Here is a 57,671-nt window from a genome sequence, read left to right as displayed (position 1 = left end):
ACCGCCGCTGGGCAGCCAGACCTTGCGGTCCAGCGCCTTCATGAGCTGCTCGTCGATCCGGTACGTCGCGAAGACGTCGGCCTCGCCCGTCCAGCGCGACAGCCGGTCGGACAGATCCGGCGCGACATGCGCGACATAGCCGTGGATGGTCTGCCACGCCTGGTCACCACTGACGATGACCTTGGTGAAGTCCTCGTTGAAGATGTCACGCACGACCCGGACGGTCATGTCGGGCTCACCGTAGAGAAGGGTCGGCGCGTTGCCGCTCTTCGCCTTCTTCTTGATGTCCTCCCACTGCCCCTGGAGCCGTTCGACATCGCGGCGCAGCTCGTCCTCGCTGGCGCCCTCCGCGGCCGTACGGACGATGACGCCCGCGTCCTCGGGGACGATCTTCTTGAGGATGGTCTTCAGCCGGGCCCGCTCGGTGTCGGGCAGCTTGCGGCTGATGCCGGTCATCGAGCCCTCGGGCACATAGACCAGATAGCGGCCGGGCAGCGACACCTGGCTGGTGAGCCGGGCGCCCTTGTGGCCGATCGGGTCCTTCGTCACCTGGACGAGCACCGACTGGCCGGACTTGAGGGCGCTCTCGATCCGGCGGGGGCCGTTGGCCATGCCCAGCGCCTCGAAGTTGACCTCACCCGCGTACAGGACGGCGTTGCGCCCCTTGCCGATGTCGACGAAGGCGGCCTCCATGGACGGCAGGACGTTCTGCACCTTGCCCAGGTAGACGTTGCCGACGTAGCTGGTGGCCTGTTCCTTGTTGACGTAGTGCTCGACGAGCACGTTGTCCTCAAGCACACCGATCTGGGTGCGCTCGCCGTTCTGGCGGACGACCATCACCCGCTCGACGGCCTCACGCCGGGCGAGGAACTCCGCCTCGGTGATGATCGGCACCCTGCGGCGGCCCTGCTCGCGCCCCTCGCGGCGGCGCTGCTTCTTGGCCTCCAGCCGGGTCGAGCCCTTGATGGACTGCACCTCGTCGGCGCCGGTGCCGGGCTCGGTGTCCTTGGTGCGCCGCTCGCGCGGCTCGCGGACCTTGACGACCGTACGCTCCGGGTCGTCGCCGCCCGACTCGGCCTCGGTGGCCCCGTCACCGCTGCGACGGCGACGGCGGCGGCGACGCCGGCTGCTGGAGGAGCCGCCACCTCCGGACGACTCCGCGGTCTCGGTCTCGTCGTGGTCCTCGTCGTCCGGGTCACTCTCGTGGTCGGCGTCCTCGACGGGCTCGACGACGTCGTCGTGCTGCTCGTCGCCGGTCTCGTCGGCCTCGGCGGACTCACCGCGACGGCGGCGCCTGCCACCCCGGCGACGACGGCGCGAGGGACGGTCCTCGTACTCGTCGGAGTCGTCGCCCTCGGACTGCTCCGTCTCGGTCTCGCTCTCGTCCACGGAGTCGTGCGGCGCCTCTTCGGCGGCCGGGGCGCTCTCCACGGGCTCGGCGGACTCGCCGCGGCGGCGGCGCCGACGGCGGCCGGAGGTCTCCGGCGGGGCGACGGGCTCGGCCGCCGCCACGGTCTCGGCCTCGGTCTCGTCTTCGGCGGTGTCAGCGGGGTCGGCGGTGTGGTCGTTGTGGTCGAAGTAGGGGTCGTCGTAGACGTCGTCGTACGCGGGCCTGACCGCGGCCGCGGCCGCCGCGGCGGTCTCCGGGGTCTGGAACATCGGCTCGGTGAAGACGGGCGCCTGGAAGACGGCCACGGCGGGCCGGGCGGTGCGACGGCGCGAGCGCTCGGGCGCCGCGGCGGGCTCCGGCACGGACGCGGTCACGGGCTCGGGGGCGGTGGTCTCCGGCGCGGTGGCCCTGCGACGCGTACGGCCACGGCTGGCGGCCTTCTCCGCGGCCCGGACATGCTCCTCGTCGGCGCTGATCTGGGCCACGGTGTCCTGCGGCAGTCCCTCGCCCTCCTGGGCGCCGTTCTCGTCGGCGCCCGGCGCACCGGCGGGCGCGGTGGCCCTGCGGGTGGCGCGGCGGCGCGAACGGGGGGCGGGCTTGGACTCGGCCTCGGCGGGCACCGGCTCCTCGGCCGGGCTCTCCACGGCGGGGGCCGCGACGGCCTCCGGCTCCACGGCGGGCGCGGGCTCGACGATCTCGGACGCGGCGGTCTCCGAGGGCGCGGCCTCGGGCGCGGTGGCCCTGCGGGTGGCGCGGCGACGCGTACGGGGGGCGGGCTTGGACTCGGCCTCGGCGGACGCCGGCTCCTCGGCCGGGCTCTCCACGGCGGGGGCCGCGCTCGTCACGGTCCGCGCGGCCTCGGCCGTCGCCTCGGACCCGGTCGGCTCCGGCGCGGCGACCTTACGGGTGGCGCGGCGGCGCGTACGCGGCGGCGCGGCCTCCTCGGCCACCGGCGCCTCACCGCTCTCCGCGCTCGCCACGGATCCGGCCGTGCCGTCCGCGGTGACCTCGGGCGCGGCGGCCTTGCGGGTCGCACGGCGGCGCGTACGCGGCGGCGCGGCCTCCTCGGCCACGGGCGCCCCGGCGTCCTGTGCCGTGTCCCCGGCCACGGCCGCCTCGGCAGCCGGTGCGGCCGGTACGACCGTCTCGGCCACGCTCACGGCGGCGCCGTTCTCGGCGCCCCCGGCCGGCGGGCCCGCGGGCCGCGACGCGGCGCGGCGCCTGCGGCGCGGCGGCAGCGTGTCGCTGGGGGAGTTGTTCTCTTCGTTGATGCTGGCGGTGTTGTTGATGTTGTCGATGTTGTCGGCGGTGTCGGAATTTCCGGTGTTTCCGGGGTTTCCGGCTTCGATGGGCTCAAGCATGCGGGGGTGTCTCCCGTCACGCTCCCGGGCGCCACGCCTGAATCCGGTCCGGCCGCGGCCCGCGCGATGCGCGAATGCCGCCGTCCGGGGCGCGGGCGCCGCACGGGAGCTGTTATGTCTGGCTCGCCGGTTCCCTACGCGATGTACGTACGGCCTGGCGAAAGTCTTCTGGTCAGTGCGCGGCCCGACCCAGGTGGCTCCCGAGTCCCAGGGCTGCGCTACAACGACCGCCCTACGCGGAACCTGCACCTTCCGGCGCCTTCGCGGCGGCGAGTACGGCGGCCTTGAACGGGGCGGGCCGTACTGCCTCGCGGTCGGGCGCGAGCGGGTCGGTCACCGTGCCGGTCTCCTCGTCGAAGAGCCCCTGCGCCAGCCTGGTCACCGCTGCGGGGACCGGCGGCGCCAGGTCGGCCACAGCTCGGAGACCGGACAGGACGTCGTCGGGTCGCACGGCGGGTGTTGCGTGCCGAACAACCAGGCGCAGTATCGCACAGGGCCCGTCCCCCGGCCTATCGGGCAGTGGAGGAACCGACTCCAGGGCGACCACCGCGCCGCGTGCGTCGAAGGTCCGCAGACCGTTCTTCGTACGGCGCTCGACCTCCACCGCCCCGGCGGCGAGGAAAGCCGCCACGGCCTCGTCCGCCCGCCGCGGCTCCACACCGTCCAGCCGCAGCTCCCAGACGGAAGCGGTCAGCCGGTCGGCGAGCCCCGGCGTACGGGCCTCGACGGCGTCGATGATGTCGAGCCCGGCCGGCAGCGACTCGTCCAGCAGCTCACGCAGCTTGTCCGGGTCGCGGGCCTCCACCAGGGCGATCTCCAGGAACTCGGCCTCACTGCCCGTGCCGGTGGGTGCGGCATTGGCGTACGAGACCTTGGGATGCGGGGTGAACCCCGCCGAGTACGCCATGGGTACGTCGGCGCGGCGCAGCGCCCGCTCGAAGGCGCGCTGGAAATCACGGTGGCTGGTGAACCGGAGGCGGCCGCGCTTGGTGTAGCGCAGTCGGATGCGCTGCACCGCCGGTGCGGGTGGCGGGCCTTCGGGCTGTCGCTTGCCCAGTGCTTCTTCTCCTCGGTGCGGGCGGTACGCGGTGACGCGCCGCCCTCGGATGTGGGGTTGCCCCCGGTTCCCGGCTCAGCCCCGCTTCCGCAAGGAGATCTCGGGTGCGGGCTCCGCGCCGGGGACGATCGTTGTACTACCCAGAGTACGCGTAAGGCCCTCCGGCAGTTCCCCAGGCTTGTGGACACGCGCCGCCCCGGCCGGCGCACGCCGCACCACGGTGATCGCCGCGCCGGTTCCCCGCCCCGTCGGGACGGGGACACCACGCCACACCCGGCTCACCCGCACCACCAGCCCGTCACGCACCAGCGACTGCCCGCGACGATCTGTCCTGCTCCCTGCCGGAGCGGACACGTCAGACGGCTGTTCGGATCCAGAAGCGCAGCTTCCCGCCGCGTTCGTCCTCCAGCACTCCGCCCGCCGCCTCGATCACCTTGCGCGAGGGGGTGTTGGTGGTGTCGCAGGTGACGAGCACGGACTCGATCCCGAGGTCCCGCGCGACCGGGATGGCCTCGGCGAGCATGGCGGTCGCGTGGCCGCGCCGCCGGGCGCTGGGACGTACGGCATAGCCGATATGGCCGCCCAGTTCACGCAGGAACGGGTTGAGGCGGTGGCGGATCGCGAGGCGCCCGAGAAACGTGTCGCCCTCGACGTACCAGAGCGTGGTGTTGGGCACCCAGCCCCGGACACGCGGGGTCTCCTCCAGGGGTTCGGCGTTGAGCCGGTCCACATAGCTCGTGAACACCTCGGGCCGGTGCCAGCGCGCCGCGAACTCCTCCATCTCGTGGAGAAGCAGGGCCCGTTCACCGGCGCCCTCCGCGACGAACTCCGTCATCGCGTCGAGGAAGGAGGCCTGGATCCGGACGTCGGGAGCGATGAACCGCGGCATCCCCCCATTCTGCCGCCACCCCCACCCGGCCGGCCACGCGCGAAGCGGTGACCGGCCACGCGCGACCGTGACCGGGCGGGCCGGCCCCGGACCAGATGGGCCCGCCGGCTCACCCGGCGCTCATCCGGCGCTCACTTGACGACGGTGAGCGGCAGCAGCTTCTTGCCCGTCGGGCCGATCTGGATGGAGGTGTCCATCTGGGGGCAGACACCGCAGTCGAAGCACGGCGTCCAGCGGCAGTCCTCGACCTCGGTCTCGTCGAGGGCGTCCTGCCAGTCCTCCCAGAGCCAGTCCTTGTCGAGACCGGAGTCCAGGTGGTCCCAGGGCAGGACCTCCTCGTACGTGCGCTCGCGGGTGGTGTACCAGGCGACGTCCACGCCGTACTGGGGCAGTGTCTTCTCCGCGCAGGCCATCCAGCGGTCGTACGAGAAGTGCTCGCGCCAGCCGTCGAAGCGGCCGCCGTCCTCGTACACCGCGCGGATGACCGCGCCCACGCGCCGGTCGCCACGGGAGAGCAGGCCCTCCACGATGCCGGGCTTGCCGTCGTGGTAGCGGAAGCCGATCGAGCGGCCGTACTTCTTGTCGCCGCGGATCTTGTCGCGGAGCTTCTCCAGCCGCGCGTCGGTCTCCTCGGCGCTGAGCTGCGGCGCCCACTGGAACGGGGTGTGCGGCTTGGGCACGAATCCCCCGATCGAGACCGTGCAGCGGATGTCGTTCTGCCCGGAGACCTTCCGGCCCTCGGCGATGACCTTGACGGCCATGTCACCGATCTGGAGGACGTCCTCGTCGGTCTCGGTCGGCAGACCGCACATGAAGTACAGCTTCACCTGCCGCCAGCCGTTGCCGTAGGCCGTGGAGACCGTACGGATCAGGTCCTCCTCCGAGACCATCTTGTTGATGACCTTGCGCATGCGTTCGGAGCCGCCCTCGGGGGCGAAGGTGAGACCGGACCTGCGGCCGTTCCTGGTCAGCTCGTTGGCCAGGTCGACATTGAACGCGTCGACCCGGGTGGACGGCAGGGACAGCCCGACCTTGTCCGCCTCGTACCGGTCGGCGAGCCCCTTGGCGATGTCACCGATCTCGCTGTGGTCGGCGGAGGAGAGCGAGAGCAGGCCGACCTCCTCGAAGCCGGTCGCCTTCAGCCCCTTCTCGACCATCTCGCCGATCCCGGTGATGCTGCGCTCGCGCACCGGGCGCGTGATCATGCCGGCCTGGCAGAAGCGGCAGCCGCGCGTGCAGCCGCGGAAGATCTCCACGGACATCCGCTCGTGCACCGTCTCCGCGAGCGGCACCAGCGGCTGCTTCGGGTACGGCCACTCGTCGAGGTCCATGACGGTGTGCTTGGACACCCGCCACGGCACCCCGCTCCTGTTCGGTACGACCCGGCCGATCCGGCCGTCCGGCAGATACTCGACGTCGTAGAAGCCCGGGACGTACACCCCGCCGGTCCTGGCGAGCCGGAGCAGGACCTCCTCGCGCCCGCCGGGACGGCCCTCCGCCTTCCAGGCCCGGACGATCTCGGTGATCTCCAGAACGGCCTGCTCACCGTCGCCGATGACCGCGCAGTCGATGAACTCCGCGATCGGCTCGGGGTTGAAGGCCGCGTGGCCGCCCGCGAGCACGATGGGGTGGTCGACGGTGCGGTCCCGGGCGGCGAGCGGGATGCCCGCGAGGTCCAGGGCGGTCAGCATGTTCGTGTAGCCCAGCTCGGTGGAGAAGCTCAGTCCGAACACGTCGAAGGCGGAGACCGGGCGGTGCGAGTCCACCGTGAACTGGGGCACCCGATGCTCGCGCATCAGTTCTTCGAGGTCCGGCCAGACGCTGTACGTGCGCTCGGCGAGCACGCCCTCGCGCTCGTTCAGCACCTCGTACAGGATCATGACGCCCTGGTTGGGCAGCCCGACCTCATAGGCGTCCGGGTACATCAGCGCCCAGCGGACCTCGCACGCGTCCCAGTCCTTGACGGTGGAGTTCAGCTCGCCGCCGACGTATTGGATCGGCTTCTGCACATGCGGGAGCAGGGCTTCGAGCTGTGGGAAGACCGATTCAGGCATCACGGATCTTTCGTGGACCGACAAGGCTGGCCATCCAGACTACCCCGGTCCCACCCGGTCACCGGCCAGCCGGCCGAGCGGCCACGGACCGCCCGCCGGCCGGCCGCAGGCCCGTCTCTCACCCGGCCAGCGCGGCCCGCAGCTTCGGCACGGCCGCCTTCGCCCACACCTGGGGCATCTCCCGCTCCCGCCGCGCCGCCTGGGCCTCCTCGTGGCCGTACAGCAGGCCCCACGTGAACGCGGACTCGCCCGCCGCATGGGAGTGGACGCCGAGGTCGCGGAGGGCCTCCCGGGCCACCACGCTGTCCTGGTGGTCGCCGAGGACGGTCTGGAGGGCCTTCATCCGCTTGGCGAACCGCTTGGCCGCCTTGCCCAGGGCGGGCTTGGCCGCCTCGGCCCCGTAGCGTGCGCGCTTGGCCGCCTTGCGGGCGTTGTGCAGGGCGATGTCCCGCTCCTCGCCCGGGGGCAGCTCCAGCGCCCGTTCGACCCGGCCCGCCAGCCGCCGGTAGTCCTTGAGGATCGCCGCCGGCAGGACCTTCCCGGGCCGCTTCGCCGCGGCGGACCGCAGCGGCGGGTCCCGGAGGAGCACGTCGAGGCGCTCCAGCAGGGCGAGGTACCGCTCGCTGTCCAGTACGGCGACGGTCCTGCTGCGCGAACCCGCACGGCGGCCCGCGTTCCAGATGCTGAGCCGCGCGCTCACCGGGCCGAGCAGCAGCGTCCCGGGCAGTTCCGCGATCCGGGAGCGCATCCGTTCGTTGAGGACCTCCTGGTCGCGGTCGACGCCCAGCTCCGCCGCGAGCCACTTCAGCTCCTCGCCGATCGGATCGGTCACGGACCGGTCGATGACCTTGCCGTAGGTACGGAACGCGGAGCGCATCCGCCGGGTGGCAACCCGTAGCTGGTGCACGGCGTCCGGCAGGTCGCGGCGGACGGCGGGATCCTGGGCGACGATCGCGTCGGCCTGGGTCCGCAGATAGGCGAGGACCTGGTCCGCGGCGGTGGCCCGCGCCTTCGCACCCTTCGTGGAGGCCTTTCCCACGCCCTTCCCGGCCCGCTTTCCCGCGCCCTTTCCCGCACCCTTCGCGGCCCGCTTCCCCGCGCCCTTTCCGGAAGCCTTTCCCGGGGGCGCGGCCCCGGCCGTTCCGGCCCGCTTTCCCGCGTTCTCCGTCGGCGCCGTCTCCGCGAGCGCCCTGCTCAGCTTCGACGCGGCGGACGCCGGCCGCAGCCCCGCCTTGCGCAGCTTCTTGTCCACCGCGTCCAGCAGCGCGGGATCGGCGTCGTCGGCCAGTTCCACCTCGACCTCGGTCCACGAGGTGGCGACGACCGCGTCACCGAGGCGCTGCGCGCGCACGGTGTCGACGCTGACCTCCGCCAGCGGCGCGCCGTCGCCGCCGAGCAGCCGGCGGATGTCGCGCGAGGTGCGCAGCCGTACGACGGGGACCAGCTCGGCGTCGCGGACCCGGGAGCGCAGCAGCGTGGTCAGTTCCTCGGGAACGGTGTCCGTGAGGGGCGCCCGGATCTCGTCACGGACGCCACGCGAGACAGGCAGTTTGAGATGCCAGCCCGCGTCCTCGCCTCCCGTTCTGCGGCGGAGGGTGAGGGAGTCGGCGGCCAGACGCAGATCCGGCGTGTCGTAGTAGACCGCGTCGAGTTCCACGACGCCGTCGTCCCGGACGGAGTCGACTCCCTTGGCCCGGGTCAGATCCGGCAGTCCGGGGGATGCGCCGGACGCCGCCGGTCCGGCGGCTCCGGAGCGGCTCGGGAGTTCGTACTTGCGTTCGATCTCTCGTTTTGTTTCCGCCATATCTGGAACATACCCGGGAATTCACTTCATAGGGCTGCCGGAAAATCCCCGCCCCGGGACCTGCCGGACAACCGCCGGGAACCGCCGGTCACAGGGCCGCCAGGGGCCGCTTCACCCGGATCGACTGGAGCAGCCCCACCGCGATCCAGACCGCGAACATCGACGTACCGCCGTACGACACGAACGGCAGCGGCAGCCCCGCCACCGGCATGATGCCCAGCGTCATCCCGATGTTCTCGAAGGACTGGAACGCGAACCAGGTGATGATCCCGCCCGCGATGATCGTCCCGTACAGATCGGTCGCCTCCCGGGCGATCCGGCAGGCCCGCCACAGCACCACACCGAGCAGCAGCAGGATCAGCCCCGCGCCGACGAATCCCAGCTCCTCGCCGGCGACCGTGAAGACGAAGTCCGTCTGCTGCTCCGGCACGAACTGGCCGGTGGTCTGCGAGCCCTTGAAGAGCCCGGTGCCGGTCAGCCCGCCCGAGCCGATCGCGATGCGCGCCTGGTTGGTGTTGTAGCCGACGCCCGCCGGGTCCAGATTCGGGTTGGCGAAGGCCGCGAATCGGTTGATCTGGTACTCGTCGAGCACGCCGAGCGCCGCGACCGCGACCGCGCCGACCGCTCCCACACCGACCAGACCGAAGATCCAGCGGTTGGAGGCGCCCGAGGCGAGCAGCACCCCGAGGACGATCACCACCATGACCATCACCGAACCGAGGTCCGGCATCATCATCACGACGATCATCGGGACCACCGCGAGACCGAGCGACTTGGCGACGAGCAGGTGGTCCGGATGGTCCTGGTCCCCCGCGTCCACCCGGGCCGCCAGCATCATCGCCATGCCGAGGATGATCGTGACCTTCACGAACTCGGACGGCTGGAGCGAGAAGCCCCCGGGGAGCAGGATCCAGGCGTGCGCGCCGTTGATGGTCGCGCCCAGCGGGGTGAGGACCAGCACGACCAGCACGAGGGAGAGCCCGTAGAGCGCCGGTACGGCGCCCCGCAGGGTGCGGTGCCCCAGCCAGATCGTGCCGACCATCAGGGCGAAACCGATACCGGTGTTGAAGAGATGACGCACCAGGAAGAAGTAGGGATCGCCCTGGTTGAGCTGGGTACGGTTGCGGGTCGCCGACCAGACGAGCAGCGAGCCCAGCAGTGACAGCGCCAGCGACGAAAAGAGCAGCGGCCAGTCGAGCCTGCGCACCATCGAGTCGCGCGCCGCGAGCCGGGTCCACGTGCCGCGCTGCGGACCGTAACCGGAGACCGTGAAGCCACCTGGGCCGGCCATCGTTCAGTCCCTCCGTGCGGTGGTCGCGGGCGGACCCGCGAGGAGCTGCTCGTCCAGCGGTTCCTCCTTCGGCGGCTCGTACGGCCTGATCCTCGGCGCCTCGATCGAACCGTCCGGCTGGATCTTGGGGAGGTCCGTGCGCGGCTCGGGCATCAGGGCCTTGCCGAGATCCTGCTCGCCCTTGGGGTTCAGCCCGTACATCGCCTCGTAGATCTTCCGCACGGCGGGCCCCGAGGCCCCGGAGCCCGTACCACCCTGGGAGATGGTCATGACGATCGTGTAGTCCCTGGTGTACGACGCGAACCAGGAGGTCGTCTGCTTGCCGTAGACCTCGGCCGTACCCGTCTTGGCGTGCATCGGGATCTGCTTCTGCGGCCAGCCGCCGAAGCGCCAGGCGGCGGAGCCGGTGGTGGTGACGGCCGCGAGAGCTCGGTCTATCAAGTCGCGCGTCTTCCTGTCGAACGGCAGCTCGCCGTGGGACTTCGGCTCGATCCGCCGGGTGTGCTTGCCGTCGGCGCTGACGATCGCCTTGCCGACGACGGGGTTGTAGAGGGTGCCGCCGTTGGAGATCGCCGAGTAGATGGTCGCCATCTGGACCGGGGTGACGAGGATGTCGCCCTGGCCGATCGAGTAGTTGACGGAGTCACCGGCGCGCATCAGATTGCCTTCGAGGCAGCCTTCGTAGGCGAGCCGTTCGACATAGGTGCCGCCCTTCTTGCCCTGCTTGCACCAGCCGTCCTTGTTGGCCTCCCAGAACTTCTGCTTCCACTGGCGGTCGGGGACCCGGCCGGTGACCTCGTTGGGGAGGTCGATACCGGTCTCCTTGCCGAGGCCGAACTGGTGGGCCGTCCGGTAGAACCAGTTCTTCGCGTCCTTCTTCGGCTTCAGACCGCCGTCCTTCAGCCACTCCTTGTGCGCGAGACCGTAGAACACCGTGTCGCAGGAGACTTCGAGCGCCTTGCCGAGGCTGATGCTGCCGTAGCCCCTGGACTCGAAGTTCTGGAAGACCTGACCGCCGATGCTGTACGAACTGGGGCAGGGGTAGCTGCCGTTGAAGTCGTAGCCGGCGTTGACCGCGGCGGTCGAGGAGACGACCTTGAAGATCGAGCCGGGCGCCGCCTGGCCCTGGATGGCCCGGTTCAGCAGCGGGAAGTTGGACTTCTTGCCGGTGAGCCTGGCGTACTCCTTGGCGGAGATGCCGCCGACCCAGGCGTTGGGGTCGTAGGTCGGCTGGGAGGCCATCGCGACGACCCGGCCGGTCTTCGCCTCCATGACGACGACGGCTCCGGAGTCCGCCTTGTAGTGCTGGTTGGTGTTGCGGTCCATCTCCTTGCGCGCGGCCTTCATCGCCTCGTTCAGCTCGTACTCGGCGACGGCCTGCACGCGCGCGTCGATGGAGGTGACGACATGGGCGCCGGGCTCGGCCTGGTCGCTGCGGGCCAGCCCGATGACCCGGCCCAGGTTGTCGACCTCGTAGCGGGTGACGCCCGCCTTGCCGCGCAGTTCCTTGTCGTACGTGCGCTCGAGGCCGGACCGGCCGACCTGGTCCGAGCGCAGATACGGTGAGTCGCTGTCCTGCGCCTTGGTGATCTCCTCGTCGGTGACGGGCGAGAGATACCCCAGCACCTGGGCGGTGTTGGCGAGGCCGGGCGCGGCGTAGCGGCGTACGGCGGTGGGCTCGGCGGTGATGCCGGGGAAGTCCTCGGTGCGCTCGCGGATCTGGAGCGCCTGCTGGGTGGTGGCCTCGTCGGTGATCGGGATCGGCTGGTAGGGCGAGCCGTTCCAGCAGGGCTTCGGGGTCTTCGAGTCGCAGAGCCTGACCTTGTCCATCACGTCCTTGGGCTTCATGCCGAGGACACCGGCGAGCCGGGTCAGCACGCCCTTGCCGCCGTCCTTCATCTTCATGAGGTCGGTACGGCTGGTGGACACGACGAGGCGGGTCTCGTTGTCGGCGAGCGGAACACCCCGGGTGTCGAGGATCGAACCGCGCACGGCCGGCTGGACGACCTGCTGCACATGGTTGCTCTTCGCCTCGTCCGTGTACTCCTGGCCGTTGCGGACCTGGAGGTACCAGAGCCGGCCGCCGAGGGTGAGGAGAAGGGAGAAGACGAGAACCTGGATGACGATGAGCCGGATCTGGACCCGCGGGGTCCGTCCGGTCTCCGGGATATTGCTCAAAGCCGCTTGACCCCCTTGATACGTCCCGCCCTGGCCGCGCGGTTACGCGCGGCCCTGACCCACAGTCCGCTGCGCTGGCCGCCGATCCGCAGCCCCGTGCCTGAGGCGAGCCAGCTCGCCGCCACATCGGAACCGCCGCCGCTCTGGGTATCGGCGAGCGGATCGTTCTCGGCGCGTCTGGCCAGCCACATGATCAGGGGAACGACGAACGGCGCGAGCAGCAGATCGTAGATCGCGGCCGTGAACAGCAGACTCGCGAGGCCCACATGGCGGGCGCCGGTGTCGCCGACGAGGGCGCCCACCGCCGCGTACAGCAGTGTCGAACCGATGGCCGCGACCACGACCGCGCCCATCGGGGCGAGCGCCGATCTCATCTGGCCCTTCTCGGGCCGGGCGAGCCCCGCCAGATAGCCGATGACACAGAGCACCAGGGCGTAGCGCCCGGCGGCGTGGTCGGCGGGCGGTGCCAGGTCGGCCAGCAGTCCGGCGCCGAAGCCGATGAACGCGCCGCTGACATGGCCGTACACGAAGGCCAGCGCGAGTACGACGAGAAGCGTCAGATCGGGGACGGCGCCGGGGAGCTGGAGTCTGGCGAGGACGGACACCTGGACGACCATGGCGACCACGACGAGCGTGGTGGAGAGCAGAATCCGGTTGAAGCGCATGGGAATCAGCCCTACTCCTGGTCGTCGTCCGCTGGGCCGTCGGCATTGCCTTGGGCGTTGTCGTCGGCCTGTGGATCCGCCGGCGGGTTGCCCGGCGGGTTGCCCGGATCCGTGCCGTCGCCCACGACGTCGGCGGCCTCGCCGTTGGCTTCGAGTTCACCGTTGGGCGACGGGGTCACCGTGACGGTGACGGTGGGCGTCGGCTCGGCCTTGGGCTTGGGCGGCAGCACTGTGTCCCTGGGGTCCGTCCGGGGCGCCTCGACCACCACACCGACGATGTCGAGCTTGGTGAACCCGACGAAGGGCCGTACGTACACCGTCCGGGTGAGGTTGCCGCCGGACGGGTCGACCCGTACGACCTCGCCGACCGGCACACCGGGCACGAAGGGCTTGTCCTTGCTGGACCCGAAGGTCACCAGCCGGTCGCCGTTCTTGACCTTCGCCTTGCCGTTGAGGAGCTGGACGGAGAGCGGGCGGTCGCCCTGCCCGGTGGCGAAGCCCAGTTCGTCGGTGGTCTCCATCCGGGTGCCGACGGTGAAGTCCGGGTCGTTGGCGAGCAGTACGGTCGCGGTGCCCGGACCGACGGTGGTGACACGGCCGACCAGGCCGTCCCCGTTGATGACCGTCATGTCGCGGGTGATGCCGTCATCGGCGCCCGCGTCGATGGTGACCGTCCAGGAGAAACCCTGGGCGGCTCCTATGGCGATGACTTCGGCGCCCTTGAGGCCGTACTGCCCCGCGCCCGCCTTCTTGAGCATCTTGTCGAGCTCACGCACCCGGCTGCGGTTGCGGGCGTCGCTGCCGAGCCGGGTCTTGAGCGCGGTGTTCTCCTTCTGGAGCGCGGCGATGCGGTCGTGCCGCGCCCCGGAGTCCCTTACGGCTCCTATGGCGTGGCCGACCGGATTCACCGCGGACGCCACACCGCTCTCCACCGGGCCGAAGACCGTCGCGGCGACCCGCCGCGCGCCGTCGACCGGTGACCCCTCACCGCCGCGGATGTCCACCGTGATCAGTGCGAACGCGATGGCGATCAGCAGCACCAGGAGCAGCCGGCTCTCTCGTGTGTCCCTCACGTGCGGCGGCCGTGCCTTCCTCGTAGGAATGTTTCTCTGGGTATGTCGACGATCCGCCGTACGGGAGGTGATGGCCCGTACCGGTACTCCCCCCGGACCGCGGGGCCCGGGGGGAGGATACGGAGAGTCGTGTCATCGGCGGGGCTGGGCGTCCAGCACCTGCTGGAGCGCCTCGAACTCCTCGACGCACTTGCCGGCTCCGAGCGCGACGGAGTCCAGCGGGTCCTCGGCGATATGGATGGGCATTCCGGTCTCCCTGCGCAGCCGCTCGTCGAGGCCGCGCAGCAGCGCGCCGCCGCCGGTGAGCACGATCCCACGGTCCATCACATCGCCGGACAGCTCGGGCGGGCACTTGTCGAGCGTCGTCTTCACGGCGTCGACGATCGAGTTGACCGGTTCCTCGATGGCCTTGCGGACCTCGGCGGCGGAGATGACCACGGTCTTCGGCAGCCCGGAGACCAGGTCACGCCCGCGGATCTCGGTGTGCTCGTCCTTGTCGAGGTCGTATGCGGAACCGATGGTGATCTTGATGCTCTCGGCGGTCCGCTCACCCAGGAGGAGGGAGTACTCCTTCTTGACGTGCTGGATGATCGCGTTGTCCAACTCGTCCCCGGCGACCCGGATCGACTGCGCTGTGACGATTCCGCCGAGGGAGATCACCGCGACCTCGGTGGTACCGCCGCCGATGTCGACCACCATGTTGCCGGTGGCCTCGTGGACCGGGAGTCCGGAGCCGATGGCCGCGGCCATCGGCTCTTCGATGATGTGCACCTGTCGCGCGCCGGCCTGGGTGGAAGCTTCGATGACGGCACGGCGCTCGACGCCCGTGATGCCCGAGGGCACACAGACGACCACGCGCGGCCTGGCCAGATAGCGACGCTTGTGGATCTTGAGGATGAAGTAACGCAGCATACGCTCGGTGATTTCGAAGTCGGCGATCACGCCGTCCTTCAGTGGCCGGACGGCAACAATGTTGCCCGGTGTCCGGCCGATCATCTTCTTGGCTTCCGCGCCGACCGCGAGAATGCCGCCTGTGTTGGTGTTGATGGCTACGACGGACGGTTCGTTGAGTACGATCCCCCGGCCTCTGACGTACACCAGCGTGTTGGCGGTCCCGAGGTCGACAGCCATGTCACGGCCGATGAACGACATGTTGTTCCCCATGAGGATGCGTCTGGCCTTCCCAAATAGAGCTTTGATGGCTTCTCAGGATGGCGAGGTGGGTGCTGTGGCTTGGAGGCTTCCATCGTAGTCACGCCTGTGCGACGTCCGCTCGCTGGCCCACCTCAGTAAGGGTGACGAAGAGTCGGCCCGATGCGTTCCCGGAATTGCCCCGCATATGCCCAAAGGCGACCGAATTCCTTCGGTCGCCTCGGGCCGTCAGCGCCGATCGGCTGACTGGAGGTCAGGAAAGTCCCGGGAAGAAAATCTTCAGTTCCCGAATGGCGGACTCCTCGGAGTCCGAGGCGTGGATCAGGTTCTCCCGGACAATGGTGCCGAAGTCCCCCCGGATGGAGCCCGGCGCTGCGGCGATCGGGTCAGTCGGCCCCGCGAGGGCACGCACACCCGCGATGACCCGCTCGCCCTCGACGACCAGAGCGACGACCGGACCCGACGCCATGAAACCGAGCAGCGGCTCGTAGAAGGGCCGGCCCTTGTGCTCGCCGTAGTGCTGCTCCAGCGTCTCCTGGTCGAGCGTGCGCAGCTCAAGAGCGGTGATGGTCCATCCCGCCTTGCGCTCGATACGGCCGATGATCTCGCCGATCAGCCCGCGCCTGACGGCATCGGGCTTCAGGAGGACGAGAGTGCGCTCGGTCACGGTACAGGCTCCTTCTTGTGCGGGATGCAGGACCTCAGAGGCTACAGGGCCCGGCCCGCCTCGATTACACAGCGTCAGCCTCTGCCGAGGCCTGCCCCGGGGCCCGCTCCTGGGCCGCTCCCCCGGCCGCTCCTTCGGCCTCCGCCGCCTCGGCCTGTGCGGCCCAGCGCGCCTTGGCCTGGTCGATCACCCGCCCGTAGTGCACCGACGCCCACCACAGGGCCGCGAAGATCGCGCCCAGCGCGAACATCGCGGGCACCACGACACCACTGGCGATCAACGCGATCTGGAGCGCCCAGCCGAGCTGCACACCGCCGGGACGGGTGATCATCCCGCACAGCAGCAGACACAGCACCATCGCGACACCGCAGACCGTCCAGACCGTCCCCACCGACAGATCGTCCGACTTCATCGCGACCAGACCGGCGAAACCGATCACGAAGATCTCGGCGATCAGCGTCGAAGCGCAGAGCGTACGCATGGGATTCAGCCCCTCCTCAGCAGCAGCCGGGCCTCGCCGACCGTGATCACCGAACCGGTCACCAGCACCCCGGCCCCCGCGAACTCCGACTCGTCCTCCGCGAGCGTGACCGCCGCCTCCAGCGCGTCGTCGAGACGCGGCTCGACCTGCACCCGGTCGTCGCCGAAGACCTCGACCGCCACGGCGGCCAGCTCGTCCGCGTCCATCGCGCGGTAGCTCGAATTCTGGGTCACGACCAGCTCCGCGCAGATCGGCTCCAGCGCCTCCAGCACCCCGCGCACGTCCTTGCCCTCGCTCGCGCCCACCACACCGATCAGCCGGCTGAAGCCGAAGGACTCGGTGACGGCCTCCGCGGCGGCACGGGCCCCCGCCGGATTGTGCGCGGCGTCCAGCACCACCGTGGGCGAACGGCGTACGACTTCGAGCCGGCCCGGCGAGGAGACCGAGGCGAACGCCTTGCGGACGGTCTCCATGTCCAACGGATTCGCCTGTTGGGCGCCCACCCCGAAGAACGCCTCGACCGCGGCGAGCGCCACCGCCGCGTTGTGCGCCTGATGGGCGCCGTACAGCGGAAGGAAGACCTGTTCGTACTCGCCGCCGAGGCCGCGCAGGGTCAGCAACTGCCCGCCGACCGCCACCTCCCGGGCCACGACACCGAACTCCATGCCCTCACGGGCGACCGTCGCGTCCACATCGACGGACTTCTTGAGCATCACCTGCGCCGCGTCCACCGGCTGCTGGGCCAGGATCACCGTCGCGCCCTGCTTGATGATCCCGGACTTCTCCACGGAGATCTCACCGGGTGTGCCGCCGAGCCGGTCCGTGTGGTCCAGATCGATCGGGGTGACCACGGCGACGGCCGCGTCGATGACATTCGTCGCGTCCCAGCTCCCGCCCATACCGACCTCGACCACGGCGACATCCACCGGCGCGTCCGCGAACGCCGCGTACGCCATGCCCGTCAGCACCTCGAAGAAGGAGAGCCGGTGCTCCTGCGTGCCGTCGACCATCTCGACATACGGCTTGATGTCCTCGTACGTCTCGATGAACCGCTCGGCCGTGACCGGGGCGCCGTCCAGACTGATCCGCTCGGTGATCGACTGGACGTGCGGGCTGGTGTACCGGCCGGTGCGCAGATCGAACGCGCCGAGCAGCGCCTCGATCATGCGGGCCGTGGACGTCTTGCCGTTGGTCCCGGTGATGTGGATCGAGGGATACGAGCGCTGCGGGTCCCCCAGCACATCCATCAGCGCGGCGATCCGGGTCAGCGACGGGTCGAGCTTCGTCTCGCCCCAGCGCCCGGCCAGCTCCTGCTCCACGGCGCGCAGCGCCTTGTCCGTCTCGGGGTCCTCGGGCCGCCCCGGAACCCCGTCCCCCTGCGCGGGCCCGGCCTGGGCGCGCAGCGTACGGCTGCCGGCCTCGATCACCGCCAGGTCGGGGTCGCGGTCGGTCTCGGCGGCGATGATCTCATCGAAATCGTCGTGCTCACCGGGCTGGTCGAATGGACGCTGCTCGCTCACACCCACAGTCTACGGAGCCCGCCCCGCGCCCCCTCCCACCCGTCCCGCCCCGTCGCCGCTCCGTCCCCGTCCTGTCCGCCGTCCCCGTCCCGTCCCCGGGACAGGGCGGGACCCCCGGCCCGTGAGGGGCCGGGGGTCCCGGAAAACGCGGCGGTCGCGGCGGGCGCGCCGGGGGACGGACCCGGGGGTCAGCCCTGGGGCAGGGCCGCGACCTGCGCCGTGATGCGCTCGATGTCGGCCTCCGCCTTGGACAGGCGGACCCGGATCTTCTCGACCACCTGGTCCGGCGCCTTCGCGAGGAACGCCTCGTTGCCGAGCTTCGCCTCCGCCTGCGCCTTCTCCTTCTGAGCCGCGCCGAGGTCCTTCGTCAGACGCTTGCGCTCCGCCTCGACGTCGATCGTGCCCGACAGGTCCAGCGCCACCCTCGCCCCCGCGACCGGCAGCGTCGCCGTCGCGTGGAAGGACTCGCCCTCCGGCTGGAGCCGCAGAAGCTGGCGGATGGCCGCCTCGTGCGCCGCCAGCGACGTACCCGACAGATCCAGCCGCGCCGGCACCTTCTGACCCGGCTGAAGCCCCTGGTCGGCCCGGAACCGCCGGACCTCGGTGATCACCTGCTGGAGATGGCCGATCTCCCGCTCGGCCTCCGGGTCACGGAACCCGCTGTCGACCGGCCAGTCCGCGATGACGACCGACTCCTTGCCGGTGAGCGTCGTCCACAGGGTCTCCGTGACGAACGGGACCACGGGGTGCAGCAGCCGCAGCATCACATCGAGGACCTCGCCCAGCACCCGCCCGGAGACCCGCGCCTGCGCGCCGCCCTCGAAGAAGGTGGTCTTGGAGAGCTCGACGTACCAGTCGAAGACCTCGTCCCAGGCGAAGTGGAACAGCGTGTCCGAGAGCTTCGCGAACTGGTAGTCCTCGTAGAGCGCGTCGACCTCCGAGACCACGGTGTTGAGCCGCGACAGGATCCACCGGTCGGCGGCGGAGAGATCGGCCGCCTCGGGCAGCCCGCCCTCGACGGTCGCACCGTTCATCATCGCGAAGCGTGTGGCGTTCCAGATCTTGTTGGCGAAGTTCCGGGAACCCTGGACCCAGTCCTCACCGATCGGCACGTCGACGCCCGGATTGGCGCCGCGGGCCAGGGTGAACCGGACCGCGTCCGAACCGTACTTGTCCATCCAGTCGAGCGGATTGACCGCGTTGCCGAAGGACTTCGACATCTTCTTGCCGAACTGGTCGCGGACCATGCCGTGCAGGACGATCGTGTGGAACGGCGGCGTGCCGTCCATCGCGTACAGACCGAACATCATCATCCGGGCGACCCAGAAGAAGAGGATGTCGTACCCGGTGACCAGAATCGAGTTCGGATAGAACTTCTCCAGACTCGGGGTCTGTTCGGGCCAGCCCAGAGTGGAGAACGGCCACAGGCCGGACGAGAACCAGGTGTCCAGGACGTCCGAGTCCTGCCGCCAGCCCTCGCCCGTGGGCGCCTCGTCGTCCGGTCCGACACACACGGTCTCGCCGTTCGGGCCGTACCAGACCGGGATGCGGTGGCCCCACCAGAGCTGGCGCGAGATGCACCAGTCGTGGAGGTTATCGACCCAGCCGAAGTAGCGGGACTCCATCTCCTTGGGGTGAATGTCGACCCGCCCGTCACGGACGGCGTCACCGGCGGCCTTGGCCAGCGGCTCGACCTTGACCCACCACTGGAGCGACAGCCGCGGCTCGATCGTCGTCTTGCAGCGCGAGCAGTGTCCGACGGAGTGCGTGTACGGACGCTTCTCGGCGACGATCCGGCCCTCGGCCCGCAGCGCGGCGACGATGGCGCTGCGCGCCTCCATCCGGTCGAGTCCCTCGAAGGGACCCGGCACGGTGATCACCGCGCGCTCGTCCATGACGGTGATGTTCGGCAGGCCGTGCCGCTGACCGATCTCGAAGTCGTTCGGGTCGTGCGCCGGGGTCACCTTGACCGCGCCCGTACCGAACTCGGGGTCGACATGCGTGTCCGCGACGACCGGGATCGTGCGGTCGGTGAGCGGCAGCCTGATCCGCCTGCCGACGAGATGTGCGTACCGCTCGTCGTCGGGGTGGACGGCGACGGCCGTGTCACCGAGCATCGTCTCGGCGCGGGTGGTCGCGACAACGACGGAGTCCTCACCGTCGCCGTACTTGAGCGAGACCAGCTCGCCGTCGTCCTCCTGGTACTCCACCTCGATGTCGGAGATCGCGGTGAGACAGCGCGGACACCAGTTGATGATGCGCTCGGCGCGGTAGATCAGTTCGTCGTCGTAGAGCTTCTTGAAGATCGTCTGAACGGCCTTGGACAGGCCCTCGTCCATGGTGAAGCGCTCGCGAGACCAGGCGACGCCGTCCCCGAGCCGCTTCATCTGCCCGGAGATCTGCCCCCCGGACTCGTTCTTCCACTGCCAGACACGCTCGACGAACGCCTCGCGCCCCAGGTCGTGCCGGGACTTCCCTTCCCTGCCGAGTTCACGCTCGACCACGTTCTGCGTGGCGATACCCGCGTGGTCCATGCCGGGCTGCCACAGAGTCTCGTAGCCCTGCATGCGCTTGCGCCGGGTGACGGCGTCGATGAGCGTGTGCTCGAAAGCGTGCCCGAGGTGCAGGCTGCCCGTGACATTCGGCGGCGGGATGACGATCGTGTACGGCTCTTTGTCGCTCTTCTCGTCCGCCTCGAAGTAACCGCGCTCTACCCAGCGCTCATACAGCTTCCCCTCCACCTCGGCCGGCACGTACTGGGTCGGCAGTTCGGGGTCGCTGACTGGCTGCTGCTGAGTGTTCTCGGTCACGGGGTCAGTTTAGAGGTGTCACGGACGCGTACTGAAACGGGATTGTTCGGTAACGGAGCGCCCCCGGGTGGCCCAGGTCACTGTCCTGTCCGTCAGGATGTTCGAAACGCATAAGTTTCCGGAGGGGACAGAGCAGATGAGTTACCACCAGCCGGGCCCGTACGGCGGCCAGCCGCCCCAGCAGCCGGGACCGTACGGTCCGCCGCAGCCCGGCCCGTACGGCCAGCAGCCGCCGCAGGGGCCGCCGCAGCCCGGCTACGGTTATCCGCAGGCCCCCCAGGGCGTGCCGCCGCAGGGGCCTCCGCAGGGCCCGCCGCCGCCCGGAACGCCGCCCGGGTACGGCTATCCGCCGCAGCCCGGTCCGTACGGTCAGCAGCCGGGCCCGTACGGCGGGCCCCCGCAGCAGCCCGGCCCGTACGGCGGCGGCCAGTACCCGCCCCCTCCCCCGGGCCCTGCGCCCAAGAAGAAGACCGGCCTGATCATCGGTGTCGTCGTCGCGCTCGCGGTGATAGCCGGCGGCGCGTACCTCCTGACCTCGGGCGGCGGCGGTGGCTCGATCGCGGACGACGGCCCGCACAAGCTGACGACCCCCGCGGCGATCATCGACGGCACGTACAAGAAGGTCGACTCCGGCAGCGCCGGGGACACCGGCATGTCCGAGAGCGACCTCAAGGACATCGAGAGCTGGGGCGTGAAGAACGCCAAGGACGTCGGCGCGGGCTACTCCTCCGCCGCCAGTGGTGACAGCCTGACGGGCAAGCAGCTCAGCTTCAGCGGTGTCTACGGCGAGATCGACGATCCGGAGAAGGTCGTCGACTCGCTGTTCGCCAAGATGAAGGCGGACGCCTCCCAGGACAAGTCCGGCGAGGGCGAACTGGTCGGCAGCCCGGAGGAGTTCACCCCCGCCGGGTTCGCGAACGGTGTCATGAAGTGCCAGGAGGCCAAGATCACGGACGGCGGGAAGACCTCGTCCTTCCCGACCTGCATCTGGGCCGACCACAGCACCGTCGTCTATGTGCTCTCGATCGACCTGTCCCAACTGGCCACCGGCAAGGCCACCTCACTGGAGGACGCGGCCACGCTCGCCGCCCAGGTCCGCAACGACGTCCGCGTCAAACTCTGACCCGCACCACGGACCCAACCCACAGGGGCGCCCGGCCAGTCCGACTGGCCGGGCGCCCCTGTGTGTCGTGGTGGCCGTTACGCCGACTTCTCGTGGCGGCCGTCGTTCTTCACGATCCTCGGCTCCCTCGGCACCAGCGTCGGGTTCACGTTGTCCCGGACGACCTCGGCCGTGATGACGACCCGGGCCACGTCCTTGCGGGACGGGACCTCGTACATCACCGACTGGAGCACCTCTTCGAGGATGGCGCGCAGACCACGCGCGCCCGTGCCGCGCAGGATCGCCTGGTCGGCGATGGCCTCCAGCGCCGGGCGGTCGAAGTCCAGCTCCACGCCGTCGAGTTCGAAGAGCCGCTGATACTGCTTCACCAGCGCGTTGCGCGGCTCGACCAGGATCTGGAGCAGCGCCTCGCGGTCCAGGTTGTGGACGGAGGTCAGCACGGGCAGCCGGCCGATGAACTCCGGGATCATCCCGAACTTCACCAGGTCCTCCGGCATGACCTCCTGGAACTGGTCGCTCGCCTCGATCTCGCGCTTGGAGCGGATCGTCGCCCCGAAGCCGATCCCCTTGGCGCCCGCCCGCGACTCGATGATCTTCTCCAGGCCGGCGAAGGCGCCGCCCACGATGAAGAGCACGTTCGTCGTGTCGATCTGGATGAACTCCTGGTGCGGGTGCTTGCGTCCGCCCTGCGGCGGTACGGAGGCCGTCGTGCCCTCCAGGATCTTCAGCAACGCCTGCTGGACACCTTCGCCCGACACGTCACGCGTGATCGACGGGTTCTCGCTCTTGCGGGCGACCTTGTCGATCTCGTCGATGTAGATGATCCCGGTCTCGGCCTTCTTGACGTCGTAGTCGGCCGCCTGGATCAGCTTCAGCAGGATGTTCTCGACGTCCTCGCCGACATAGCCGGCCTCCGTAAGCGCCGTCGCGTCCGCGATGGCGAACGGTACGTTCAGCATGCGGGCGAGCGTCTGGGCGAGGAGCGTCTTGCCGGAGCCGGTCGGGCCCAGCAGCAGGATGTTCGACTTCGCCAGCTCGATCGCGTCCTCGCGTCCGGACGCGCCACCGGTCTCCCCGGCCTGCACTCGCTTGTAGTGGTTGTACACCGCCACCGAGAGGGCCTTCTTGGCGGGCTCCTGACCGACGACGTACCCCTCGAGGAACTCGTAGATCTCGCGCGGCTTGGGCAGTTCCTCCCACCGCACCTCGGAGGTCTCCGCGAGCTCCTCCTCGATGATCTCGTTGCAGAGATCGATGCACTCGTCGCAGATGTACACACCGGGACCCGCGATGAGCTTCTTCACCTGCTTCTGGCTCTTCCCGCAGAACGAGCACTTGAGCAGATCGCCGCCATCACCGATGCGTGCCACGAGGTGCTTCCCCTTCGCCTGGGAGCAGCCTTGGTTCAGCGGCTCCTGTGCCTCATATCCGACGGTACCTTGCTCGGGCCCCCGTTCGGGCCCCCCTTGGCGCGGTTCACATGGTCGTGGGATCTCGTCACGGTCTCTTCGGGGATCCCACGGGGCTCATGCGCGCACCGCGCCAAGGGCGCCGGGTGTGTCAGGCGGCCGCAGCGGCCGTGGTCTTGCGGGTCGACACGATCTGGTCGACCAGGCCGTACGCGAGCGCGTCCTCGGCGGTGAGGATCTTGTCACGCTCGATGTCGTCGCGGACCTTCTCGATCGGCGTGGTGGAGTGCTTGGCCAGCATCTCTTCGAGCTGGGCACGCATCCGGAGGATCTCGTTGGCCGCGATCTCCAGGTCGGAGAGCTGCTCACGGCCGGTCTGGCTGGACGGCTGGTGGATCAGCACGCGCGCGTTGGGCAGGGCGAGCCGCTTGCCGGCGGTCCCCGCGGCGAGCAGGACGGCGGCGGCGGAGGCGGCCTGGCCCATGCACACGGTCTGGATGTCGGGCTTCACGAACTGCATGGTGTCGTAGATGGCCGTGAGGGCCGTCATCGAACCACCGGGGCTGTTGATGTAGATCGAGATGTCCCGGTCGGGGTCCATCGACTCCAGGCACAGGAGCTGCGCCATGACGTCGTTGGCGGAGGCGTCGTCGATCTGCACACCGAGGAAGATCACTCGCTCCTCGAAGAGCTTCGCGTACGGGTCGTACTCACGCACACCCTGCGAGGTGCGCTCCACGAAGCGCGGGACGACGTAACGGTTGTCCACCTGCGGGCCGGTGTAGAGGCCGCTCGCGGAGTGGCCGGCGGAGGCGCTCGCCGAGTGGCTCGCGGAGTAGTTGTTCATGTGGGTGTTCACCATCCTGTGGCGTTCGGTGGGCTGATGCGGCGGGTGCGGCTGACGCGGGGCGACGGTGCTCAGGCCCCGGTGCCGCCGCCGCCCGGAACGCCCGAAGCGGCGGAGATGATCTCGTCGATGAGGCCGTACTCCTTGGCCTCCGCCGCCGTGTACCAGCGGTCGCGGTCACCGTCGCGGATGATCGCCTCGACGGTCTGGCCGGAGTGGCGGGCGGTGATCTCAGCCATGCGCTTCTTCGTACGGAGGAGCTGCTCGGCCTGGATCTTGATGTCGGAGGCGGTGCCGCCGAGGCCGGCGGAGCCCTGGTGCATGAGGATGTCGGTGTGCGGCAGCGCGAAGCGCTTGCCCGCCGTGCCACCGGTCAGCAGGAACTGGCCCATCGAGGCGGCGAGACCCATACCGATGGTCACCACGTCGTTCGGGATGTACTGCATGGTGTCGTAGACGGCCATGCCTGCCGTCACGGACCCACCGGGGCTGTTGATGTAAAGGAAGATGTCCTTCTCGGGCTCGGCCGCGAGGAGGAGGAGCTGCGCCGTGATCTTGTTCGCGATGTCGTCGTCGACCTGCTGGCCGAGGAAGATGATCCGCTCTCCGAGCAGCCGGCTGTAGACCTGGTCGCCGAGGCCACCACCGAGGGACGGCTCACCGGCGGCGTAAGGCATCAGATTCGTCACGTATACACCTGCTCGTCTCTGACGGCTTTGGCCGTCTCAGCGTCTTCGTACCGGGGACGGGAGACTCCCCAGCCCTCGTATTCATGGACCCTAACGCGCTGGTCGGCGGGCGCCATCCCGGTTCCGTGGCTGTTCGCTGGGAGCGCAAGGTAGTTGAAGGGCGCGCGGCTCCGTACGGCTCCGTGCGGGCCGCGCCCCGACGGGAAGGGCCCCGGGGTCGCGTGGTGCGTCCGGGGCCCTTCCTGGCGTTCAGAGCGGTGTACGGAGCGGTCTCGGCACCGCCCGGTCCGTCGGAGCCGACGGCGTGTCCGGCGTCGCGGCCCGGCGCGGGCGCGGGACGGCCGGTCCGAGGAGACCCGGTCCGACGGGAGCCGGTCCTGGCGGGACGGCTCAGGCCTCGGTCTTGCCGTCCTTGCTCTCGGCGGTCTCGGCGGCCTCGGCCTTGGTCTCGGTGTCGCCCTGCTCCTCGGCGGCGGCCTCGGTCGTCGCGGCACCCTCGGCGGCGTCGGTCTCGTCGGCCGCCTCGTCATCGTCGTCGTTCAGGTCGACCAGCTCACCGTTGGTGTCGGTCACCTTGGCGGACTCGACCACCACGGCGAGCGCCTTGCCGCGCGCGACCTCGCCCACGAGCATCGGCACCTGGCCGCCCTCGACGACCGCCTTGGCGAACTCGTCGGGGGACATCCCGGAGGACTGTGCGCGCCGCATGAGGTGCTCGGTCAGCTCCTCCTGGTTGACGTTCAGCTTCTCCTTGTTGACCAGCTCGTCCAGGATGAACTGGGTCCTGATGCCCTTCTCGGCCTGCTCCTTGGTCTCGGCCTCGAACTCCTCCTCGGTCTTGCCCTGGATCTCCAGGTACTTCGCGAGGTCGAGTCCCATCTGGCCGAGCTGGTGGTGCTCCAGGTTGTGCTTACGGGTGTTGATCTCGTCCGCGAGCAGCTTCTCGGGGATCGGCACCTCGGCGAGCTTCAGCAGCTCCTCCAGGACCCGCTCCTGGGCCTGGGTGGCCTGGTCGTACTGGCGGTTGTTCTCCAGGCGCTTGCGGCTGTCCGCGCGCAGCTCCTCCAGCGTGTCGAACTCGCTGGCCATCTGCGCGAAGTCGTCGTCCAGCTCGGGCAGCTCACGCGCGGCGACCTGGGTCACCTTGACGGAGACCTGGGCCTCCTTGCCCTCGGCGGTGCCGCCCTTCAGCTCGGAGGTGAAGGTGGCCTCACCGCCGGCCTCCAGACCGGTGACGGCCTCGTCGATGCCGTCGAGCAGCTCGCCGGAGCCGATGGTGTACTGCACGCCGTCGGCGACACCGTCGGGCAGGATCTCGCCGTCGACCTTGGCCTCCAGGTCGATCGTCACGACATCGCCCTCGGCGGCGGCGCGCTCGACCGGGTTGGTGGAGGCGAAGCGGTCGCGGAGGGCCTCGACGGCCTTGTCCACGTCCTCCTCGGTGACCTCGACGGCGTCGACGGTGACCTCGATGCCGGAGTAGTCCGGGATCTCGATGACCGGGCGGACGTCCACCTCGGCGGTGAAGGCGAGCAGCTCGCCGTCCTTCAGCTCGGTGATGTCGACGTCGGGCTGGCCGAGGACATTCAGCTCACCCTCGTTGACCGCGTCGGTGTAGAACTTCGGGAGGGCGTCGTTGACGGCCTCCTCCAGCACAGCACCACGCCCGAACCGCTGGTCGATGATCCGGGCCGGGATCTTGCCCTTGCGGAAGCCCTTCACCGTGACCTGCTGGTTGATCTTCTTGTACGCCGCGTCGAGGCTGTCCTTGAGCTCCTCGAAGGGCACCTCGACAGTGAGCCGAACCCGAGTCGGGTTCAGGGTCTCCACGGCGCTCTTCACGGTTCGGTCTCCTTGGTGGCTGATTCTGGGGTTCTGCTGTGTCCGCCGCTCTCCGGCGGCCCAGCGGATCGGCCCGGCTCATCAGAGACTCTTCAGACACACGGGCACGCAGCTTGCATAGTAACCGCAAGCGGGAAGGCCCCCACAATGCGATCCGGTGCCGCGGTCCTGCGTGAATGGTCGGGGTGGCCGGATTCGAACCGACGACCTTCCGCTCCCAAAGCGGACGCGCTACCAAGCTGCGCCACACCCCGTCGGTGCGACACGTAGGGTACATGCCCGGGGGCGCCACGTCGGCCTCTTCGCCAGGTGTGCGGCGAACAGTCAGGACCCGCTACGATGTTGTCCGTGCCGCGAGCCCCAGGGTCCACGGCACACGCTGCGCGGGCGTAGCTCAATGGTAGAGCCCTAGTCTTCCAAACTAGCTACGCGGGTTCGATTCCCGTCGCCCGCTCCACCACCTCCGGCCCGACCGTGTGCGTATGCCACCGGTCGGGCCGGTGGCGTTCACGGACCTGTACACCTGCCCCGCGGTCGCGTGCGATCACTTCCACCGCGCGCCGCGCGCCGGTCGCGCGGGGGGCGCGGGCGCTAGAAGCTGATCTGGTTGATGGTGTCGGCTATCGAGTTGAGGAACCGGTTCACCGACGGCGCGATGTTCGTGGACGCGAGGAAGAACCCGAAGAGGATCGCCACGACGGCCGGGCCCCCCTTGAGGGAACCACCGCGGATCAACACCACCATGATGATCGCCAAGAGAAGCACCACAGACAGCGAAATGGCCACAACTGATCACACCCTCGGTCGGTCCGCCTAGCCTGCCGCGCGGGAGCCGCGCGGCACCTCACACCCGCTGGACCATGGTGCCATCAACCGCCGTACGGGTGTGGCCGGGTGACGCTTCCTCACCGTCGGGATCACGCCATTCACGCGCCCGGCGCGCCGCGCCCGTACCACCCCGTCCGTCACCCTGAGGGCCAGCTCAGAGCTTCCCTCCGGACAAATCACCCCATGGCCCGCAGTGGCCGACACGCCGATGCCGACCCGGCCATCGCCCGTCAACCCGCGCCCTCCGGCGCCAAAGGTTGCTCAGTAAATCGTTTGGTAAACTAATTACTGACGAGTTCTTGACGCTTCCTTGACTCGATGACGGAGGAACGATCCCATCGGACACGCAGAGACGCTCATAGCCATGGGCGGCGCCTTCCTCGCCGCCGCCGTACTCGCCCGGCTGGGCAGCCGTATCGAGCTGCCCACGATCCCCCTGTTCATCCTGGCCGGGATCCTCCTCGGCCCCCACACCCCCGGAATCGTGCTGGTCTCCGACCCGCACGACCTGGAGATGCTCTCCGCCCTGGGTCTGGTCCTGCTCCTCTTCTACCTGGGCCTCGAATTCCATCTGGACGACCTCAAGGCGGGCGGCCGGAAGATGGCCCTCGCCGGCGGCACCTATCTGGTCCTGAACGTCGGTGCCGGACTCGCCTTCGGCTTCGCGCTCGGCTGGGGCACCAGCGAGGCGCTGGTGCTGGCCGGTGTGCTCGGCATCTCCTCGTCCGCCATCGTCACCAAGGTCCTGGTCGACCTCGGCCGTATCGGCAACCCCGAGACCAAGCCGATCCTCGGCATCATCGTGGTCGAGGACATCTTCCTGGCCCTCTACCTCGCGGCGCTGCAACCGATCCTGTCGGGCGCCGACAGCCTCGCGGCAGCGGTGGTCGACGGCGGAAAGGCCTTCGGCTTCCTGCTGGCCCTCGCGGCCGCGGCGCGCTACGGCACCCGGCTGGTGGGCCGGTTCATCGCCACCAAGGACGACGAGCTGCTCGTCATCTCCTTCCTCGGCATCGCGGTCTTCGTGGCGGGCGTCTCCGAGTGGTTCGGGGTCGCGGACGCCATCGGCGCGTTCATGGTCGGCCTGATGCTCGGCGGTACGACCTCGGGCGACCGGATACGCAAACTCGTCCACCCCCTGCGCGACGCCTTCGGCGCGATCTTCTTCTTCGCCTTCGGTCTGTCGATCAACCCGGGTGACCTGCCGACCGTGCTCTGGCCGGTGCTCGCCGCCGTCGCCGTGACCCTGGTCATGAACGTCCTGGCGGGCCTCTCGGCCGCCAAGGTCTTCGGCTTCGGAGCGGGCCCGGCGGCGAACATCTCGACCACGCTGCTCGCACGCGGCGAGTTCGCGCTGATCCTCGCCACCATGGCGGCCGGAGCGAGCCTCGACGCGCGGCTCGCTCCGTTCATCGCGGGGTACGTGCTGATCCTGGCCGTACTCGGCCCCCTGGCCGCCGGCCGCTCGCACTGGCTGGCCCGCATCCTGCCGGGCGGCGGCCGGGGCGACGACGAGGGCGGCGGGAGGGACGACGGACCCGCCCGCCTGAAGGAGGCGTCAGCGACGAGCTGACTCCGGCGTCTCCACCTTCGCCACGCACTCGAACCAGACCGTCTTCCCGCCACTCGCCAGCGGCGTCACGCCCCACCGGTCGCTCACGGCCTCGACCAGCAGCAACCCCCGCCCGCCCTCGGCGAGTTCATCGTCCGGCGCCCCGGCGGTCCCCCCGGCGGCCTCCCCGGCCGAGGTCGGCTGCTTCACACGGGGCACGCCGGGCGCCCTGTCCGTCACCTCGACGCGCAGAGCGCCCGGCCGCCACACGAACAGCACGGCGCACCCCCGCCCCGGCACATGCCGGACCACGTTCGCGAGCAGTTCGGTGAGCGCCAACTCGGCCGCGTCACACAGCTCTTCGAGGTTCCAGGCACAGAGATACGTGCGCACGATGCGACGCAAATGACGGGCCGAGTGCTCACCGACAGTAAAACTCATGCCATAGCACGTGGGTGGGTACTCGGCGCTCGTCTGCACGCTAACTCCTGGTCGGCGGGGATGGATTGTGGAATTCACCCCGCAAGACTGCGATGGCGCAACTACTCTCGGCTACGGAACGATCGGAACGCTCCGTGACGTTGGAGGCTGTCGAGACGGCGCGCAAGGTACCGACCACGCCATTTTCGGAGGCGGTCGACGCGGCGCTGGAGACGGTGGGGACGTGAGGGACATCCACACGGCTGTTGCCTCCTGGCGCTGAAGAGCCAACTTCCACCGTGGTTACGGCAGGGCATGGAGGCCGTCGCCGGCGTCGCCGCCGTCGCCGCCGTACGCGACGCGAAGACCCCTCGGGCCCTGCCCTTCGCCTTCGCCGTCGCCCCCTCCTGTTCGTCACCGCCGCGGGAGTCTTCCCACAGGTGGTCGGGGCTGTCGGGGTGGGCCGGGTGGTTTCGTCTCGGGTGGGGGCCGCCCCTCAAGGTCTGAGTTTCGCGACTCCGGGCCGGGCGTCAAGGGCGCTCCTTCGTCGCGTCGGCAAGCCGATGACCTCCGGTCACCCTTGACCCCCGCCCCTCCGTCGCAACTGCGGCTTCGTGGGAGGGGCGGCCCGGGGGAAGGGGTCCCCGGGGGAGATCCGTAGACGGCGGAGGGCCTCTGCCGCCTGCGGACCCGCGGGCCCTGCGGGGCACGCGGCAGTGGAATGGAGCGGTGACGGCACCGGATCGGCGCCGGACCGTCCGCTGTCTGTCGAGGTTCAGGACCGTGTCCGAGATCTGTGACCACGTGACTCCCCGAGTTCCGGGCGGTCGTTCCGCCCCGCCCAAGCCCGGTGAGACGTCTCTCGCGTCAGTAGGACGCAAGAGACGTCCGGAGGGCGTCGTTCGACGCGATCCACGGGCAGGCCCCGGAGGGTGGCGCGCCAATGCCGCCGATGTCCCTTTTGCGTGTGGGGTTGAGGGCTCGGCGGGGTGGTCATGTGTCAGGAGTCCGGTTCAGCGGATCTCCGAACACAGGCCGGCCTTCCGCAGGCCCACACACGCCCCGTCAGACACACCCGCCCCACCGCCCACTCAGCACAGACACCAGCTTGTGCCTCCACCGACAGACGACGGGCAGACGCTGAGCAGAGCCCGGAAGCCCCATTCCACTGCCGCGTGCCCCGCAGGGCCCATGGGTCCGCAGGCCGGGAGACGACCGGACAGCTACGGATCTCCCCCGGGGACCCCTTCCCCCGGGCCGCCCCTCCCGCAAAGCCGCAGTTGCGACGGAGGGGCGGGGGTCAAGGGTGACCGGAGGTCATCGGCTTGCCGACGCGACGAAGGAGCGCCCTTGACGCCCGGCCCGGAGTCGCGAAACTCAGACCTTGAGGGGCGGCCCCCACCCGAGACGAAACCACCCGGCCCACCCCGGCCCCCCTCCCCCAACTGACAGTCGCAGCGCCTCCGCGCCAAGCCGTCAGAGGCCCAGGTCACTCAGGCTCGGGTGATCGTCGGGGCGGCGGCCCAGCGGCCAGTGGTATTTGCGTTCCGACTCCTCGATGGGGAGGTCGTTGATGCACGCGAGCCGTCGGCGCATGAGGCCGTCGTCGTCGAACTCCCAGTTCTCGTTGCCGTAGGAGCGGAACCAGTTCCCGGAGTCGTCGTGGCACTCGTAGGCGAACCGGACCGCGATGTGGTTGCCGTCGAACGACCACAGCTCCTTGATGAGCCGGTACTCCAGTTCCCGCTGCCACTTGCGCGTCAGGAACGAGACGATGTCCTGCCGTCCCTCGATGAACTCCACACGGTTGCGCCAGTGCGAGTTCGTCGAGTAGGCGAGGGAGACCTGCTCGGGATCGCGGGTGTTCCAGGCGTCCTCGGCGCCTCGGACCTTCTGGATGGCGCTCTCGCGGGTGAACGGCGGGACCGGGGGTTTAGCAGCCATGTCGCCTCCTGAATCGTGCCCGCCGACGCGCGACGAGGCTCCCCCGCTCGCACAGGGGCGCGGTGATTGCCGGACTCGGAGGCATGCTATATCCGGCTTGACCGATTTTAGGGCTTTTGCTGGGCGGCCGGTCCCGCTAGGGCTTGGTGATGGATCCCGGCTCTTCCACGCCACCGGAACCGGCGGAGCCCTCGGCGGTCTCGGGATCGTCAGCGCCGTCAGCGCCCTCGGGGTCGGCGTGCTCCTCGAAGCGGGCGTCCAGGACCGCGTCCAGTGCCGCCGTCCACTCCTTGACCCGCTGCCGGGAGGACGCGATGACATCACCGTCGTACCAACGGCGGCTGCTGACATAGACCCTGATGGTGAACCAGCGGCTGAACCGCGTGGTCACGATCTCCACCGCGCCGATCTCGTCCCAGCGGAACCGGGCCTCCTCGCCGTCCAGCCGCAGGATGATCCCGCCCTGGTCGGCGATGATCGCGCCGCGGTGGTCGGCGGCCTCGAAGACCGGGCCGTCGTCCGGTACGGCGGGCCACTCCTCCACGGCGTCGGCCGGCACGCTCGGCACGGAGGCGTCGGCGGGCGGCTCCTCGGCCGCCGCGGCCGCCTGCTTCGGGACGCCCTCCTCCGCCTCCGGCAGAGGCTCTGAAGAGGACGACGACATCAGCCCGGGGATGAACGCCGGATCGTTTCCGACGGCGTGCACGGGCGGGGTGAACGGACCTGTGCGCTGCTCCACGGCCGAAGTATGACGGATAAACCTGTGCGTCAACCAGCGCCCCCCGGGGCGAGCGCCTCCCTGTCATCCGTGTGTCCCCTGACGGGTCGTCCGAGAGGAAATGTGCCTGATGTGGTGGAGTGGGCAACTATGGCGAAGAGCGAGCGGCAGCCCGGGAAAGCCGATGTGGACCGGTCCGAGGGATTCGGTGAGCGGCTCCTCGGCGTGTTGCTGGACCGGGCCCATCAGATGGCGCCCCAGCTCATCGCCCCGCTCATCGCGGAAGAGGTGACCAGTGTCGGCGGCCGTGACATCTCGATCCTCCTCCAGGACTACGAACAACTGGTCCTGGTGCCCCTGCCGGGAAGGGGGCTGACCGTCGGGGAGCCCGAGTCGGTGAACGACTCGCCCGCCGGAGCGGCCTTCCTGCGCGGGGTCACGATCGAGGTACGGCAGAGCGACGGCGTACGGATGTATCTGCCGCTGCTGGACGGCAGCGACCAGGTCGGGGTGATGGCCCTGACCCTGGACTCCGTCGATGACGACGACCGACGGCTGCTGCGACGGCTCGCGGGTCTGGTGGCGGACATGATCGTCACCAAGGACACCTACACCGACCGGTTCTTCCAGGCCCGGCGCCGCGCGCCGATGGGCGTGGCCGCGGAGATCCAGTGGTCGCTGCTGCCTCCGCTGACGATGTCCTGCCCGCAGGCCGAGGTGGCCGGGATCCTGGAGCCCGCGTACGAGGTGGCGGGCGACAGCTTCGACTACGCGCTCAACGACGACACGCTGCATGTGGCCATGATCGACGCGATGGGACACGGTCTGGACGCCGCCACGATGGCGACGGTCGCCATCGGCGCCTACCGGCACGCCAGGCGCTCCGACATCGGCCTCGCCGGGATGTACGCGTTCATGGACAAGGCCATCGCGGAACAGTTCGGCCCCGACCACTTCGTCACCGCGCAGATGATGTCCCTGGACATCTCGACGGGCCATCTTCAGTGGGTCAACGCGGGCCACCCGGCCCCGCTGCTGATCCGCGGCCACAGGGTGATCCAGCAACTGGAGAGCCCGACGACCCTGCCGGTCGGCTTCGGCGGCGCCGATCCCCTGGTGACCGAGCAGCAACTGGAACGCGGTGACCGGGTGTTGTGCTTCACCGACGGTCTCATCGAGGAGCACGAGGCCGGCGCGGAGCCGTTCGGCGAGAGGCAGCTCATCGACTGTGTCAACCGCATCGAGCGCACCGGGGAAGGGGTACGCGCGGTCGTCCGTGCCATCTCCCACGCGCTGAAGAGGGAACGGGGCGGTCGCACCAGCGACGACGCGACGCTCTTCCTCATCGAGTGGCGCGGCGGCACCGCGGACCACCTGGCCACCATCGCGTGAACGTCCGGGCGGCGGCTCCGAGGTCACTGTGGCCTCGTGGAACGCCCAGGACGACCCGGAACACCCCGGCCCACCGGGCCCCGTTCCCAGCGGCGCTGGACCGCGCCCAGGGCGCCCAGGAGGCCTCCTGGTAAATCCGGCCACCCGTGGGGGCGGACTCCTTGCGTCAGGCCTCGCGGCAGATCAGGAGCAGCGCGCGGTCGTCGTTCACATCCTTCGCCACCGCCTCGATCAGGTGCCACGCGGCGCCCTGGAAACCCGGTGCCACATAGCGGTCGGCCTCGCCCGTCAGCCGGTCGATGCCCTCGCCGAGATCGCGGCCCGGGGCCTCCACCAGACCGTCCGTGAAGAGCATCAGCACATCGCCCGGCCGCAGCGAGCCCTTGGCCGAGTCGAACTGCGCCCCGTCGTAGACCCCGAGCAGCGGTCCCTCGCCCGACTTCTCCTCCCACCGGCCGCTGCCCGCGTGGAGCTGGAGTGCGGGCAGATGGCCGGCGGAGAGCAGTTCGTAGTCGCCCGAGTCGAGGTCGAGGACGAGATGGATGGAGGTGGCGAAGCCCTCGTCCCAGTCCTGGCGCAGCAGATAGCCGTTGGCGGCGGGAAGGAATCCGTGCGGCGGGAGCGAGCCGAGCAGTCCGCCGAAGGCGCCGGAGAGCAGCAGCGCGCGGGAGCCCGCGTCCATGCCCTTGCCGGAGACATCGGTGAGGACGACTTCGAGGGTGCGCCCGCCGTTCGTACGGGCCGCCACGACGAAGTCGCCGGAGAAGGACTGGCCGCCCGCCGGGCGCAGCGCCATCTCGCGGTGCCACCCCTTGGGCAGTCGGGGCAGGGCGCTCTGCACCCGGATGCGTTCGCGCAGGTCGAAGAGCATGGTGCCGCCGCGCCGCCAGGGCACGCCGACCCGCGCTCTGAACTGGGCGATCAGCAGTCCGAACAGACCGCAGGCGGCCACCACCAGGACCGTGCCGGGGGTGACCCGCGCGGGCCCGCCCGGGTACGGGCCGAGGACCATCGACTCGACGATCAGCGCGGCCGCCGCCGCGGCGTACAGGCTGAGCAGGCTGGAGGGCCGCAGAAGCAGCCCGCCGGCCACGATCGGCAGGACGAGCGCGGAGGGCGAGCACCAGACGGGGACGGCGATCGTGGTGAGCGCGATGGCCGGAATCGTCAGCAGCAGACCGGCGAGGGCGATCCAGTCGGAGCCGTCCCCGCGGAAGTAGTCGACGCCGGATTTGCGCACGCCGTTGCGGGCCCGGTGCAGCTTCCTGCGCAACCGGGCCGAATGCGACTCCGCTCGCGCGACACCGGCCATCGTGTGGACCCTATCGATCCGCTCGTGGGCCGTGCAGGGGGACCCCATGACATTGCGTTCGAAATCGGGTCGCTTCGTCGACATCCCCCTGGTACTGATGGCATATGACTACTGATCTCCGGGTACTGAGGCCGACCGAGTGGGACCGCTGGTACGGGGCGCTGGAAGTCGCCTTCGGCGGTGTCGTGGAGACGCCGGAGAAGCGCGCGCTGATGGAGTCGCTGACCGAGTGCGAGCGCTCGATCGGGGTGTGGGACGGGGACCAATGCGTCGGCACGGCCGGGGCGTTCAGCTTCCGGCTCGCGGTGCCCGGTGGCGCGCTGGTACCCACGGCCGGGATCACGATGGTGAGCGTCGCGGCGACCCACCGCCGGCGCGGGACGCTCACCTCGATGATGCGCCGCCAGCTCGACGACGTACGGACGTGGGGAGAATCACTCGCCGTGTTGACGGCGTCCGAGCCGGCGATCTACGGGCGGTACGGATATGGCGCCGCGACGCGGGAGCTGAGGGCGGAGATCGACACGGCGCGGGTGCGGATCTCGGTGCCCGAGGGGGCGGAGAAGGTACGGCTGCGCCGGGTGAAGCCGCACGATCCGGCCGTACGGAAGGCCTGCGAGGCGGTGTACGCGGCGGAGGTCGCCGTCCGCCCGGGGATGCTCGCGCGCCGGCCGGGCTGGGAGCGGCTGCCGGTGGTCGACGGTGAGAAGGCGACCGGTGGGGCGTCGCCGCTCCAGTGCGTCCTGGCGGAGCGGGACGGTGAGGTGGTGGGATTCACACTCTTCAGGAACCTCCCCGAATGGGACGCGTCGGGTCCGAAGGGGACGATCGAGCTCCAGGATCTGTACGCGATGGACCCGGTGACCTACGCGTCGCTCTGGCGCTTCCTCGCCGAGATCGACCTGACCTCGACGCTCAGCGTCCGCAACCGGCCGGTGGACGACCCGCTTCAGCACCTCGTCTCCGACGTGCGCCGCTGCCGTCTGACCCTGCGGGACTCGCTGTATGTACGGCTGGTGGAGGTGGGGGCCGCGCTGGAGGCCCGTGCGTACCGCACCCCCGTCGATGTGGTGCTGGAGGTGGAGGACGCCTTCTGTCCCTGGAACGAGGGCCGTTGGCGGCTGACCGGCGATGCCAAGGGCGCGTCCTGCAAGCGCACCGCCGAGGAACCCGATCTCGTCCTCTCGGCCACCGAACTCGGGGCGGCCTATCTGGGCGGGATCTCCCTGACCTCCCTGGCCCTGGCGGGCCGGGTCCGCGAAGCCCGTCCCGGCACCCTGGCGGAGGCCTCCACGGCCTTCGGGTCGGACCCCCTGCCCTGGCTCCCCCACGGCTTCTGAACCGGACAGGACCTTTGACGCCCGCGCGTCCGAGGGCAGGGTCCAGGCCCTGCTAACGCCGCTGGCAGGTGGGGCACCAGAAGAGATTGCGGGCGGCCAGGGGGGCCGTGCGGATCTCGGTGGCGCAGAGATGACAGGGCTGCCGGGCACGGCGGTAGACGTAGACCTCCCCGCCGTGGTCGTCCACGCGCGGGGGGCGGTTCATCGCCTCGGGGGTGTGTTCGGGGCGGACGGTGTCGATGCGGTTGTGGCGTACGCCCTCGCGCATCAGCGCCACCAGATCCGTCCAGACCGCGTCCCACTCGCTGCGGGTGAGGTCCTTGCCCGCGCGGTACGGGTCGATGCCGTGGCGGAAGAGGACCTCCGCGCGGTAGACGTTGCCGACGCCCGCGATCACCTTCTGGTCCATCAGCAGGGCGGCGACGGTCGTACGGGAGCGGGAGACACGGGCCCAGGCCTTCTCCCCGTCGTCGGCCGGGCGCAGCGGGTCGGGGCCGAGGCGGTCGTGTATCGCCTGCTTCTCGGGGGCGGTGATCAGGGCGCAGGTGGTGGGGCCGCGCAGATCCATGTACGCCGTGCCGGAGGCGATCCGGAGCCGGACGGTGTCCGTGGGCGGCGGGGCGGGCGCGTCGCCGAAGCCGACCTTGCCGAAGAGCCCGAGATGGATGTGGACCCAGCCGGTGTCCTCGCCGAAGCCGAGGAAGAGGTGTTTGCCGTGGGCGTCCACGTCCTCCAGGACCCGGCCGTCGAGCAGGGCCGCGCTGTCGGAGAACTTCCCCTGCGGGCTGGTGACCCGTACCGCGCCGCCACCGAAGCGGTCGAGATGGTCCTCGGCGAGGCGGTGGATCGTATGCCCCTCGGGCACGGTTTCTCCTGCTTGTCGGTCGGGCGCTTGTACGGGTGCTTGTACAGCTTGTCGGTACGGGTCTGACGGGTGCGCGGATCGGCGTGGGGGGCCCGCCGGGCACGGGGGCCGGGGCTTCGGCGCGGCCCGGGGCATGGCTGTGCCGCCGGAATCCGCCCGGCGGCACGCGGTCCGTTCAGTCCTGGCGCGGGTGGTGGGCCGGGATCGGGGGCAGTTCGTGCGTCGCCTCGTACTCCGTGAGCATCTCGATCCGGCGGGCGTGCCGCTCCGCGCCCGAGTACGGCGTCTTGAGGAACACCTCGACGAACGAGACGGCTTCGTCGCGGCTGTGCATACGGCCGCCGACGGAGATCACGTTCGCGTTGTTGTGCTCGCGCCCGAGGGCCGCCGTCTGCTCGCTCCAGGCGAGCACCGCCCGTACGCCCTTGACCTTGTTCGCGGCGATCTGCTCGCCGTTGCCGGAACCGCCGATGACGATGCCGAGGCTGTCCGGGTCCGCGGCCGTGCGCTCGGCGGCGCGCAGGCAGAACGGCGGGTAGTCGTCCTCGGCGTCATAGATGTGCGGACCGCAGTCGACGGGCTCATGACCGTGTGCGGTGAGCCATTCGACGAGGTGGTTCTTGAGTTCGAAGCCGGCATGGTCGGAACCGAGATACACGCGCATGGTCCGAGTGTGGCACGCGGGACGGTGGGTAGCGGTCAGCGGGGTCGTGGCCGTGGCACGGTGCCACGGCCTCCGGAGAAACGATCCGCGTCGACGGCTTGCATAAGGATTGATGAATGACCTCACTGCCATCCCCCATAAAGGCAGACGGAGACCCCGGCGAGCCTGGGAATCCTCACTCCCCCTCCTCCAGCGGTTCCGCCGGCCCCGGCGACGGGGACGGCCTCCGGGCCGGACTCAAGAACCGCCATCTGTCCATGATCGCGATCGGCGGGGTGATCGGCGCCGGGCTCTTCGTCGGCTCCGGAGCCGGGATCGCCGCCGCGGGACCCGCCATCCTGCTGTCCTACGCGCTGGTCGGCCTGATGGTCGTCCTCGTGATGCGGATGCTCGGCGAGATGGCCGCGGCGCAGCCGACGTCCGGCTCCTTCTCGGCGTACGCGGACCGCGCGCTGGGCCACTGGGCGGGGTTCTCGATCGGCTGGCTCTACTGGTTCTTCTGGGTCGTGGTGCTCGCCGTGGAGGCGACCGCGGGCGCGCAGATCCTGGAGGGCTGGATCCCGGCCGTACCGCAGTGGGCCTGGGCCCTGATCGTGATGGTGGTGCTGACGGCCACGAACCTCGCCTCCGTGGCGTCGTACGGGGAGTTCGAGTTCTGGTTCGCCGGGATCAAGGTGGTGGCGATCGGCGCGTTCGTCGTCATCGGTCTGCTGGCGGTGTTCGGGCTGCTGCCCGGCTCCGACAACCCCGGCGCGGGTTTCGCCCATCTCACGGACACCGGCGGCTTCCTGCCCGAGGGGCCAGGCGCGATCCTGACCGGTGTGCTGATGGTCGTCTTCTCGTTCATGGGCAGCGAGATCGTCACGCTCGCCGCCGGGGAGTCCGCCGATCCGCAGCGGGCCGTCTCCAAGGCGACCAACAGTGTGATCTGGCGGATCGCCGTCTTCTATCTGGGCTCGATCTTCGTCGTGCTGACGCTGCTTCCCTGGAACGATCCGTCGATCGTCAAGGACGGCTCGTATGTCGCGGCCCTGAACTCGATCGGCATCCCGCACGCCGGGCAGGTCATGAACGTGATCGTGCTGACGGCCGTGCTGTCCTGTCTCAACTCCGGTCTGTACACCGCGTCCCGGATGGCGTTCTCGCTCGGCCGGCGCGGTGACGCGCCCCGGGCCTTCGCGCGGACGAGCGCGCGGGGTGTGCCGAGGGCGGCGATCCTGTCGTCCGTCCTGTTCGGCTTCGTCGCCGTCTTCTTCAACTACCGCTGGCCGGACACGGTCTTCGCGTTCCTGCTCAACTCGTCGGGCGCGGTGGCGCTGTTCGTCTGGCTGGTCATCTGCTGCACCCAGCTCAGGATGCGCGGGATCATCCTGCGCGAGTCGCCCGGGAAACTGGTCGTACGGATGTGGCTCTTCCCGTATCTGACCTGGGCGACGATCGCGATGATCTTGTTCGTGCTCGTCTATATGCTCACGGACGACGACGCGCGCGAGCAGGTGCTGCTGTCGCTGCTGGTGGCGGCGGTCGTGGTGGGGATCGCGCTGGTACGGGAGTCACGCGGGCGGCGGACACCGGCGGCCGCCGGAGCGGGTATCGGCGCCGGGAGTGCCGAGGCGGGTGCCGGTACCGGAGCCGGGAGGGCCGGAGCCGGAACGGACGCCGGCCCCGGCGTCGGACACGACCGCGTCGGCCCGGACGGCGTCAGCCGCGACGGCCGATGAGCTTCCAGACGGCGGGCAGCGCGCCCATCGCCAGCGCCGCCTTCAGCGCGTCACCGAGCAGGAAGGGCACCAGACCCGCCGAGATCGCGGCACCGGGTGACATCCCGGCGTAAACGGCCAGGTAGGGGACGCCGACCGCGTAGATGATCACGGAGCCCACCACCATCGTCCCCGCCGTGCGGAGCACGGAACGGTCGCCGCCACGGCGGGCCAGCGCGCCCACCACCGTGGCGGCGAGCAGCATGCCGAGGACATAGCCGAAGGAGGCACCGCCGGGGCCGGAGGAGCCGGCCGAGAACCACGGCATGCCGGCCGAGCCGACCAGCGCGTAGACCGCGAGCGAGAGAAAGCCCCGGCGCGCGCCGAGAGACGTGCCGACGAGCAGCGCGGCGAAGGTCTGCCCGGTGACGGGGACCGGGGAGCCGGGGACCGGTACGGATATCTGCGCCGCGAGGCCGGTGAGCACGGCGCCCCCGAGGACCAGGGCGATGTCCCGGGCGCGGGTGGCGGGAAGCAGATCGGCGAGGACCGCTCCGGTACGGGGGGCTGCGGCAGCAGTGGTCATGGGGACTCCGCGGTCGAGGATGGTCGGGACAGCCCGACGGTAACCCACCGGTTCGTGCCATTTCTCCGTCGACCGTCCACAAAGCGAAGGTCAGGGGCTTGTCGGGGCGGCACATCGTGCCACCCCGCACAGGTGACACGGCCGGCGCACGGTGGCACCACCCGCACCACCCCTCCGCCCTCTTGCTGCTAGCGTGCACTTGCATAAGACTTGCAATAAGAGGTCGGAGGGCTCGGACACATGGCCACGTACACGCTTCCTGAACTCCCGTACGACTACGCGGCGCTCGAACCGGTCATCAACCCGCAGATCATCGAGCTGCACCACGACAAGCACCACGCCGCCTACGTCAAGGGCGCCAACGACACGCTCGACCAGCTCGCGGAGGCACGCGACAAGGAGTCCTGGGGTGCGATCAACGGACTGGAGAAGAGCCTCGCGTTCCATCTCTCCGGCCACATCCTGCACTCCATCTACTGGCACAACATGAGCGGTGACGGCGGCGGCGAGCCGCTCGCCGAGGACGGGGTCGGTGAGCTGGCGGACGCGCTCACCGAGTCCTTCGGCTCCTTCGCGGGCTTCAAGTCCCAGCTCACCAAGGCCGCGGCGACGACGCAGGGCTCCGGGTGGGGGGTGCTCGCGTACGAGCCGCTCAGCGGACGGCTGATCGTCGAGCAGGTCTACGACCACCAGGGCAACGTGGGCCAGGGTTCGGTGCCGGTCCTGGTCTTCGACGCCTGGGAGCACGCCTTCTACCTCCAGTACAAGAACCAGAAGGTGGACTTCATCGAGGCGATGTGGCGGGTCGTCAACTGGCAGGACGTGGCGAAGCGCTACACCGCCGCCAAGGAGCGCGCGAACAATCTGCTGCTCGCCCCCTGAGGCCCGGCGGGCCGCCGTCGCCCGGCCACGGCCCGCCGAGCCCGTCCGGGGCCGCTGACGTCCTGCTCGTGATCGTCTTCTCACCCTTCACGCGCGGGCCGGAAAGAGGGAGGACCCCCGCGAGGACATGACTCGCGGGGGTCCTTCCGTGTGGGGTCCGTGCCGGGGCTCAGTCGAAGATCGGGCCCTGGGTACGCGTCCGCTTGATCTCGTAGAAGCCGGGGATCGACGCCACCATCAGCGTGCCGTCCCAGAGCTTCGCGGCCTCCTCGCCCTTGGGGGCCGGGGTGACGACCGGGCCGAAGAAGGCGATCTGCCCGCCGTCCGCGCCGGGGACGGCGATGACCGGGGTGCCGACCTCCTGGCCGACCTTGTCGATGCCCTCCTTGTGGGAGGCGCGCAGCTCCGTGTCAAAGGTGTCGGTGTCGGCGTAGTCGAGCAGATCCGCGGGCAGGCCGACCTCGTCCAGCGCACCGGCGATGGCCTCGCGGGTGGCGCCCTCGCCACGGTTGTGGAAACGGGTGCCGAGCGCGGTGTACAGCTTGCCGACGACCTCGTCGCCGTGCTTCTGCTGGGCGGCGATCACCACACGGACCGGGGCCCAGGCCTTGGCGAGGCCCTCGCGGTACTCCTCCGGCACATCCTTGTCCTCGTTGAGGACGGCCAGGCTCATCACATGCCAGCGCACCTCGATGTCACGGACCTTCTCCACTTCGAGGACCCAGCGCGAGGTCATCCAGGCCCAGGGGCACAGCGGGTCGAACCAGAAATCGACGGGGGTCTTGTCGGACATGACTCTCCTCAATAAAGGCGGTGAACACCTCGGACACACCTCCTTGCGCAAACGTCCCGGACGGCCGGGGGCATTCCCTGATGCCGCCCGCCAGGGGCACATGGGAGGATCGGTCGGATTTCGACGTGCCATGAGACAAGCCGTGAGGCGAGCCCCGAAGGAGTGACCGTGCCCGGTGAGAACCTGTCCCGCGACGAGGCCCGTGAGCGGGCCGGCCTGCTGTCCGTAGACGGGTACGAGGTCCGCCTCGACCTGCGCTCGGCGGTGGACGGGACGCCGGACGGTCCGGGGGGTGCCGCGCCGGACGCGTCCGGCGCCCCGGAGGTGCCCGCCGCCCCCGGGACTCCCGCCGCGCCGCGGACCTTCCGCTCGGTGACGACGATCCGGTTCCGCTGTGCGCGGCCGGGCGCCTCGACCTTCGCCGATCTGGTCGCGCCGGGCGTGACCGCGGTGACGCTCAACGGGACGGAGCTGGACCCGGCCGCCGTCTTCGACGGGTCGCGGATCACCCTGGACGGCCTCCTGGCCGAGAACGTACTGACCGTGGACGCGCGCTGCGCGTACAGCCGCACCGGTGAGGGCCTGCACCGCTTCGTCGACCCCGAGGACGGCGAGGTCTACCTCTACACGCAGTACGAGCCGGCCGACGCGCGCCGCGTCTTCGCCAACTTCGAGCAGCCCGACCTCAAGGCCCCGTACCGCTTCGAGGTGACCGCGCCCGAGGGCTGGACGGTCTGGAGCAACGGCGAGGGCACGCTGACCGACGGTGTGTGGCACTTCGCGGAGACGAAGCCGATCTCCACCTACATCACGGCCGTCGTCGCCGGTCCGTACCACTATGTGACCGACTCCTACCGCCGTACGTTCGAGGACGGCACGGTCCTGGAGATCCCGCTCGGCGCGATGTGCCGCAAGGGGCTCGCCCGGCACTTCGACGCGGACGACATCTTCCTCATCACCAAGCAGGGCCTGGACTTCTTCCACGACCACTTCGACTACCCGTACCCCTTCGGCAAGTACGACCAGGCGTTCGTGCCCGAGTACAACCTCGGCGCGATGGAGAACCCGGGCCTGGTGACCTTCCGCGAGGAGTACATCTTCCGCGGCTATGTGACACGGGCGTCGTACGAGCGCAGGGCGACCACGATCCTGCACGAGATGGCGCACATGTGGTTCGGCGATCTGGTCACCATGCGGTGGTGGGACGACCTCTGGCTGAAGGAGTCCTTCGCCGACTTCATGGGCTCGTTCTCACTGGTCGGGGCGACCCGTTTCAGCAACGGCTGGATCACCTTCGCCAACAACCGCAAGGCGTGGGCGTACCGCGCCGACCAGCTCCCCTCCACCCACCCCGTCACGGCCGACATCCGTGACCTGGAGGACGCCAAGCTCAACTTCGACGGCATCACCTACGCCAAGGGCGCCTCGGTGCTCAAGCAGCTCGTGGCGTACGTCGGCCAGGACGCGTTCCTGGAGGGCGCCCGGCGCTACTTCAAGCGGAACGAGTACGGCAACACCCGGCTGGGGGACCTGCTCTCCGTGCTGGAGGAGACGTCCGGGCGCGACATGGCGGGCTGGGCCCGCTCCTGGCTCCAGACGGCCGGGGTCAACTCCCTCACGCCGCAGGCCATCTACCGCGCCGACGGGCGGATCACCGAGCTGGCCGTGGTGCAGGACGCGCCGGAGTCGCACCCCGAGCTGCGCCCGCACCGGGTGGCGGTGGGGCTGTACCGGCGCACGCCGGAGGGCGATCTCGTACGGTACGCGCGCGCCGAGACGGATTTGGCCGGGCCGCGTACGGTCGTCACCGAGCTGGCCGGGGCCGAACACCCCGATCTGATCCTCGTCAACGACGACGACCTGACGTACTGCAAGATCCGGTTCGACGCCGAGTCGCTGGACACCCTGCGCGCGCATCTGGGCGATCTCACCGATCCGCTCGCCCGTGCCCTGTGCTGGTCGGCGGCGTGGAACCTCACCCGCGACGCGCTCATGCCGGCCCGGGACTTCATCGCCCTGGTGCGGGACCACGCGGGCCGGGAGACGGACATCGGCGTGCTCCAGATGGTGCACGCCTGGGCACGGTCCGCGCTCACCCAGTACGCGGCGCCCCAGTGGCGTGAGGAGGGCAGGCGGCTGCTGGCCGGGAACGCGCTGCGGGAGCTGCGCGCGGCCGAGCCGGCCAGTGAGCACCAGCTCACCTGGGCGCGGTTCTTCGCCGCCGTGGCGGCCGCGGACGAGGACCTCCAGCTTCTGCGCGGACTGCTGGACGGCACGGCGAAGATCGACGGTCTCGGGGTCGACCAGGAGCTGCGCTGGGCCTTCCTGGAGCCGCTGGCGGCGCACGGGGCGGCGGACGAGTCGGCCATTGACGCGGAACTGGCCCTGGACGACACGGCGTCGGGCAGGCGCCACCAGGTGCGCTGTCTGGCGGCGCGGCCCTCGGCGGCGGTCAAGGCGCAGGCGTGGGCCCAGGTCGTCGAGTCGGACGCGCTGTCGAACGCGCTGGTGGAAGCGGTGATCGCCGGTTTCGCCCAGCCGGGCCAGCGGGAGCTGACCGCCCCGTACGCGGCGACGTACTTCGAGGTCATCGAGCGGGTCTGGGCGGAGCGTTCGATCCAGATCGCCATGCATGTGGTGCGGGGGCTGTACCCGGGGCTCCAGGGCGACCGGACGACCCTGGACGCCACGGAGGCCTGGCTCGACGCGCACCGGGACGCGGCGCCCGCGCTGCGCAGGCTGGTGCTGGAGGCGGGCGACGATCTGGCGCGGGCGCTGCGGGGACAGGAGTGCGACACGGCGGCAGCGCGTGCGACGACCGGCCTCCTGTGAGGGCCTCTGATTCGTATGAGGAGTCCCTCCTGATCGGCAGTCGAACGCTCGTACTTTAGGCCGAGCTTGTCCAATTTTGTCGACGAACTCGTCACAGGGGTTAGAGGGGTGGCACAGGACGGGGAGGACGGGGTCATGAACAACAACACCACCCCCCTCTCCCCCTGCCCCCTCAGCGACCTCGCCGGCCGCGGCGATGTGCGCGGCCGTGTGCTCTCGCTCGCCCAGTTGCGCGAGCGCGGGGTGGCGGCGGGCCGGGCCGCCGCGCAGTGCCGTCCCGGTGGCCCCTGGCAGCAACTGCTGCCGGGCGTCTATCTGCTGCACCCGGGGACGCCGACGAGCGAGGAGCGGCTGCACGCGGTGCTGCTGTACGCGGGGCGGCCGAGCGCCAAGGCGGTGCCGGAGCAGCCGGGGCCGTCGTCGCCGGCCGCCACGCTGCCGTCACCGCCGCCGTCGTGCCCGGCGCCGTACGAGTCCGTGATGATCACGGGGCTGGCGGCGCTGGCCCTGTACGGCTTCTCGTCCACGCCGGGGCTGCTCTCGCTGGAGCAGATTGATGTGCTGGTCCCGCCCACCCGGCGGCTGCGGTCGACGGGGTGCGCCCGGCTGATCCGCACGCACTCCCTGCCCCGGCCCGAGCAGGTCACCGGGGTGCCGGTGGCGCCGGTGGCCCGCGCGGTGGCCGACGCGGTGGCGGAACTGACCGACGCGCGCGCGGTGGTCGCGCTGCTGACCGAGGCGGTACGCGGCGGGCGGTGCGAACCGGCCGTGGTGGTACGGGAGCTGAACCTCTCCGGGCTGCTGGCCCGGTCCCCCGTGGTGGAGGCGGTGGACTCGCTGCTCGCGGAGGGGCGCACGCTGGCGGAGGGGCGGCTGTACGAGATGGTGCGGGCGTTCGAGCTGTGCGAGCCGGTGTGGAACGTCGAGCTGCGGCTGCCGGGGGGAGCGTCCCTGGGCAGCGCGGACGCGTACTGGCCGGAGTTCGCGGTCGCGGTGGAGCTGGACACGAGGACGCCTCGACGGGGCGACAGCGCGGCCGGGACGGCGGAGGACGAGATCGAGTGGTCGGAGGCGGTCCGCAAGCGCGAGCGGCTGGAGCGGCTGGGCATCACCGTCGTCCATCTCACCCCGAGGAAGCTGCGCGAGTCGCTGGAACAGCAGGCGACGGTGGTCCGTACGGCGCTGATGGCGGCGGACGACAGGGATCCGGCGGCGCCGGTGGTGGTCCTGCCGAGATAGACGCGCGGTGCGCCCCTCCGGGGGCGTGAACGCGCCCCTGGGGCGCGGCGCCGGTCCCGCACTCCTGTGGCGTGAGGCCGGTCCCGCACCCCCCGTGGCGCGGGGCCGGTCCGCCCGGCCTCGTGTCACGGGGCGCGGACGGTCAGCCGCAGAATTCCGCTTCGACGACCTTGTCCGGGTCGCCCGTCCAGTCGGCGTTGAGGTTCACGGCGATCGAGTGGCTGCCGTCCGCCGTGGTCGCGGCGCCGGAGGAGGAGCCGTGGATCCCGCCGCCGTGGCCCCAGACCTCCGTGCCGCAGGGCAGCACGCGCGACTCGATGCCGAGGCCGTAGCCGACGCCGGGCGGGGCGTCGTCGCCCAGGGGGACGGTGGTCCTCATCTCGTCGAGCTGCCGCTTCGGCAGCAGCTCGCCCCTGAGCAGCGCGCTGTAGAAGCGGTTCAGATCGGCGGTGCTGGAGATCATCGCGCCCGCCGCGCCCGCCACCGTCGGGTCGAGTTCGGTGACGTCGTGCACCGGGGCCGCCGGGTCCGGGGAGAGCGTCGAGTAGGCACGGCCCGACGGACGGGGCATCCGGACGTCCGTGCCCGGCACGCCGGTGGCGCGCAGTCGCAGCGGGCGCAGGATGCGGCGGTCGATCTCGGTGGCGTACGAGCGGCCCGTCACCTTCTCGATGACCAGCCCGGCCAGGACGTAGTTGGTGTTGGAGTAGCTCCACTCCGTACCGGGCTGGAACTCCGGGCGGTGGCGCATGGCCAGCCCGACCAGGTCGCGTGGCTTCCAGGTGTCGTAGCGGTGCTCGAGGAAGCCGTCCCCGAAGACCTTTCTGACGAACTCGTCGTCCCCGGTGTAGTTGTAGATGCCGCTGGTGTGGTTGAGCAACTGCCGCAGGGTGATGCCGCGGCCGTCGTGGCCGTTGCCGCGTACCAGTCCGGGCAGTGTGGTCTCGACGGTGTCGTCCAGATCGACCGTGCCCTCCGCCTCCAGCTGGAGCAGGACCGTGGCGACGAAGGTCTTGGTGACGGACCCGACGCGGAAACGGTCTCGCGCAAGGCGTGCGCGGCCCGTGGTCCGGTCCGCGACTCCCGCGTCGCCGTTCCAGACACCCGTGCGGTCGCTCACCCCGGCCAGCGCTCCCGGCACTCCCTCCTCCACCGCGGCGTCGAGGGCCCGCTGGGCGGCGCGGTGGGCGGACGCGGATCCGCCGGGCTCCGTCGCCGGTCCGGCCACCGCCGGGCTGATGAGCGCGGTGCTCGCGACGGCCACCGCCGCCAGTGTTCCCGTCCACGCGGTCCTGACCGTGCGTGCCGCCATGCCAACTCCCCTGGATACGAGTGCGATCGGCGGACAGGACTCCGGGTGGCAGGGCCCGGGTCGCCCGCTCCCGCCGGGTTGATCCGCTTTCAGCCGTTCACGGTGAAACGGCCGAGAGCCGGTCGCTCACGCCACAGTCCCAGGCCGGTGTCGACCAGTTCGACGCGGTCCAGGTCCCGGACCGCGTCGAGCGGGTACCAGGCGGCCAGATCCGTGGAACCGCCGGTCTCGGCGCGCAGGGAACCGCCGGTGATCCGGGCCTCGTAGATGATGCGCAGGCCCTGGAAGTCCGCGAAGCTGCCCAGCTTGCGCGGGTAGCGGCGGCGGATCGAGTCCACGCCGAGCAGCGCCGTCATCTCGGCGGCGTAGCCGGTCTCCTCCTCGACCTCGCGGACCGCCGTGTCCACGGGGTCCTCGCCGTGGTCCATGCCGCCGCCGGGGAGGGTCCAGCGCTTGGTGCCGTCGCGTGCCACCCACCGTGCGAGAAGGATCCGTTCGTCCTGTACGCACACGGCGTAGGCGGCGACTCGTAGCTCCTGGTTCATCCCGAGAGGGTAGAACCATGCCGGCCCATCGGCCCGGGGCTCCGCGGGATGTGTCCGATTGGTCCTCCATGGCGCAACCGCCGCGCTGGCGGATGTACGCCATGACCACATCACATCTCCGACAGCACTCCACAAACCCCTGTCACTTAGGAAAAGCTGAGCGGTCATCCGGTACCGAATTCCGGACTGTCTCTTTCACCAACAGGGATGCTGATGACCTCCGAATCCGAGCGCTCCATATCCGGACCGAGACGCGTGGCCAGGGTCGCTGCGGCGGCCGGCCTGGTGGCCGCGCTGATCGCCTCCGGTGCGGTGCCCGCTTTCTCCGCCACAGGCGCCGACGACCCGGCCGCCCCCGCTCCCGTCAAGTCCTCCTCAGACAAACTGGGGTCGGCCGACGCCGATCTGCTCACCGAGGCCCAGGCCGCGGGCGAGAAGAACATCTCCCTGATGGTCGCCACCGCTCCCGGGGCGACCGAGCAGGTCGCCGCCCAGCTCGACGCCGTCCCCGGCGCCGTGGTCGGCAAGACGTACGACAAGCTCGGCTACGTACGGGCGACGCTCCCCACCGCCAGGGCGGAGGCCGCGATCAAGGCGGCCCAGAAGCTCTCCTCCGTGCACGGCATCGATCTCAACCAGGAGATCGAGCTCGACGACCCGAGGCCCGCGGGGGACGCGGACCAGGGTGCGCGGGCCACGGCCACGAAGGCGGACGTCGAGAAGTACCCGGCGCCGGACAGCACGACCAAGGCGGAGAACCCCTACAACCCGTCCTTCGAGACGGGCGCGGTGGACTTCGTCAGGAAGAACCCCACGGCCGACGGCCGCGGTGTCACCATCGGCATCCTGGACTCGGGCGTCGACCTGGGCCACCCCGCGCTCCAGAAGACCACCACGGGCGAGCGCAAGATCGTCGACTGGGTGACGGCCACGGACCCGGTCTCCGACGGCGACGGCACCTGGCGCATCATGAACGCCGCCGTGTCCGGTCCGACGTTCACGGCGAGCGGGCGTACGTGGACGGCTCCGGCCGGCTCGTACAAGTTCAACCTGTTCCGCGAGAACGCCACGCTCGGCGGCGAGATGGCGGGCGACCTCAACCGTGACGGTGACACCACCGATGTCTGGGGCGTGCTCTACGACCCGGCCGCCGGGACCGTCCGCGTCGATCTGGACAACAACGGGAACTTCTCCGACGACACGGCGCTGAAGCCGTACAAGGACGGTTTCCAGGTCGGCTACTTCGGCACGGACAACCCGGCCACCCCGGTGGCCGAGCGCATCCCGTTCGTGGTCGAGATCCGCAAGGACGTCGTCTACAACGCGGCCGGCGCGACCTCCGACTTCGTCAGCATCGGTGTCATCGAGGGCGCGCACGGCTCGCACGTCGCCGGTATCACCGCCGCCAACGGGCTCTTCGGCGGCAAGATGAGCGGCGCCGCCCCCGGCGCCAAGCTGGTGTCCTCGCGCGCCTGCTCCTGGAGCGGCGGCTGCACCAGCATCGCGCTGACCGAGGGCATGATCGACCTCGTCGTCAACCGCGGTGTCGACATCGTCAACATGTCGATCGGCGGTCTGCCCCCGCTGAACGACGGCAACAACGCCCGTGCCGAGCTGTACACCCGGCTCATCGACACCTACGGCGTGCAGCTCGTCATCTCGGCCGGCAACGACGGCCCCGGTACGAACACCATCAGTGACCCGGCCCTGGCCGACAAGGTCATCTCGGTCGCCGCGTCGATCTCCAAGGAGACCTGGGCCGCCAACTACGGCTCCGGTGTGACGAAGAAGTACGGGCTGCTCCCGTTCTCCTCCCGCGGCCCGCGCGAGGACGGCGGCTTCACGCCGACCCTCACCGCCCCGGGCGCGGCCATCAACAGCACCCAGACCTGGGCCCCCGGTTCGCCGGTCGCCGAGGCGGGCTACGCGCTGCCGCCGGGCTACTCGATGCTCCAGGGCACCTCGATGGCCTCCCCGCAGGCCGCGGGCGCCAGCGCGCTGCTGATCTCCGCCGCCAAGCAGAAGCACATCAGCCTCACCCCCGCCGAGCTGCGGACGGCGCTCACCAGCACCGCCGAGCCGATCGACGGTCTCCAGGCGCATGAGCAGGGCGCGGGTCTGATCGATGTCGTGGCCGCGTGGAAGTCCATCCAGCGCGGTGTCAGCTCGTACGAGTACGCGGTGAAGGCCCCGGTCGACACCGCGATCGAGGAGTTCCTGGAGACCCCGGGCTTCGGCACGGGTCTGTACGACCGCGAGGGCGGCCTCCAGGCGGGCCAGAAGAAGACGTACGACGTCACCATCACCCGGACCACCGGCCCCGCGGGCCCGGTGGAGCACCGGCTGAAGTGGAAGTACAACGACGACGACACCTTCCAGTTCCTCCGCAGCCACCGGATCGACCTGCCGCTGAACCAGCCGGTCACCATCCCGGTGCAGGCGAGCCCCGGTTCCGCCGGGGTGCACAGCGCGATCCTGGAACTGGACGACCGTGACACGGAGGGTGTGGACAAGCAGATCCTCGCCACCGTGGTCGTCTCGAAGCCGCTGGCGAAGCCCTCGTACGCGTTCTCGGCGACGGACTCCGTGCAGCGCAACAGCTCGAAGTCGTACTTCCTGACGGTTCCGGCGGGCGCGCAGACGCTGGAGGTGGCGCTGGGCGGGCTCGCCACGGGCAGCCAGACCCGGTTCATCTCCATCCACCCGTACGGCGTGCAGGTGGAGGACAGCTCGACCACGTTCTGCTACCCGAACTACAACAACCCGAACAACACCTGCCGCCCGGACCTGCGCTCGTACCCGAACCCGCAGCCCGGCGTCTGGGAGATCGAGGTCGAGTCGCGCCGTACGTCGCCGCTGCTCGACAACCCGTACACGCTGGACGTGTCGATCCTCGGCGCGGTCTTCGACCCGTCGGTCACCACGATCCCCTCGGCCCGGATCGGTACCCCCGCTCCGGTCGAGTGGAAGGTCACCAACAGCGCCGCCGCCATCGACGGCAAGCTCGCCGGCGGCTCGCTGGGCTCGGCGAAGGTCGCGCGCCCGACGATCGCGGACGGCGAGCAGCAGCAGACCACCCTCACCCTGGGCGCGGGCGTCGAGAAGCTCGACGTCTCGATCGGCGGTGCCTCCGACACGGGGGCCGACCTGGACCTGCTGGTCTACCGGGACGGCGTGCAGGTCGGCGCCTCCACGAGCGCCAGCGCGGAGGAGACGGTCAGCCTGGCCAGGCCGGCCGCCGGTACGTACACGTTCATCGTGGACGGCTACTCGGTCCCGGCCGGGAGCACGGCGTACGACTACCGCGACGTGTACTACTCGGACACGCTCGGCACGGTCGGCGCCAGTGGGACGATCAAGCTCGACAGCGGTGCGTCGGCGCAGGTCGCGGCCGAGGTGCTGGTGAAGAGCGCGGCCCCGGCGGGCCGGCAGTTCTTCGGTGAGGTGCGGTTGCTGAACGCGCGCGGCACTGCCGCGGGCACCGGCAGTGTGATCATCGAGAGCGTCACCCCGTAACCCGTGCGGTAATGGAGGGGCGGGTGTCCACGCGGACACCCGCCCCTCCGGCGTTCCGGCCCGGCCTCCCGGCCTCCCGGCCCAGGTGTTCCGGTCCCGGCGCCCCGGCCCCGGCGTTCCGGTCCCGTTCCTGTCCAGGTGTTCCGTCCTTCGGACAATGGATTGGACAACCCGGCCGGGGTCGGACGCATGATGAGGGAACGCGTTCCCCGGGACAGTCGCGAGTAAGGAGCCCCAGTGAAGGTCGGAATCGTCGGAGCCACCGGTCAGGTCGGCACGGTCATGCGCAGCGTCCTGGCCGAGCGGGCCTTCCCCGCCACGGAGCTGCGGCTCTTCGCCTCCGCCCGCTCCGCGGGCTCCGCCATCGAGTGGCAGGGCCGGCAGATCACGGTGGAGGACGCCTCCACGGCCGACTACACCGGGCTCGACATCGTGCTCTTCTCGGCCGGCGGCGCCACCTCGAAGGCCCTCGCCGAGAAGGTCGCCGGCCAGGGCGCCGTCGTGATCGACAACTCCTCCGCCTGGCGCCGTGACCCCCAGGTCCCGCTGGTCGTCTCCGAGGTCAACGCGCACGCGATCAAGGACCGTCCCAAGGGCATCATCGCCAACCCGAACTGCACCACGATGGCCGCCATGCCCGTGCTGCGCCCGCTGCACGCGGAGGCCGGACTGACCGCGCTGGTCACCGCCACCTACCAGGCCGTCTCGGGCTCCGGTCTCGCCGGGGTGGCCGAGTTGCACGGCCAGGCGCAGAAGGTCGTCGCCGAGGCGGACCGGCTCACCCATGACGGCGCGGCCGTCGACTTCCCCGAGCCCACCGTCTACCAGCGGCCGATCGCCTTCAACGTGGTGCCGCTCGCGGGCAACCTCGTGGACGACGGCTCCTTCGAGACCGACGAGGAGCAGAAGCTCCGCAACGAGTCGCGCAAGATCCTGGAGATCCCCGGGCTGAAGGTCTCCGGGACCTGTGTCCGGGTGCCGGTCTTCTCGGGCCACTCGCTCCAGATCAACGCCCGGTTCGCGCGTCCGCTCAGCGTGGAGCGCGCGTACGAGCTGCTGAAGGACGCGCCGGGCGTGGAGCTGTCCGAGATCCCCACCCCGCTCCAGGCGGCCGGCCGGGACGCCTCGTACGTCGGCCGTATCCGGGCCGACGAGACCGTGGAGAACGGTCTGGCGCTCTTCGTCTCCAACGACAACCTCCGCAAGGGCGCGGCGCTCAACGCCGTCCAGATCGCGGAGCTGGTGGCGGCCGAGCTGAACGGCTGACGCCGGGCACGGCGGCCTGATCGGCGGGGCGGGATTCCCACGGGCGGTACGGGAATCCCGCCCCGCCGTCGTGGGCGCCGGGCGGAGCCCGCCGTTTACTCCCGGGCGGGCGGCCCGCCCGGTGGATTACTCCCGGGCGGGCGGCCCGGTCCGCGTGGAAGGATGTGCCCAAACGTCACGAACCGAGGAGATGACCCGGGTGCCAGGCACAAATCTGACCCGTGAAGAGGCGCAGGAGCGTGCGCGCCTGCTCACCGTGGACTCGTACGGGATCGATCTCGATCTCAGCGGCGCGCAGGAGGGCGGCACCTACCGGTCCGTGACCACGGTGCGCTTCGAGAGCGCGGAGGCCGGGGCGGAGACCTTCATCGATCTGGTGGCGCCCGCCGTGCACGAGGTCGTCCTGAACGGCACCGCGCTCGATGTCGCCGCGGTCTTCCGGGACGCGCGGATCGCGCTGCCGCATCTCCAGCAGGGCCCGAACGAGCTGAGGGTCGTCGCGGACTGCGCGTACACCAACACGGGCGAGGGTCTGCACCGTTTCGTCGACCCGGTCGACCAGCAGGCCTATCTCTACACGCAGTTCGAGGTGCCGGACGCGCGGCGCGTCTTCGCCTCGTTCGAACAGCCGGACCTCAAGGCGTCGTTCCAGTTCACCGTGAAGGCCCCCGAGGGCTGGACCGTGATCTCCAACTCGCCGACGCCGGAGCCCAAGGAGAACGTCTGGAGCTTCGAGCCGACCCCGCGCATCTCGACGTACATCACGGCGCTCATCGTCGGTCCGTACCACTCGGTGCACAGCTCGTACGAGAAGGACGGGCAGTCGGTGCCGCTGGGCATCTACTGCCGTCCCTCGCTCGCCGAGTACCTGGACTCGGACGCGATCTTCGAGGTCACCCGGCAGGGCTTCGACTGGTTCCAGGAGAAGTTCGACTACGCCTACCCCTTCGCCAAGTACGACCAGCTCTTCGTGCCGGAGTTCAACGCGGGCGCGATGGAGAACGCGGGCGCGGTGACCATCCGCGACCAGTACGTCTTCCGCTCGAAGGTGACGGACGCGGCGTACGAGACGCGGGCCGAGACGATCCTGCACGAGCTGGCGCACATGTGGTTCGGCGATCTGGTCACCATGGAGTGGTGGAACGACCTGTGGCTGAACGAGTCGTTCGCCACCTACACCTCGATCGCCTGCCTGGCCGCCGCGCCGGGCTCGCGCTGGCCGCAGTCGTGGACGACGTTCGCGAACTCCATGAAGACCTGGGCGTACCGCCAGGACCAGCTCCCCTCCACGCATCCGATCATGGCGGACATCCGTGATCTGGACGATGTCCTGGTCAACTTCGACGGCATCACGTACGCCAAGGGCGCGTCCGTGCTCAAGCAGCTCGTCGCGTACGTCGGGCAGGACGAGTTCTTCAGCGGCGTCCAGGCGTACTTCAAGGCGCACGCGTACGGGAACACCCGGCTGTCCGATCTGCTGGGCGCGCTGGAGGAGACCTCCGGACGTGATCTGAAGACCTGGTCGAAGGCCTGGCTGGAGACGGCCGGCATCAATGTCCTGCGTCCGGAGATCGAGCTGGACGCGTCGGGCCATGTGACGTCGTTCGCCGTACGGCAGGAGGCGCCCGCGCTGCCCGCCGGGGCGAAGGGCGCGCCCGTCCTGCGCCCGCACCGGATCGCGATCGGCTGCTACGACCTGGACGCGGACGGCAAGCTGGTCCGTACGAGCCGGATCGAGCTGGACGTGGACGGCGAGCGCACGGACGTGCCGTTCCCCGCGAACACCCCGCGTCCCGCGGTGATCCTGCTCAACGACGACGATCTGACCTATGCGAAGGTCCGGCTGGACGAGGAGTCGCTGCGGGTCGTCACCGAGCACCTCGGGGACTTCGCCGAGTCGCTGCCGCGCGCGCTGTCCTGGGCGTCGGCGTGGGACATGACCCGGGACGGCGAGCTGGCCACCCGCGACTATCTGGAGCTGGTGCTCTCGGGCATCGCCAAGGAGTCGGACATCGGTGTGGTGCAGTCGCTGCACCGCCAGGTGAAGCTGGCGCTCGACCTGTACGCGGCGCCCGCGTGGCGCGAGACGGGTCTGACGCGGTGGACGGACGCGACGCTGGCGCATCTCCGCGCGGCCGAGCCGGGCAGTGACCACCAGCTCGCGTGGGCACGGGCGTTCGCGGCGACCGCGCGCACACCGCAGCAGCTCGATCTGCTCCAGGGCCTGCTCGACGGTACGGAGACGATCGAGGGCCTGGCGGTGGACACCGAGCTGCGCTGGGCGCTCGTCCACCGGCTGGCGGCGGTCGGTCTGCACGACGAGGAGGAGATCGCGGCCGAGTACGAGCGCGACAGGACGGCCGCGGGCGAGCGCCACGCGGCGGCGGCGCGCTCGGCGCGTCCGCTGGCCGAGGCCAAGGCGGAGGCATGGGCCTCGGTGGTCGAGAGCGACAAGCTCCCGAACGCCCTCCAGGAGGCGGTGATCGCCGGTTTCGTCCAGACCGACCAGCGTGAGCTGCTGGCGCCGTACACGGAGAAGTTCTTCGCGGCGGTCGCGGACGTCTGGGAGTCCCGCTCCCACGAGATGGCCCAGCAGATCGCGGTCGGCCTCTACCCGTCCCTCCAGGTCTCCCCGTCCACCCTGGACGCGACGGACGCCTGGCTCGCCTCGGCGGGCCCGAACGCGGCGCTGCGCCGGCTGATCTCGGAGTCGCGGTCCGGCGTCGAGCGCGCGCTGCGGGCGCAGGCGGCGGACGAGGCGGCGGCCTCCGCGTAACGACGGGAGGGGGACGGGCCCACGGGGCTCGTCCCCCTTCGGGCGCCGCCGTTCCCTCCGGGGCCACCGCCAGGACGGGCCCCCGCCCGCAGACGCACGCGGGCGCCGCCCGGCGCACCCAGGGGGTGCGGGACGGCGCCCGCGGTGACCCGTGCGGGTCAGACGTGCTTGTGGGACTTGTCGAGCACCATGACCAGGCCGGCGATGATGCCGAAGATCACGACCGGGGCCACCACATAGAGGCCGAGGGTCTCGGCGATGCTCAGCCCCGGGCCGGGGTCGTCGCCGTCGTCCCGGGTCAGCGCGAGCGCCGGGGACGACATGAGCAGCATCATCAGCGTCGTACCGGCCGCCAGGGCGCCGGCGCGCAGAGCGTTCTTCTTGTCCACGGTGCAAACGTAGCGAACGCCTACACCGGCCGCGCGGGCGGGGGTGCCGTACCGGCCCTGACGACCTCCAGCAGGGCGTGCAGCCGGGGCGAGGCGGCCAGTTCCTCCAGGGTCACCGGGCGTCCCTCGGCGTCCGCGACGGGCAGCCGCCAGTTGGGGTACTGGTCCCAGGTGCCCGGCAGGTTCTGCGGCCGGCGGTCGCCCACCGTGTCCGGCAGCCAGACCCCGACCATCCGGGCCGGGGTGCGCAGCAGGAAGCGGTACACCGCGCGGATCTGCTCCTCCTCGTCGCCGCCGGACAGCAGTCCCAGACGGGTGAGACAGCCGAGCCACTCCGCGACCTCGGCCTGCCCCTCCGACTGCTCACGCTCCAGCGGGCGGGTGAGCAGCCCGAGCCGGTGGCGCAGCTCCACGTGCTCTCCGGTGAGCCGGGCCGCCGTGGACGGCAGATCGTGGGTCGTGGCGGTGGCCACACATCCCTCGCGCCAGCTCTCGGGGGGCAGTGGCCGTCCCGTACCGTCCCAGTCGCGCTCGAACCAGAGCACCGAGGTCCCCAGCACACCGCGCCGCTCCAGGGCCTCCCGTACACCGGGCTCGACGGTGCCCAGGTCCTCCCCTATGACGGCGGCGCCCGCGTGATGGGCCTCCAGGGCGAGGACGGCGAGCATCGCCTCGGCGTCGTACCGGACATACGTTCCCCGGGTGGGGTCCTGTCCCCGCGGCACCCACCAGAGCCGGAACAGGCCCATCACATGGTCGATCCGCAGCGCCCCCGCGTGCCGCAGCAGTCCCTTGAGCAGTCCTCTGTACGGGGCGTAGCCCGACGCGGCCAGGACGTCGGGGCGCCACGGGGGCAGCCCCCAGTCCTGGCCGAGCGCGTTGAAGGCGTCCGGCGGGGCGCCGACCGACATACCGGCGGCGAAGGCGTCCTGCTGCGCCCAGGCGTCGGCGCCGTCGGGGTGGACGCCGACGGCGAGGTCATGGACGATCCCGACGGCCATACCGGCGTCCCCGGCGGCCCGGTCGGCGGCGGCGAGCTGCTCGTCCGTCAGCCAGGCGAGCCGGCAGTGGAAGTCGACCCGGTCGAGGAGCCGCCGCCGGGCCTCGGCCGTCTCGGCGGAACGCGGATCGCGCAGCCCCGCCGGCCAGTCACGCCACCGCGAACCGTGCACCTCGGCGAGGGCGTTCCACGTGGCGTGGTCCTCCAGGGCCCGGCCCTGGGAGGCGAGGAAGTCGCAGTACTCGGCACGGCGGCCGGGGCCCAGCTCCACGGTGACCAGGATCTCCAGGGCGGCCCGCTTGAGCGTCCACACGGCGTCGCGGTCGATCAACGCGGCCTTGCCCGGCGTCTTGTCGAGCACGGCCTCCCGCAACTCCCCCGCCCGCGCCACCAGCCCGTCGAGCCGCTCACGGTCGGCGCCGCGCACGTACGCGTACTCCGGGACGGCCTCGATCCGCAGATGGACCGGGTCGGGGAAGCGGCGCGAGGAGGGGCGGTACGGCGAGGGGTCGGTGGGCGCGCCGGGCACGGCGGCGTGCAGTGGGTTGATCTGGACGAACCCGGCGCCCAGGGAGCGGCCCGACCACGCGGCCAGTTCGGCGAGGTCCCCGAGGTCGCCCATGCCCCAGGAGCGGCTGGAGAGAAGGGAGTAGAGCTGCACGAGAAAGCCGTGGGTGCGGCCGGCGGGCCCCGGCACGCGGTCGGGAGCGACGATCAGCGCGACCTGCTGTTCCCGCTCCTCCCGCCGCGCCCGTGGAGCCCGTGACGCGCGGTCCTCGGCTGCGCGGTCCTCGGCGGCGCGGTCCTCGGCGGCGGAGGCGGGGGCGGCGGGGGCGCGCACGGTCAACCGGTGCACACCGAGCGGCAGTCGCGCCCAGACCGCGGCGGCCCCGGGCCCCGGCGCGGGCAGTTCCACCGGCTCGCCCCCCTCCGTCTCCACCCGGAGCACCGAGCCGGGCGGAAGCGCGGCGAGGGCGGGCGGCAGCACCTGGCCCGTGTCGCCCACGCCGTGCCGCGCGGACCACAGCACCAGGGTCGGCGGCAGAAGACGGATCCTGGCGGCGGATTCGGCGCGGCTCAGCGCGTCGGCCACCGCCTCGGGGGTGGACGCGTCGACACCCAGCGCGGCCAGCACCGGGACAACGGTGGTGTCGGGAACGGCGACACTGACACCCGGCGACGGCGTGTACGAGGTGGCGACACCGTGCAGCTCGGCGAGCCTGGCCAGGCTCATGCGCACTCCTGTGGTCAGACTCCGGGGGATTCCGTGCCGCCGGCCGTACCGGGCGCGGTCGGTTCGCTGGTCAGTGGGGCGGCATCGGCGAGCGGGGGCTCACTGGTGAGAGGGGCGGCGGTGGCGAGCGGAGGCTCGCTGGTCAACGGGGTCGGGTCCGTCTGTCGGGAGCGGGGGGACGGCAGAAGCTCTGCGGATGCGGCCATGGCGGCGCCTCCCGGGCGCAGGGAACAGGACAGGACACAGCAGGCCTACCCAGCGGGC

The 57,671-nt window shown here is 70.5% G+C and carries 43 protein-coding genes and 2 tRNA genes (1 of these 45 running past the window's edge); 12 read left to right on the top strand and 33 right to left on the bottom strand.

What is annotated here, in order from left to right:
* The 14 genes from ACFYYH_RS07335 to ACFYYH_RS07270 all read right to left on the bottom strand — a co-directional run.
* On the bottom strand, positions 1-2,751 hold the 5' portion of the coding sequence (locus ACFYYH_RS07335) for an Rne/Rng family ribonuclease (protein ID WP_388547086.1). Its footprint begins 1,491 nt before the window's first position; the window shows 2,751 of its 4,242 coding nt (coding positions 1-2,751); it begins with the start codon at positions 2,749-2,751; the stop codon falls past the left edge of the window.
* A 232-nt stretch (positions 2,752-2,983) separates the two neighbouring features.
* Positions 2,984-3,766, bottom strand: a complete 783-nt coding sequence (locus ACFYYH_RS07330) for a TIGR03936 family radical SAM-associated protein (protein WP_388547083.1) — start codon at positions 3,764-3,766, stop codon at positions 2,984-2,986.
* A 397-nt stretch (positions 3,767-4,163) separates the two neighbouring features.
* Positions 4,164-4,697: a GNAT family N-acetyltransferase gene (locus tag ACFYYH_RS07325; protein WP_388547081.1), complete on the bottom strand. Its 534-nt coding sequence runs from the start codon at positions 4,695-4,697 to the stop codon at positions 4,164-4,166.
* 131 nt (positions 4,698-4,828) lie between these two features.
* Positions 4,829-6,754 carry a TIGR03960 family B12-binding radical SAM protein gene (locus tag ACFYYH_RS07320; RefSeq protein ID WP_388547079.1) on the bottom strand — a complete coding sequence of 642 codons (1,926 nt, stop codon included), beginning with the start codon at positions 6,752-6,754 and terminating at the stop codon, positions 4,829-4,831.
* A 115-nt stretch (positions 6,755-6,869) separates the two neighbouring features.
* Positions 6,870-8,555, bottom strand: coding sequence for a CHAD domain-containing protein (locus tag ACFYYH_RS07315; RefSeq protein ID WP_388547077.1), 1,686 nt, complete (start codon positions 8,553-8,555; stop codon positions 6,870-6,872).
* Between the two features lie 88 nt (positions 8,556-8,643).
* Positions 8,644-9,846, bottom strand: a complete 1,203-nt coding sequence (gene rodA, locus ACFYYH_RS07310; protein ID WP_388547075.1) for a rod shape-determining protein RodA — start codon at positions 9,844-9,846, stop codon at positions 8,644-8,646.
* Between the two features lie 3 nt (positions 9,847-9,849).
* Entirely contained in the window at positions 9,850-12,024 is a 2,175-nt protein-coding gene (mrdA, locus tag ACFYYH_RS07305; protein ID WP_388547073.1) for a penicillin-binding protein 2, read from the bottom strand.
* Positions 12,021-12,689, bottom strand: a complete 669-nt coding sequence (mreD, locus tag ACFYYH_RS07300) for a rod shape-determining protein MreD (RefSeq protein ID WP_388547071.1) — start codon at positions 12,687-12,689, stop codon at positions 12,021-12,023. Before mreD ends, mrdA begins: the two co-directional genes overlap by 4 nt.
* An 11-nt stretch (positions 12,690-12,700) precedes the next feature.
* Entirely contained in the window at positions 12,701-13,762 is a 1,062-nt protein-coding gene (mreC, locus tag ACFYYH_RS07295) for a rod shape-determining protein MreC (RefSeq protein WP_388547069.1), read from the bottom strand.
* 132 nt (positions 13,763-13,894) lie between these two features.
* Positions 13,895-14,914, bottom strand: coding sequence for a rod shape-determining protein (locus ACFYYH_RS07290; protein WP_388547279.1), 1,020 nt, complete (start codon positions 14,912-14,914; stop codon positions 13,895-13,897).
* Between the two features lie 253 nt (positions 14,915-15,167).
* Positions 15,168-15,581 (bottom strand): nucleoside-diphosphate kinase, encoded by a 414-nt coding sequence (ndk, locus tag ACFYYH_RS07285; RefSeq protein ID WP_388547066.1) that lies wholly within the window; start codon positions 15,579-15,581, stop codon positions 15,168-15,170.
* A 64-nt stretch (positions 15,582-15,645) separates the two neighbouring features.
* Positions 15,646-16,062 (bottom strand): DUF4233 domain-containing protein, encoded by a 417-nt coding sequence (locus tag ACFYYH_RS07280; protein WP_388547063.1) that lies wholly within the window; start codon positions 16,060-16,062, stop codon positions 15,646-15,648.
* Between the two features lie 5 nt (positions 16,063-16,067).
* Entirely contained in the window at positions 16,068-17,582 is a 1,515-nt protein-coding gene (locus tag ACFYYH_RS07275; protein WP_388547060.1) for a bifunctional folylpolyglutamate synthase/dihydrofolate synthase, read from the bottom strand.
* A 188-nt stretch (positions 17,583-17,770) separates the two neighbouring features.
* On the bottom strand, positions 17,771-20,392 hold the full coding sequence (locus tag ACFYYH_RS07270) for a valine--tRNA ligase (RefSeq protein ID WP_388547057.1): 2,622 nt from the start codon (positions 20,390-20,392) through the stop codon (positions 17,771-17,773).
* Between the two features lie 136 nt (positions 20,393-20,528).
* Between ACFYYH_RS07270 and ACFYYH_RS07265 the strand changes: the two genes are divergently transcribed.
* A complete protein-coding gene (locus ACFYYH_RS07265; protein ID WP_388547054.1) occupies positions 20,529-21,515 on the top strand; it encodes a hypothetical protein in 987 nt (328 codons plus the stop codon).
* Positions 21,516-21,592: 77 nt separating this feature from the next.
* On the opposite strand, the gene clpX is transcribed toward ACFYYH_RS07265, so the two are convergent.
* From clpX to ACFYYH_RS07240, 5 genes are all read right to left on the bottom strand, one after another.
* Entirely contained in the window at positions 21,593-22,885 is a 1,293-nt protein-coding gene (gene clpX, locus ACFYYH_RS07260; protein WP_066949776.1) for an ATP-dependent Clp protease ATP-binding subunit ClpX, read from the bottom strand.
* Between the two features lie 190 nt (positions 22,886-23,075).
* Positions 23,076-23,786, bottom strand: a complete 711-nt coding sequence (locus ACFYYH_RS07255) for an ATP-dependent Clp protease proteolytic subunit (RefSeq protein ID WP_388547051.1) — start codon at positions 23,784-23,786, stop codon at positions 23,076-23,078.
* Between the two features lie 56 nt (positions 23,787-23,842).
* Positions 23,843-24,448, bottom strand: a complete 606-nt coding sequence (locus ACFYYH_RS07250) for an ATP-dependent Clp protease proteolytic subunit (protein ID WP_388547277.1) — start codon at positions 24,446-24,448, stop codon at positions 23,843-23,845.
* Positions 24,449-24,850: 402 nt separating this feature from the next.
* Positions 24,851-26,302 carry a trigger factor gene (gene tig, locus ACFYYH_RS07245; RefSeq protein WP_388547049.1) on the bottom strand — a complete coding sequence of 484 codons (1,452 nt, stop codon included), beginning with the start codon at positions 26,300-26,302 and terminating at the stop codon, positions 24,851-24,853.
* A 177-nt stretch (positions 26,303-26,479) separates the two neighbouring features.
* Positions 26,480-26,556, bottom strand: a tRNA-Pro gene (locus ACFYYH_RS07240).
* A 129-nt stretch (positions 26,557-26,685) separates the two neighbouring features.
* Here ACFYYH_RS07240 and ACFYYH_RS07235 point away from each other — a divergent pair.
* Positions 26,686-26,759: transfer RNA gene (locus ACFYYH_RS07235), tRNA-Gly, on the top strand.
* Positions 26,760-26,893: 134 nt separating this feature from the next.
* Here ACFYYH_RS07235 and ACFYYH_RS07230 read toward each other — a convergent pair.
* A complete protein-coding gene (locus ACFYYH_RS07230) occupies positions 26,894-27,088 on the bottom strand; it encodes a hypothetical protein (RefSeq protein WP_388547046.1) in 195 nt (64 codons plus the stop codon).
* A 406-nt stretch (positions 27,089-27,494) separates the two neighbouring features.
* Here ACFYYH_RS07230 and ACFYYH_RS07225 point away from each other — a divergent pair, with 406 nt between their 5' ends.
* The gene (locus tag ACFYYH_RS07225) at positions 27,495-28,703 is read left to right on the top strand and encodes a cation:proton antiporter (RefSeq protein ID WP_388547043.1); all 1,209 of its coding nucleotides are present in this window, start codon (positions 27,495-27,497) and stop codon (positions 28,701-28,703) included.
* Here the strand turns inward: ACFYYH_RS07225 and ACFYYH_RS07220 are convergent.
* The 3 genes from ACFYYH_RS07220 to ACFYYH_RS07210 all read right to left on the bottom strand — a co-directional run bounded on the left by ACFYYH_RS07220 (position 28,689) and on the right by ACFYYH_RS07210 (position 31,785).
* Complete coding sequence (locus tag ACFYYH_RS07220) at positions 28,689-29,123, bottom strand: ATP-binding protein (protein ID WP_388547040.1); 435 nt, start codon at positions 29,121-29,123, stop codon at positions 28,689-28,691. The two genes, ACFYYH_RS07225 and ACFYYH_RS07220, sit on opposite strands and share 15 nt — an antisense overlap.
* Before the next feature lie 1,455 nt (positions 29,124-30,578).
* Entirely contained in the window at positions 30,579-31,046 is a 468-nt protein-coding gene (locus tag ACFYYH_RS07215) for a DUF1348 family protein (RefSeq protein WP_388547037.1), read from the bottom strand.
* Between the two features lie 136 nt (positions 31,047-31,182).
* Complete coding sequence (locus ACFYYH_RS07210) at positions 31,183-31,785, bottom strand: hypothetical protein (RefSeq protein ID WP_388547034.1); 603 nt, start codon at positions 31,783-31,785, stop codon at positions 31,183-31,185.
* A 129-nt stretch (positions 31,786-31,914) separates the two neighbouring features.
* On the opposite strand from ACFYYH_RS07210, the gene ACFYYH_RS07205 reads away from it, so the two are divergent.
* Positions 31,915-33,156, top strand: a complete 1,242-nt coding sequence (locus ACFYYH_RS07205; RefSeq protein WP_388547032.1) for a PP2C family protein-serine/threonine phosphatase — start codon at positions 31,915-31,917, stop codon at positions 33,154-33,156.
* Positions 33,157-33,322: 166 nt separating this feature from the next.
* Here ACFYYH_RS07205 and ACFYYH_RS07200 read toward each other — a convergent pair whose 3' ends face one another.
* A complete protein-coding gene (locus ACFYYH_RS07200) occupies positions 33,323-34,468 on the bottom strand; it encodes a PP2C family protein-serine/threonine phosphatase (protein WP_388547275.1) in 1,146 nt (381 codons plus the stop codon).
* A 104-nt stretch (positions 34,469-34,572) separates the two neighbouring features.
* Between ACFYYH_RS07200 and ACFYYH_RS07195 the strand changes: the two genes are divergently transcribed.
* Positions 34,573-35,808, top strand: a complete 1,236-nt coding sequence (locus tag ACFYYH_RS07195; RefSeq protein ID WP_388547030.1) for a GNAT family N-acetyltransferase — start codon at positions 34,573-34,575, stop codon at positions 35,806-35,808.
* Positions 35,809-35,860: 52 nt separating this feature from the next.
* On the opposite strand, the gene ACFYYH_RS07190 is transcribed toward ACFYYH_RS07195, so the two are convergent.
* Positions 35,861-36,673 (bottom strand): Fpg/Nei family DNA glycosylase, encoded by an 813-nt coding sequence (locus tag ACFYYH_RS07190; protein ID WP_388547028.1) that lies wholly within the window; start codon positions 36,671-36,673, stop codon positions 35,861-35,863.
* 175 nt (positions 36,674-36,848) lie between these two features.
* On the bottom strand, positions 36,849-37,337 hold the full coding sequence (locus ACFYYH_RS07185) for a ribose-5-phosphate isomerase (protein WP_388547026.1): 489 nt from the start codon (positions 37,335-37,337) through the stop codon (positions 36,849-36,851).
* A 116-nt stretch (positions 37,338-37,453) separates the two neighbouring features.
* Here ACFYYH_RS07185 and ACFYYH_RS07180 point away from each other — a divergent pair, with 116 nt between their 5' ends.
* A complete protein-coding gene (locus tag ACFYYH_RS07180; RefSeq protein ID WP_388547023.1) occupies positions 37,454-39,058 on the top strand; it encodes an amino acid permease in 1,605 nt (534 codons plus the stop codon).
* Here the strand turns inward: ACFYYH_RS07180 and ACFYYH_RS07175 are convergent.
* Positions 39,039-39,623, bottom strand: coding sequence for a biotin transporter BioY (locus ACFYYH_RS07175; RefSeq protein ID WP_388547020.1), 585 nt, complete (start codon positions 39,621-39,623; stop codon positions 39,039-39,041). The genes ACFYYH_RS07180 and ACFYYH_RS07175 overlap by 20 nt on opposite strands.
* Positions 39,624-39,863: 240 nt before the next feature.
* On the opposite strand from ACFYYH_RS07175, the gene ACFYYH_RS07170 reads away from it, so the two are divergent.
* A complete protein-coding gene (locus tag ACFYYH_RS07170; protein ID WP_388547018.1) occupies positions 39,864-40,505 on the top strand; it encodes a superoxide dismutase in 642 nt (213 codons plus the stop codon).
* A 169-nt stretch (positions 40,506-40,674) separates the two neighbouring features.
* On the opposite strand, the gene ACFYYH_RS07165 is transcribed toward ACFYYH_RS07170, so the two are convergent.
* Positions 40,675-41,298: a DsbA family protein gene (locus ACFYYH_RS07165; protein WP_388547015.1), complete on the bottom strand. Its 624-nt coding sequence runs from the start codon at positions 41,296-41,298 to the stop codon at positions 40,675-40,677.
* Positions 41,299-41,466: 168 nt separating this feature from the next.
* Here ACFYYH_RS07165 and pepN (ACFYYH_RS07160) point away from each other — a divergent pair, with 168 nt between their 5' ends.
* Both pepN (ACFYYH_RS07160) and ACFYYH_RS07155 read left to right on the top strand, forming a co-directional pair.
* On the top strand, positions 41,467-44,130 hold the full coding sequence (gene pepN / locus ACFYYH_RS07160) for an aminopeptidase N (RefSeq protein WP_388547013.1): 2,664 nt from the start codon (positions 41,467-41,469) through the stop codon (positions 44,128-44,130).
* A 135-nt stretch (positions 44,131-44,265) separates the two neighbouring features.
* Complete coding sequence (locus tag ACFYYH_RS07155) at positions 44,266-45,369, top strand: hypothetical protein (RefSeq protein WP_388547010.1); 1,104 nt, start codon at positions 44,266-44,268, stop codon at positions 45,367-45,369.
* Between the two features lie 142 nt (positions 45,370-45,511).
* On the opposite strand, the gene ACFYYH_RS07150 is transcribed toward ACFYYH_RS07155, so the two are convergent.
* A complete protein-coding gene (locus ACFYYH_RS07150) occupies positions 45,512-46,681 on the bottom strand; it encodes a serine hydrolase domain-containing protein (protein ID WP_388547007.1) in 1,170 nt (389 codons plus the stop codon).
* A gap of 89 nt (positions 46,682-46,770) precedes the next feature.
* On the bottom strand, positions 46,771-47,226 hold the full coding sequence (locus ACFYYH_RS07145) for an NUDIX hydrolase (RefSeq protein ID WP_388547004.1): 456 nt from the start codon (positions 47,224-47,226) through the stop codon (positions 46,771-46,773).
* Between the two features lie 207 nt (positions 47,227-47,433).
* Between ACFYYH_RS07145 and ACFYYH_RS07140 the strand changes: the two genes are divergently transcribed.
* From ACFYYH_RS07140 to pepN (ACFYYH_RS07130), 3 genes are all read left to right on the top strand, one after another.
* Positions 47,434-50,742, top strand: coding sequence for a S8 family serine peptidase (locus tag ACFYYH_RS07140; protein ID WP_388547001.1), 3,309 nt, complete (start codon positions 47,434-47,436; stop codon positions 50,740-50,742).
* A gap of 237 nt (positions 50,743-50,979) precedes the next feature.
* Positions 50,980-52,008 carry an aspartate-semialdehyde dehydrogenase gene (locus tag ACFYYH_RS07135; protein WP_388546999.1) on the top strand — a complete coding sequence of 343 codons (1,029 nt, stop codon included), beginning with the start codon at positions 50,980-50,982 and terminating at the stop codon, positions 52,006-52,008.
* A 199-nt stretch (positions 52,009-52,207) separates the two neighbouring features.
* A complete protein-coding gene (gene pepN / locus ACFYYH_RS07130; RefSeq protein ID WP_388546997.1) occupies positions 52,208-54,784 on the top strand; it encodes an aminopeptidase N in 2,577 nt (858 codons plus the stop codon).
* A 158-nt stretch (positions 54,785-54,942) separates the two neighbouring features.
* On the opposite strand, the gene ACFYYH_RS07125 is transcribed toward pepN (ACFYYH_RS07130), so the two are convergent.
* Genes ACFYYH_RS07125 through ACFYYH_RS07115 form a run of 3 tightly spaced genes read right to left on the bottom strand, consistent with a single transcriptional unit; the run spans position 54,943 to position 57,646 of the window.
* Entirely contained in the window at positions 54,943-55,173 is a 231-nt protein-coding gene (locus ACFYYH_RS07125; RefSeq protein ID WP_388546994.1) for a hypothetical protein, read from the bottom strand.
* 20 nt (positions 55,174-55,193) lie between these two features.
* Entirely contained in the window at positions 55,194-57,407 is a 2,214-nt protein-coding gene (gene malQ, locus ACFYYH_RS07120; protein WP_388546991.1) for a 4-alpha-glucanotransferase, read from the bottom strand.
* A gap of 14 nt (positions 57,408-57,421) precedes the next feature.
* Positions 57,422-57,646, bottom strand: a complete 225-nt coding sequence (locus ACFYYH_RS07115; protein ID WP_388547272.1) for a hypothetical protein — start codon at positions 57,644-57,646, stop codon at positions 57,422-57,424.
* Positions 57,647-57,671: the final 25 nt, after the last annotated feature.

The sequence above is a fragment of the Streptomyces sp. NPDC002018 genome (genome assembly GCF_042890865.1).
Lineage (GTDB): Bacteria > Actinomycetota > Actinomycetes > Streptomycetales > Streptomycetaceae > Streptomyces.
Note: the sequence above shows the minus strand (reverse complement) of the source record. Positions and strands in the feature narration are given on the sequence as shown.

Excerpts from the sequence above, each read along its gene's own strand:
- mreD (WP_388547071.1), bottom strand. The coding sequence starts at position 12,689 with ATGCGCTTCAACCGGATTCTGCTCTCCACCACGCTCGTCGTGGTCGCC.
- ACFYYH_RS07280 (WP_388547063.1), bottom strand. The coding sequence starts at position 16,062 with ATGCGTACGCTCTGCGCTTCGACGCTGATCGCCGAGATCTTCGTGATC.
- ACFYYH_RS07150 (WP_388547007.1), bottom strand. The coding sequence starts at position 46,681 with ATGGCGGCACGCACGGTCAGGACCGCGTGGACGGGAACACTGGCGGCG.
- ACFYYH_RS07315 (WP_388547077.1), bottom strand. The coding sequence starts at position 8,555 with ATGGCGGAAACAAAACGAGAGATCGAACGCAAGTACGAACTCCCGAGC.
- ACFYYH_RS07325 (WP_388547081.1), bottom strand. The coding sequence starts at position 4,697 with ATGCCGCGGTTCATCGCTCCCGACGTCCGGATCCAGGCCTCCTTCCTC.
- ACFYYH_RS07215 (WP_388547037.1), bottom strand. The coding sequence starts at position 31,046 with ATGGCTGCTAAACCCCCGGTCCCGCCGTTCACCCGCGAGAGCGCCATC.
- ACFYYH_RS07250 (WP_388547277.1), bottom strand. The coding sequence starts at position 24,448 with ATGCCTTACGCCGCCGGTGAGCCGTCCCTCGGTGGTGGCCTCGGCGAC.
- ACFYYH_RS07225 (WP_388547043.1), top strand. The coding sequence starts at position 27,495 with ATGGGCGGCGCCTTCCTCGCCGCCGCCGTACTCGCCCGGCTGGGCAGC.
- ACFYYH_RS07155 (WP_388547010.1), top strand. The coding sequence starts at position 44,266 with ATGAACAACAACACCACCCCCCTCTCCCCCTGCCCCCTCAGCGACCTC.
- ACFYYH_RS07165 (WP_388547015.1), bottom strand. The coding sequence starts at position 41,298 with ATGTCCGACAAGACCCCCGTCGATTTCTGGTTCGACCCGCTGTGCCCC.
- ACFYYH_RS07265 (WP_388547054.1), top strand. The coding sequence starts at position 20,529 with ATGAGTTACCACCAGCCGGGCCCGTACGGCGGCCAGCCGCCCCAGCAG.
- ACFYYH_RS07170 (WP_388547018.1), top strand. The coding sequence starts at position 39,864 with ATGGCCACGTACACGCTTCCTGAACTCCCGTACGACTACGCGGCGCTC.
- ACFYYH_RS07195 (WP_388547030.1), top strand. The coding sequence starts at position 34,573 with ATGACTACTGATCTCCGGGTACTGAGGCCGACCGAGTGGGACCGCTGG.
- ACFYYH_RS07175 (WP_388547020.1), bottom strand. The coding sequence starts at position 39,623 with ATGACCACTGCTGCCGCAGCCCCCCGTACCGGAGCGGTCCTCGCCGAT.
- ACFYYH_RS07185 (WP_388547026.1), bottom strand. The coding sequence starts at position 37,337 with ATGCGCGTGTATCTCGGTTCCGACCATGCCGGCTTCGAACTCAAGAAC.
- ACFYYH_RS07200 (WP_388547275.1), bottom strand. The coding sequence starts at position 34,468 with ATGGCCGGTGTCGCGCGAGCGGAGTCGCATTCGGCCCGGTTGCGCAGG.
- ACFYYH_RS07255 (WP_388547051.1), bottom strand. The coding sequence starts at position 23,786 with ATGGTGAACACCCACATGAACAACTACTCCGCGAGCCACTCGGCGAGC.
- malQ (WP_388546991.1), bottom strand. The coding sequence starts at position 57,407 with ATGAGCCTGGCCAGGCTCGCCGAGCTGCACGGTGTCGCCACCTCGTAC.
- ACFYYH_RS07290 (WP_388547279.1), bottom strand. The coding sequence starts at position 14,914 with ATGTCGTTCATCGGCCGTGACATGGCTGTCGACCTCGGGACCGCCAAC.
- ACFYYH_RS07205 (WP_388547032.1), top strand. The coding sequence starts at position 31,915 with ATGGCGAAGAGCGAGCGGCAGCCCGGGAAAGCCGATGTGGACCGGTCC.
- ACFYYH_RS07140 (WP_388547001.1), top strand. The coding sequence starts at position 47,434 with ATGCTGATGACCTCCGAATCCGAGCGCTCCATATCCGGACCGAGACGC.
- ACFYYH_RS07180 (WP_388547023.1), top strand. The coding sequence starts at position 37,454 with ATGACCTCACTGCCATCCCCCATAAAGGCAGACGGAGACCCCGGCGAG.
- rodA (WP_388547075.1), bottom strand. The coding sequence starts at position 9,846 with ATGGCCGGCCCAGGTGGCTTCACGGTCTCCGGTTACGGTCCGCAGCGC.
- ACFYYH_RS07145 (WP_388547004.1), bottom strand. The coding sequence starts at position 47,226 with ATGAACCAGGAGCTACGAGTCGCCGCCTACGCCGTGTGCGTACAGGAC.
- ACFYYH_RS07220 (WP_388547040.1), bottom strand. The coding sequence starts at position 29,123 with ATGAGTTTTACTGTCGGTGAGCACTCGGCCCGTCATTTGCGTCGCATC.